Origin of the sequence: Marvinbryantia formatexigens DSM 14469, assembly GCF_025148285.1 — a bacterium.
Classification (GTDB): Bacteria; Bacillota; Clostridia; order Lachnospirales; family Lachnospiraceae; genus Marvinbryantia; species Marvinbryantia formatexigens.
The window spans coordinates 1259377-1317047 of the sequence record NZ_CP102268.1; the positions used below are offsets into that span (position 1 = coordinate 1259377).

The following is a 57671-nucleotide window of genomic DNA, read 5'->3' on the forward strand; positions in this document are numbered from 1 at the left end:
AGGTTCCGTTTGAAAATTATGACTGTATTATATTTGCCGGAGCAATCTATGCCGGTGGAATCTCCGGCTTAAATATCCTGCGGAAAATCCATAAAAATGGAAAGCATAAGAAACTTATCATATTATGTGTCGGTGCGTCTCCCTTTGACGCGAAAGCAGTCGAAGAAGTCAGCGCACACAATTTAAAAGAAGACCTGAACGATATTCCCTTATTCTATGCGAGAGGGGCATGGAATGAAAGCGGCATGACCTTTAAAGACCGTACCTTGTGTAAAATGTTACAAAAAATGATTGCCCGACAGGATACCGCTTCCTTTGAGCCGTGGATGAAAGAGTTGCTTTGTTCACAGGGTAAAATATGTGACTGGACGGATAAGAAGTATCTGTTACCGCTTCTAAAATATCTCAAAGAAGAACCGTCCACGCCAGCATAGAAAAATAAGACATCCCTTTCCCGATACCCGGTACCTAAAAGAGAAACCGCCCGTATTGCCATAAAAAGATAATACATCGACTGCCGAATACCTCACAGCTGAGTCATCCCCCCGGCACAGAAAGAGAATCCCCGGCTTCCGGAGGCATCACAAAAACAGTATGTTGTAAGGCAGCATATCACGGAATCAAAATGTAACTAAAAAACGTCCATTGGACGTTTTTGTCGTATGCATGGCAACAAAAAAAGCTGCACATCCTTTGCGATGCGCAGCCGTCTTTTATAATACCAGTGATGGCGCGGCGTATACTCTTGCACCAAGTTCACTGTCCAGCATGTACAGACTCTTTGAATCATCCCCGAACAATTCATATTTCTTAATAAGATTGTCCGTATTTTTCTCTTCCTCTCCCTGCTCTTTTACAAACCAGTCGAGAAACTGCATCGTACGGAAATCCTTCGCCGTATATGCCGCATCATAAATGTTATGTATCAAACTCGTCACATACTGTTCATGTTTCAGAGCCTGCTCCAGAACAGTTCTGGCATCTTTCAGCTCCACCGCCGGCTTATCAATAGTTTCCAGCGTCACTTTTTCCGCGTTGTTCTGCAGATACTGAATGAACAGCAGAGCATGGTCGCGCTCCTCCTGCGCCTGGATCTTAAACCAGTTCCCAAATCCGTCCAGACCGAGGTCATAATAAAAATTTGAAAAATCCAGATACAGATACGCAGAATAAAATTCCTTATTTACCTGCTTGTTTAATAATTCTACTACTTTCTTGTCCAGCATTTTCTTATCCTCCCAGTTCCGGCAGTATCATTGCTGCCACTAATTTCATTATAGTAAAATTACCGGAAATGTCAATGTTCCCGTCCAATGTCCGTAACACCATTGACATCATCTGCAATAACTTTTATAATGAGGGTGCTTTTGAAAGGAGCACTGACAATGAATTTTGCCGATTATTTCCCTATGTGGAATAAACTGACTCCCGCCCAGCAGAATACCCTGAAGGACACCGTCACCTTCCGTTCTGTAAAGAAGGGGACGGTCATTTACAATGGTTCAATGGACTGCATCGGACTCCTTCTGATTCAGACCGGGCTTCTGCGCGCTTATATTTTATCGGAGGACGGACGCGAAATCACGGTCTATCGTCTCTCCGATATGGATATCTGCCTGTTCTCTGCCTCCTGCATCATGCCGGGCATCCAGTTTGATTTAATCATCGAAGCGGAACAGGACACCTCGTTCTGGATTATTCCTGCCCGTGTATACAAGCAGCTTCTGGAAGCATCCGCGCCGCTCTCCAATTACACAAACGAGATTATGGCAAACCGTTTTTCCGATGTCATGTGGCTGATTGAACAGATCCTCTGGAAAAGTCTCGATAAGCGGCTGGCGGCTTTTCTTCTGGAAGAGGCTGCTCTTCAGGGAACGGAGCAGCTAAAGCTCACACACGAGACCATCGGGAATCACCTTGGAACCGCCCGCGAGGTGATTACCCGGATGCTGCACTATTTTCAGAATGAAGGACTTGTAAAACTGACACGCGGCACCGTCGAAATTACGGACCGCAAAAAACTTGCGGCGCTCGCAGATGCCTGAACATCCGCGGCACCGCACACATCCCCTTCGCCAGATACCAGACAGGATACATCACAAACGTACACATGCTCCCGCCAGATACCGCGCGGCGCCTACAGCATTGCCAGGATATCCGCCTTTGGCTTCGCGCCAACCGAGCGGTTTACAATTTCTCCGTTCTTTACGACCATCAGCGTCGGAATGCTCATGACCTGATATGCCGATGCCAGCTCCTGCTCTTCGTCCACATTTACCTTGCACACTTTAATATCCGGTCTTTCCTCCGAGACCTCTTCTACAATCGGTCCGACCATACGGCAGGGTCCGCACCAGGATGCCCAGAAATCCACCAGAACCGGCTTGTCGCTCTCTAATACTTCCTTCTGAAAATTATCTTTTGTTATATGTAATGCTGCCATAAAAAATTCCTCCTTTGTTTTACAGATACCGGCGTCCGAAAGTTTTCATCCCGGCGCAGCTCGCTTTCCGTTATGTCTTCCGTCCCGGTTTTCCTTTGATGTCTGTATCATACCGCAAAACAGAAACCGCTTCCGTGACAATATCACATACGCTTTATCCCCGGTATGCCCGCGGCGTCACCCCATATCTCTTTTTAAACTGGCGGTTAAAATTAGAAAGATTTTCAAATCCGGCGTTTTCCGCAATCACCAGGATTTTATCATCTGTTTCGCGCAGATTTTCCGCCGCTGCCGCCAGCCTGCGCTCATTTAAGTATGCCAGAGGACTTGTGCCCGTCATCCGTTTAAACCAGCGCATAAAATGACTGCTGCTGCAGCCGCAGACCGCCGCCATGTCCGGAACCGTCAGCGGCTTTGCATAATCCTGTTCAATCCGCTGCAAAACCCTTTTCAGACGCTCCATATCCGGAGTGTCCCGCTCCGGCGCTTCCGGACACATGCGCAGCAGGTAAAGAAGCAGCTCCAGAAGCGCCGCCTTTACGCCCAGCTCGTAGCCCCGTTCCCGTGCGCTGCAGAGTTCCTCCGCCCGTCTGAGACACGCCGAAATCTGCTTGTATCCTGCATCCACCGGACTGAACACGGCAGGCTGCAGAAGCTGCCCCGATGCCAGCGGCACCAGATATTCCTTGTCGCATACATCAGCGGCGCCGCCTCCCAGAAACTCCACCTCAAAAATAATATTCTCATATTCCATATTGTATCCCGCTGCCGCGTATATTGCATGCAATGTTCCCGGCGGCATCACAAAAATGTCCCCGCTTCTTGCTTCCTGCATATTCCGTCCGGTCTGTATTCTGCCCGTTCCCTTTTTCACAAAAATAATCTCCATACTTTTGTGCCAGTGCAGGGCAACCGACGGAAAATCCCCCGGTATTGTACAAGGATAAATATTAAAGGGAAACATTGTACTCCCATGCTTCTTCGTCTCCTGAAAAGATTCCAGTTCTTTTTTTCTATCCAAAACGCGCTCCCCTCCGGTCATTTTCCACATTTTTCTGTTTTGCATAATCCGTCCGCGGTCCGCTTCTCGCTCCGGTCCTTCTGCCGTTTTTTTCCGTTTTGCATAATCTGCCCGCGGTCCGCTTCTCGCGCCGGTCCTTCTGCCAGTTTTCTCCGTTTTGCATAATCTGCCCGCGGTCCGTTTCCATCCCGCATCGGATGATAGAATAGTACCATATTCTGCTATGATTTTGCAAGAAAACATAAGATGTTTATGATAATAATATAATACAAAGAACACAAACCGCTGTCTGAAGAAAGGAGCATTTCCATGAACAAAGAACTTAATCGTAAGCTTATGACTTTCTGCGGAAAACCGCTGGAGGCGGCATCCGACGAAGAGATTTATACAGCGCTGCTGAATCTGGTACAGGAGCTGGGACAGAAAAATGTGAAGCCGGTCACCGGGCGGAAGCTTTATTATATCTCAGCAGAATTTTTAATCGGCAAGCTGCTTTCCAACAATCTGATTAATCTCGGCATTTACGACGATGTGCGCGAAATCTTAAAGGAAGCGGGCAAAAACCTTTCCGATATTGAAGAGCTGGAGCCGGAACCAAGCCTCGGCAACGGCGGTCTCGGACGCCTCGCAGCCTGTTTTCTGGACAGTCTCGCCACACTGGACCTGCCGGGCGACGGCATCGGGCTGCGTTATCACTGCGGGCTGTTCCGCCAGAGCTTTCAGAACGATGTCCAGAGCGAAGCTCCGGATTTCTGGCTGACAGACAATTCCCCGGCGGAAAAGACCGACATCGTTTATCCGGTGCAGCTTGCCGGGAAAGAATATTCTGCAAGGCTTTATAAGCTGAAGGTCACCGGCTACAACGGGCGCACCAACAGCCTCAACCTGTTCGATCTGGACACCGTCGATGAATCGCTGATTGCCGACGGAATTTCCTTCGACAAAACGGATATCGAAAAAAATCTGACACTGTTTCTCTACCCGGATGACTCGGACGAAGCCGGACGCCTGCTGCGTATTTATCAGCAGTATCTGATGGTTTCCGCCGGTGCCCAGCTTATTTTATCTGAATGCGAAGCGCGCGGCTGTGATTTCCACAATCTTGCCGACTACGCCGCCATCCAGATTAACGATACGCATCCGAGCATGGTCATTCCGGAGCTGATTCGTCTCCTTGGCGAGAAAGGCATTGATTTTGAGGAAGCTGTGCAGATTGTCACCGATACCTGCGCCTACACAAATCACACAATTCTGGCGGAAGCGCTGGAAAAATGGCCGCGCCATTTCCTTGACCAGGTCGTACCGCAGCTTATGCCTGTGATTGAAAAACTTGACGCTCTGGCGCGCACGCGCACAGATGATGAGAGCTGCGCCATCATCGACAACTGGCAGGTAGTGCACATGGCAAATATGGATATCCATTTTACCCATTCCACAAACGGCGTTGCCGCACTGCACACACAGATTCTGAAGGACAGCGAGCTGGCGAATTTTTACCGCCTCTATCCGGAGAAATTTAACAATAAAACAAACGGCATTACCTTCCGCCGCTGGCTTCTGGAATGCAACCCGGCACTGGCAGGAGAAATCGAAACGCTGATTGGTCCCGGCTTTAAGCAGAACGCCGACGAGCTGGAAAAGCTTCTGGATTTTACAGAGGATGAGCAGGTGCTGAAGCAGCTTACAGATATTAAAAAGGCAAATAAAAAAGCTCTGGCAGACTGGCTGTATCACAAACAGGGTGTGACAATTAATCCCGACGCCATGTTCGCGATCCAGTCGAAGCGTCTGCACGAATATAAGCGCCAGCAGCTCAATCTGCTGTTCCTCATTCATCAGTACCTGGAGATAAAAGCGGGACACACCCCCGCCGTTCCGCTGGTAAGTATTTTCGGTGCAAAAGCCGCGCCCGCCTATACGATTGCCAAGGATATCATCCATGCGCTGATCGCACTGTCAAAGGTCGTTGCCGCGGACCCGCAGGCTGCGCCGTGGCTGCAGATTGTTTTTGTGGAAAATTATAACGTAACGGCGGCGGAGAAAATGATTCCGGCATGTGACCTTTCCGAGCAGATCAGTCTTGCCTCCAAGGAAGCCTCCGGCACCGGAAATATGAAGTTTATGTTAAACGGCGCACTGACCCTGGGCACAATGGACGGCGCAAATGTGGAAATCGCGGAACGCGTGGGAAATGATCATATCTATATTTTCGGACAGAGCAGCAAGCAGGTCATCGACCGCTACGCAAAGGGCGATTACTGCTCGCATGACTGGTACGAGAGCGACCCGAACATCCGCCGCGCCATTGATTTTCTGTGCGGCCCCGAAATGCTGAAGGCAGGACACGAAGAAAACCTGTCCCGTCTGCGCAACGAGCTGCTTCACAAAGACTGGTTCCAGACGCTGCCGGACTTCAACGCCTATCTGGTGCGCAAAGGACAGGCGATGGCGGACTACGCTCACAGCCCGCAGGAATGGAGCAGAAAGGCACTTGTGAATATTGCAAAAGCAGGCTTCTTCTCCTCCGACCGCACCATCGCAGAATACAACCGCGATATCTGGCATCTGGGAAAGTAAAATATCGACGCAGGCACAGCCGCCCGGCTCGTTGCCTGCGGGAATAAAATATCGGCGCGGATGTCCTGGAAGCTTCTCGGATAAATCTGATAAACTACCGCATTTTTTCACCGGTGTGTCTTTTTGTCTTTTGTCATTTATAATCGCGCACATCCGTAAAAATGGGAAATACAGCCCTTAGCAGGTAAACCTGCATGGTCTGATTTCCCATTTTCCTTAGCATGGCTGAATTGTTACCTACAGACTTTGCATATACTCGTCCATCGCTTCGGCAACACCCTTGGAATGGGCGACCGCCTCCACGACAGTGCGTGCGCCGTTTACAACATCGCCGCTGGCAAAGATGCCCGGTTTTGTGGTATGACCCCGTTCGTCTGTTACCAGCAGGCCTCTCTCGTCCGCTTCCAGCCCTTCGGTATTTTTTACAAGGCGGTTCATCGGTCCCTGGCTGATGGACACAATTACGCTGTCCGCCGGGTACAGCTTTTCGGTATCCGGTATCTGCTCAACGCTTCCGTCCTCGTGCTCAATCACATCGGCGAAAATGACGCCCTCGTCGGTAATCTCCACCGGCGCTTTACAATAGAAAAATTCCACGCCCTCCAGCACCGCATAATCAAATTCATGCTTGCTCGCCGCCACGGTCGAGTTGCGCGAAAAGCACTGCAGATAGCGCACACCGTGCCGGAGCGCCGTGCGCGCCACATCCATCGCGGCATTGCCCGCTCCGATCACGATCACGCGCTCACCCAGATGGTAATTGTCCGGGCTGTTCAGATAGTTGATGCCGAAATGCACATGTCCCAGCGTCTCGCCCTTGATGTGAAGCATATTCGGCTTCCACACGCCTGTACCGACAAAAATTGCCTTGTAGCCGTCACGGAACAAATCATCGATGGAAATATCCGCGCCGATGGTCGTGTTCGGGCGCACCTTGATGTCCTTGAGCAGCAGATGCCGGTACTCAAAGTCGTCGAGCACGCTCTTGGGCAGGCGGAATTCCGGGATGCCGTAGCGGAGCACGCCGCCGATTTTTTCTTTTCCTTCAAAAATGGTCACCTGGTAGCCCTTGCGCGCCAGAATCACCGCAATCGTCAGCCCGGCAGGTCCGGAGCCGATGATGGCGGCGCGCATTCCGTTGGACGGTGCCGGTCCCTTCACCATCTTAGAGCTGTAGGTGGTTGAAATATAATTCTCAATAACGGAGAAATGCACCGGAGCACCCTTTCTTCCCAGCACGCAATGTCCCTCGCACTGATTTTCGTGATTGCATACGAGACTGCATACGGTCGTCAGCGGATTGTTCTCGAACAACGTCCAGCCCGCCTCATCCAGCTTGCCGTCCAGCATCAGCCGGATAACCTTCGGGATTGGTGTGCTGATGGGACACCCCTTCTGACACTGCGGATTTTTGCAGTTCAGGCAGTGATTCGCCTCGTCTAAAACATGAATTGCCATATTTTTCCCCCTCTCTGAAAGCTTTTCATACTGTATTGTCGGTTTTTACCTGTATTTATTGTAACATTTCCTTAATTCAGAGAGAGATTTGTTCGCGACACAGCATACCGGTTTCACGACGCGGCGCTGCGTTTTTCCGTCATATAACGGCACTGACATTTTTATAAAAGCCGTATAACGCCTGCGATAAGAATCACAGCTTCAATCAGATTTCTTTTTCCTCCAGTTTAATAAGAATGCAGAGTTTACAATTACAAGGACGGAGCCGGCGTTATGGACCAGCGCCCCGACAACCGGATTTAACACTCCTGTGACCGCCAGCAGGATTGCGATGATATTGAGTGTCATGGAGAAGGCGAGATTGCATTTTATGGTAAGCATCATGCGCTTTGCCAGACGCAGCAGATGCGGCAGCCCGCTGATTTTGTCGTTGATGAGCGCGATATCCGCGGCGTCCACCGCAATGTCGCTCCCGGTTTTGCCCATCGCGATTCCGACGCACGCCTTTTTCAGCGCCGGAGCGTCGTTGATGCCGTCCCCCATCATGCAGACCTGCCCTCCCGCCTTCTGAAAGCTGTTGATTCGCCGCAGTTTATCCTCCGGCAGGCACTCCGCGTACACCTCGCTGATTCCAAGCTGTCCCGCAATATGATGCGCGGCGGCTGCGTGATCGCCGGTCAGCAAAACCGGTGTCACGCCTGCCGACCGGATTTCGCGGATGGTGTCTGGCGCATCCGCTCTCAGGGTATCGGAAAGGGCAAGGAACCCGGCGCATTTTCCGCCGATGGCAACATAGGTCACCGTACAGCCCTCCGTCAGATAGCGCTCCGCCATTTTCCCGGTGTCCTCCGGCAGGGCAATCCGGTTTTCCGCAAGAAATTCCACATTTCCCGCCAGAATCTCCTGCCCGTCCACCCTGGCCGCCACGCCCCGTCCGGGGACCATCGCAAACGTCTCCGGCTGCGCGATTTCCTGCGCCTGCCGCTTTTTATAGCAGCTTACAATCGCTTTGCCCAGCGGATGCTCCGAACGCAGCTCCGCCCCGGCAGTCAGATGGTAGAGCTCCTCATTCGTCCAGTCCGCGCTGCAGCTTACCGCCGCGGCAACCTCCGGCGTCCCGCAGGTCAGCGTTCCCGTTTTGTCAAACATGACCGCGGTCACGGACGCCAGACGCTCCAGCGCATCCCCCTCCCGCACAAGGAAGCCGTGCCGGGTCGCATTGCCGATTGCCGCCATAATGGCTGTCGGGGTGGCAAGAACCAGCGCACAGGGGCAGAAAACGACAAGAATCGTGACCGCCCGTATAATCTCTCCGCTAAACAGCCAGGTCAGCGCCGCCGCAGTTAGGGCGATTACTACGATCCAGGTGGCCCAGCGGTCCGCAATGCCCACTATTTTCGCCTTTCCGGCGTCCGCAGACTGTACAAGCCTTATCATCCGCTGTATGGAGCTGTCCTCGCCGACCTTCGTCGCTTTCATATCGAAGGAGCCGAACTGATTCACCGTTCCGCTGAAGACCTCGTCCCCGACGGTTTTGTCAACCGGAAGCGATTCCCCTGTCATCACCGCCTGGTTGACGGCGGTCTCTCCGGCTGTTATCACGCCGTCCACTGGCACCGTTTCACCGGGAAGCACCCGCAGTATATCTCCAATCTGTACCTGCTGCGCCAAAATCTCTGTTTCCGCGCCGCCGGACAGTCTGCGCGCCGTCTGCGGAGTTAAATGCACCAGTTTTTCAATGCCATCCCTGGCTTTCGCTACCGTCAGCTCCTCCAGCAGCGCGCCAAGCTGCATGATGAAGGCAATTTCGCCCGCCGCAAAAATTTCCCCGATAATCACCGACGCAATCAGGGCGATGGATACGAGTACGTCCGCTTTGATGTCGAAGGCTGTCACCAGACCAATAATTGCTTCCAGAATGATGGGAACCCCGCACAGAATGATGGCAATCCACGCCGGGTCCGCGCCCTCCGGCAGAACGCCCGCAAGACTTGCCGCCAGCGCCGCTCCGGAGATAACGAGGCAGACGACGTCCTTTTTCATGCCTCCCCATTCCAGAAATTTTTCCAGTGCTTTCATGATAACTTTCCCCTTTCTTTTTATTATACCCATGTGGGTATACGTATAATATACATATAGGGGTATATGTTTGTCAAGAGAAAAAAAGAAACACCAGACCAAAGATAAGTCTGATGTTTCTCTGAAATACACTGGTTACTGTGAACGGCGCCATGCCGCATAAGAAGACCTGTGCGGGCGCCCGGATGGATTATTTTTCATAAAGAAATTTTTCCGGGAGCGTCACCTTAAATTCCGCCGCCAGATTGCGGAAGTCCTGCGGCTGGATGGTCTGCAGCTTATCCGGTCTGACAGACAGCACCTTTACCAGAATCTCCGCGGATTTTTCTATGGTATGCATAAGTCCGAAGGTATTGTCAAAATCCTCCCCGGACGCAAACAGTCCGTGGTGCGCCCAGACGACCGCGTCATACTGCTCCATCAGCTTACTGGTCGCCACGGCGATTTCTCTTCCGCCGGGCACCATCCAGCCAACCACGCCGATGCCTGCCGGGAACACTACCGGACACTCCGTCGCCATTTCCCAGAGCTCTCTGGTAAATACCTCATCCTTCAGCGGCAGAAGGAAGGTGAGCGCTATCAGATTTGCCGGATGCGCGTGATAAATCACCCGGTGCGCCCCGCCTGTCGCCGTTTTCTTTACCTCATGGTTCATCAGATGTGTCGGCAGCTCGCTGGTAGGTCTTGCCTGATCCTGCAGTCCCCAGCATATCCGGTAATGCTCCCCGGAATCATCAATTTCGATGATGCCGATGGATTCCTCCGGCTTTCCCGCTACATTGCGGAAATGCTTTCCGCTTCCCGTCACCAGAAAATATTCGCCCCGCAGCCCCGGCACGCTGGTTCCGATTTCCAGCCATGCTCCTGCCGGATTGAAATCCTCCTTCATAGCGTCGATTTCTTCCTTCCGGATACGATAGCTTAAATTTCCGCCGTTGCGCTCATGCCAGCCCTGCTTCCAGCCATCGTCGCACATCCTGATAAATTCCCGGACAAACTCCGCTTCCAAAACCTTCATTGTCTATCTCCCTTCTGCTCTTTTGCTGAGCACCTTTTCTTCGTATTCCTGCACTTCCGCGAATAATCCGAAATCATCCGTAACGCCGCACTCCTGGCAGTAGTAATTCCATACGTCGCCGAAGGGCAGCATTTTCACCGCTTCTATCACCGCCATCAGCTCGGTAAAACGGCTCTCATCCTGGAGCGCCTTCAGCTTTTCGTTCGGCGTGCACAGCGCCATCAGCAGCGCCTTCTGGAAGCTCCGCATACCGACCGCCCACGCGGAAACGCGATTGATGCTGGCGTCAAAATAGTCCAGTGCAATATAGACCCGCTCCAGTGCGTTGCATCTTACAATCTCTCTGGCGATTTCCTTCGTCTCATCATCCAGAAGCAGCACATGGTCGGAGTCCCAGCGCACGCCCCTTGTCACATGGAGGGCAATCTCCGGATAGAAGCAGAGCAGCGCGGAAATCTTGTCGGAGACCAGCTCTGTCGGATGATAATGACCGTTGTCCATAAGCGGCAGGCAGCCTTCGTTCTGCGCCGCCAGTGAAAGCGCAAATTCCGCGCTTCCCGCTGTGTAGGATTCCACGCCGATACCGAAGACCTTGGATTCCATGCACGGCTTTACCTTGTTTTTATCGAACGGCTCCGCCAGAATCTCCTCAATGGATTCTTTATAGCGCATTCTCGGCCCCATGCGGTCCGCCGGTACGTCCTTGAAACCGTCTCCAGTCCAGATGTTCATCACACACGGCACGCCGGTTTCTTCAGCAAAATACTGCGAAATGCGGATGCAGGCTTTTCCGTGCTCAATCCAGAACCGGCGCACAGCCGCATCCGGACTGGATAAAGTCTGCCCGTCCTTCACCATCGGATGCGAAAAGAAGGTCGGATTAAAATCCAGTCCCATGCCTCTCTCCTTTGCAAACTCCACCCATCTGGCAAAGTGGCGCGGCTCCAGCTGGTTGCGGTCAGCAAATTCCCCGTTTTCAAATACGGCGTAGCTGGCGTGGACATTGATTTTCTTCTTCCCCGGAATCATGGATAGCGCCCTGTCCATATCCGCCATCAGCTCCTCCGGTGTGCGCGCTCTGCCCGGATAGTTTCCGGTGGTCTGGATTCCCCCGGTGAGCGGTCCCTTCTGGTCGAAGCCGGTCACATCGTCCCCCTGCCAGCAGTGCATGGAAACCGGAACCCGCTTCAGAGTTTCTATCGCAGCGTCGGTATCTACGCCTGCTTTCCGGAAAATTTCTCTTGCGTCTTCATATCGTTTTGTTACTGTCATCATTTCCTGTTCTTCTCCTTTCATTTTCTTTCATTGACATGGTTTGCGGGAGAATACCGGCGGATTTCAAAGGATTCCCGCACGCATGCTCTCGCCCTGCTTAAATTTTCTATTTTTCCGTCTTTTTGCATCTGCGCCAGAATGTTTCCGATTGCGGTCGCCTCCGACGGACCGGCGTAAACCTCTTTTCCGGTGGCGTCCGCTGTCAGCCGGTTCAAATATCCGGCATTGGACCCGCCGCCGATAATATAAATCCGGTCATAGTTCCTTCCGGTGAGCTTTTCTATCTCCAGCACGGTTTCCCGGTAGGACGCCGCCAGGCTCTGATATATCACCGCCGCCATCTGACCCGGCGTCTCCGGCACCTTCTGCCCGCTCTTTCGGCAGTATTCCCGCACCGCCTCTGTCATGCTGGCTGGCGCCAGAAAACATGCGTCGTTTACATCCACCCTGGAGGGAAACTGCGCCTCCTGCTCCGCCATGTCGCAGATTTCTGCAAAGGAGTAGCGGCAGTCCCATTCCCGGCGGACTGACTGTATCATCCAGAGCCCCATGATATTTTTTAAATAACGGAACCGGTAATCGTAACCGCCCTCGTTGGTGAAGTTCGCCTGTCTGCTCTCTTCCCGGCAGTCCGCCGCCGGCAGCTCGCATCCCATAAGGGACCAGGTGCCGGAGCTTATATATATTCCCTGTCCCTCCGGCTCCGGCATCGCCATAACCGCGGAGGCGGTGTCGTGACTTGCGCAGAGCACCACCCGGCAGTTATAACCCACCTGATTCTGTATCTCAGGACGCAGCGTCCCTACTTCCCATCCCGGCAGCTTCAGCGGCAGAAAGATGTCCTCCGGATAGCCGAGCATGCTCATCAGCTCCCGGTCCCACTGTTTTGTTTCCGGGTTTACAAGCTGGGTGGAGGTTGCGTTGGTGTATTCCGAAACCCGGTTCCCCGTGAGCAGGAACTGAAAATAGTCGGGGAGCATCAGAAACGTTCTGGCCTGCTCCAGAAGCTCCGGCGTCCGCTTTTTGACCGCCATCAGCTGATAGATGGTATTAAAGGGCTGCTTCTGGATTCCGCTTCTGGCGTACAGCTCCTTTTCCGGTATCACAGACCAGACCGCCTCATCCATGCCCTGCGTGCGGCTGTCGCGGTAGCCGTAAGTATCTCCCAGTATCCGGTCCTGCTCATCCAGAAGGACATAATCCACCGCCCAGGTGTCAATGGACATGCTCACCGGTATCTTTCCTGCTTCCCGGCATTTTTTCATTCCGTTTAAAATTTCCCGGAACAGTCTGTCCAGATCCCACAGGAGCTTCCCGTCCTTATTTGTCATTTTGTTTTCGAAGCGGTAAACCTCCTCCAGATGCAGTCTGCCCTCTTCCAGATGCCCCAGCATGTGACGTCCGCCGGAGGCTCCCAAATCGACTGCAAGGTAATATTCCGCCATTTTTTTCACATCCTTTCCCGATTTTCACTGGACTTTTTGTTTTTGTACGTTTATCATAAAGGAAACGGATGGAAAATATAAGGTCTTTACCGGATAATTTCAGGGACTTTATTTGCAGCGCCAGAGCGGATACGCAGATGCAGCTGCCAGAGTGCAGGTGAGTGCGCAGCAGTTTAAAGAAATGGATGTGAGGAGCGGTTATGAACGCGGAACTTTTGTCTCATCTGAGGAAAATTACGGAGGAAGAGCGGGAAATCCTCCAGCAGCACGGGGATATCCGCCGGGAGCTCTATACTTCGAGGCAGGAATTTGTTATCGACAATAAAAAGCTGCTGGAGCGGGGACATCTGATTGAGATACGTCCCCACACCCGCTTTGCCCATTTTCCGAAGCACCGGCACAATTATGTGGAAATGATTTATATGTGCTGCGGAAATACCACGCATATCATCAATGACCAGCACACGATTACCCTGAATGAGGGCGATCTGCTCTTTCTGAATCAGAATGCCACACAGGAAATCCTCCCCGCGGGAGAAAATGACATTGCCGTGAATTTTATTATCCTGCCGGAATTTTTCGACCGCTCCCTCACCATGATGGAGCGGGACAATGTGCTGCGCCGGTTTTTAATTTCCGCCCTGTCCCAGGATATCTCGCAGATAAATTACCTTCTTTTCCGTGCAAAGCACATTCTCCCCGTCCAGAATCTTGTGGAAAATATGCTCTGGACCCTGATTGACAAAAAACCTTATACAAATTCGATTAACCAGGTGACAATGGGGCTGATTTTTATGAATCTTTCTGTTTTCTGGGATACCCCGCTGCAGGATTCCTCCCGGACCCCGGAAGAAGATATGATTTTTTATATTCTGAAATACATAGAAATGCATTATAAATCGGGTTCTCTCGCGGATGTTTCTGCCAGGCTGAAGCTTCCGGACTATCAGATAAGCCGTCTCTTGAAAAAATATACCGGGCATAATTTCAAAGAGCTGCTCCAGCAGCAGAAGCTTCAGCAGGCGACATATTTTCTGACCAATACCGAGCTGCCTGTTGACCGGATCATGGAAAATATCGGCTACAATAACAGCAGTTACTTTTACCGCATTTTCCATAACACCTATGGGTGCTCCCCCGGAGAATACCGCAGAAAATGATATGCTACATCATAACCACCATACATTCTTTCTCCCAGAATGCCATCCCGTACTGGATGATTTTTTTCATCCCCTGGCGCTGCAGACCCTCAGTATATTTTCTTTTCTCAATCTGCCTTAACGCTTCCGTACAGGCTGCTTCCAGGTTTCCATTGTTTGCATATTTCAGTTCAATCACTATTCCTACACGCGCAGGTGTACTTACGGATATATCGCTGTAGCCTTCCCCTGTCTCTGCGTTTGACTGAACCAGCCAGTTTCCCTGACTGCGCAGCAGTCCCAGTACCATGCCGTGATAAAAGTTCTCTTTCATGCTCGTCCGCACTGCTGTGTCCCTCACGCTGATGGAATCCCACAGATAGTCATGCAGCATTTCCTGAATAGTCAATACATCTCCAGCGGGAAAAGCTGCGCAGAAACGATTGATTCTTGCAGAATCCGCAAGAGTCGTCTTTTTAAACCACTCCTGTATCTGCAAAATAAAAACTTCCCGTACCTCCCGGTTAGGAATCACCAGTTTATAAACGCCGCCTGCAGCTCTGCCCGTCTGTGTCAGATAACCGGTGGTAAAGAGAACGCTCCAAAGATTTGCAATACTCGCGTCAATTTCATTATAAGTCAAATCCAGGCGGATTGCTTTTTCAATTGCCTCTCCCGCGATTAAGTGCTCAATCTCATTCTGTGTAGTTTTATCCGCCTTATCAATAAAGCGCTTCACCAGATCATTCCCACTTGTATTAATCCAGAAAGCTTCCGGTTCCGCGTAAGGATCTGCCAGCAGCTTTTTCGTATACCTGACCACATCCCACGGGCAGTAAATGTTCGCGTCACCGAAACGGTATCCATCATACCATTCTCTCATAATCGCAGTTTTTTCTTTTAAGCCATAATCTTCCAGAAGCCCTTGTACTTCTGAATCCGTAAACCCAAAATGCTCATCATGATCTACATCAACAATAGAATTTATATCAAAATTATTCAGTCCTGTGAAAATACTCTCTTTGGAAACACGCAGACAGCCTGTCAGGACAGCGAATTGCAGAAATTCGTTGGTTTTTAGCGCCTGTCCGAATAATCCGCGAATCAACAATACCATCTCTTCGTAATACCCATGCTGGAATGCTTTATCCAGCGGAACATCGTACTCATCAATCAGCAGAATCACTTTTTGACCGTAATGCTGGTAAAGCAGGGATGAAAGCATCTTAAGGCTTCCCCACACATCTTCTTTTGTTTCTTCTTCATCCAGGAACCGTTTCAATGCATTTTTTTCTTTGTCGAAAACCCTGTCGCTGTCAACTAAAAAATTCAAACGGTACATCTCAGATCGCATAATCTGGCGCAAAGCCCCATACGCTTCCTCAAAATTCAGTCCATCTACTCCTTTTAATGATATGAATACGACAGGAAACTTTCCCATATATTTTTCGCACAGCTCCTGCTCCTGGGTAATTGCCAGGTCTTCAAACAATGTTTTATCCGTCCCAATCTCGAAAAAGCTTTTCAGCATACTCATGTTCAACGTCTTTCCAAAACGGCGCGGTCGGGTAAACAGGTTGACCTCACCCCAATTATTCAGCAAATCACGGATAAGACCGGTTTTATCTATATAATAAAAATCTTCCTTACGAAGTTTTCCAAAATCATCAATGCCAACAGGCAGTCTCTTTTTCCGCATATGCCCATCCTCCCAGTACTGCTTTTTATAGGCTTTATCGTTGAGATAATCCTATCCTGACGTAAGCCTATAACACAAAAACTGCTATGATTACTTTATCATGGATTTTTAATCTCAACAACAACATATCAAAAAATTTTTCAACAATCATTCTAAGCGAGCAAGATTTATAACAACATCGGAAATCTTTCTGACTATATATCCGAAAACAGATTCCGTGCATTTTAAAAATTATGTGTATATTAATCTGAAGATGTATCAAATACCTTTTAACATAAGCTGTAAATATATAAATACATATAAATCCAATTAAATTCGTATAATAATATTTCCGCTAATTGCTACAATAAATATATTATCGCCTATTTGTCCCATGTACCTAAAAAACATAATTATTTACTGAATATCGGCAGCAGAGAATACAAAATCACCAGATTCTTCCATCCGACTCCGGCCCCCTTATTCATTTTCACTGACGCTCGTTATCACACGCAGCCCGTCCTTCTCCTTTACCACCTCAAAGACAAGCGGGTTCTGCTGCGCCCATTCGACATCTGCCTGCGCCTTTTCACTCCACAGGCGGTAGCTCTTCACAAAACCACCGTAAATCATTTCCTCCGCCTCCAGCCGTGCCCGCACCGCCTCGTCAAAATTCTTGTATTTTCCCAGGTAAAACCGGCTTCCTTTAAAGCCGATATTCACCCGGTAGCTGCCCCGTTCAGTCTTGTTCACGCCGCGGAAACCGCTGGTATTGTCGCTGCGGTATTTCCGCTTTTCCAGCCATTCGATGCAGGTGCCGTCCACCCGTGTCAGACGGTTCCGGATGCCGTCCTGCACCTCCCGGCGCAGGCAGCCGCAGCTTTTCTGCACGCCGCTGAGAAGGGCATCCCGCGTGACCTCCACTTCTTTCCCGCAATCACAGCGGCAGTGCCAGTACACCGACGATTTTTTGCTTTTCTCTTTTGTTGGCGCCAGCGCCACCAGCCGCCCAAACCGCTGACCAGCAAGATCGTCCTTCATGTGATGCATCCAGAGGTTTTCGCAACCGCAGCTCGTCGTCTTTCCAGACTTCAAGCTGTACAACGATACGATTTTCGTATTGCCGCAGTCGCAGCGGCAGTTCCAGTACATATTCCTGCGACGGTTCTCAGCGCGCGACTCCACCGTCAGATGTCCGAACTGCTGTCCGGTGAGGTCGGCGGCGGTGTTCCTGCCCCGCGGGGCATTTTTTAAGATACAGCCGCAGTCCGTTGCCGTGCCCCGCTGCAGATACTTTGTGTTCGCCAGCGTCTCCCGTCCGCAGTCGCAGCGGCAGCGCCAGACCACATAGCCGCAGAACCTCTCCGGCGTCTTTTCCAGAACGGTCAGATGGCCGAACCGCTGTCCAACCAAGTTTTTACTCTTTCCCGCCATAATTCTTACCACCATTTCCTGCCGTCAGCTTCTTTTTTGCCAGGATTGCGGCCGCAACGATAACCGCCCTGCTGGCTGATCGTGTAACGTTAAATGCCCACCCCCGGAAAACGGATTACCGGAAAGCTCTGCGTTCCCTCCCCGGAGATTACCAGCGTGCAGACCGCGCCGTCGCTGCCTTCCGGCATCGGTGCGGATGCATCGTCCGCCTCCAGGACTTATCCTCCTGTTGAGTGGCTAAAAACACTCCTGACAATAGCAACAATTTTTAAAAGTTCAATACTTGAGTTTCTCTTTACTACTGGTCCATTTTTTAACTGAATTGCTTTCATAATGGTCTTGTCCCTCTTTTTCGCCATTCGTCAATTTTATTTTTTACTTTTGCTCCCAAGTCCATAATATCTTTCAAATAAAGCAAAAAAATCAGTCCAAACAGACCGGCTTCCACAATATAAAGCCAACTGTCTTTTTCAAGAAGCAGCAGTATAATAGATTGGACAACCAGCAAAAAATAGGTAATCACATCACGTTTAATATTGATATTCAGTTTGATATATTCCTTTAAGTGGTGCAGTTGGAATGCCCAGACAACGGCATAGCAAATAGTTGTGGAAACAGCCGCTCCAAGCGTGCCGATAAGCGGAATAGCAGCAATATTTAATACAATGTTTAAAACTGCTCCGATGGTTGTTGACCCGGCGTACATCCCGGAAGCCTTTTCTGCCGAAAAAATGCCCCCGATATATCCTGATAATGCATTAAACACGACCGCAATCGTCAGCCACGGCACATATCTCCATGCCGCGTAGAAATCCTTTGCATACAAAAACTTTGCCAGAACCCGGTCCAGCATGATAATCATGGAGCATAATATTACCATTGCGCAATTATATGCTTTATATGTATTTGAGAAAAAACCTGATTTATCGTCTGAATCAAAGTCCATTATCGCTGAAAGCTTCCATGCCTGTTCAAAAACGATTCGTATCGTGTTCAAAATAGTAGGTATTTTCGATGCAACAGAATAAATACCGTTTTCCGAAACTCCACAAAAAAGAAGAATAACATAACGGTCAAAAGAAACATTGACCCACCATGAAATAGTATTAGCAATCAATGGCACACTGTAACGAAGCATATTTTTCGATTCACTTCTATAGCTTTGCCTCAGACGCATTTCTCCAAGCATACGTGTCTTTCTCAATAAATACAGGCACTGAAAAAGCGGGCCAAAAATATTAGCCAGAAAATAACCGGTCAGTCCCCACTGAAAAACAGCCAGAAATACAATATTGCATCCTATTGTAACAATAGAAGCAATCACGCTTGATATGGATAAATCCGCAATTCTGTCTATACCGCGCGTATAAGCAAGAACAATCTCCGATAAAGCACGTACAAAAAACATGAAAAAGAAAAGTACTGCATAGTCCTCTCCAGCTTCGCTCAGATGCAGCATGCCATTGACTCCAATTCCCAAAAGAGCAATTACGCAGCCAGCAAAAAAACATTTCATTGAGACAGAAACGATTGCCTTCCGGTTCGCATCTTTTTCCAGCGCAAATCTTAAAACTGCCGCCTGTATATTTAATGTCAGAACCGTTTCCAGTACACTTACGGTTGCAGAAAAGAGGTCATAGGTGCCATATTCAGCTGTAGTTAAAATATTCGTATATAAAGGAACCAGAAAGAGGCTCATCAGTTTGGTTGCAAAGCTGCTCAGTGCCAAAAGTCCAATGTTTTTTAACAAATATGCGTATCTATTCATAGAAAAATATCTGACTAATTTTCGTTGCCTTTCATCAATCGTAAAGTTACCAGAATCGCTTTGAGCTTTTTCTTATAATAAAATTTAGGACTACATTTTTTAATTGCCTTATGAAATCCCTTATCAATATATTTAAAAAATACTCTCCTGTTTTTATGCATCTCAGTCGGTCTGATTAATTGCTGATTAGACCGAATTGCTTTTTCAATATCCACCGGTTTTGTCGTAATCTCCGTCCGGGAAACCAGTTCTCTTCCTTTTGCCGTCTGACAAAGAATAAGCGATATTCCCTTTGCCTGCTCTTCCGTTTCCAGTTCACTACCCCAGGAATCTCCCAGCGTAATGTCAGAAACACGATTCCATCTGGCATATTGACAGGAATAACAGTTTTCCGTATAGTCCAGTCCTCTCAGAAATGCGTGCGTATACATATCCCGCAATCCGGTCGGCGCCAGCTTCTTCTCTCTGATCCGCAGACCAAAAGATCTTTTTTCCCTAAAGCTTATTTTTTTAATAGTTTTCATATCAACGCGCTTCTCTTTTAGAAACATGTCCAATAGCTTCGGAGAAGGTGTGCCGTGACAGATTAAATCTATCGTATATAAATTTCCGGGATTCCCTGTGCTTTTTTTCACAGCCGCAACCTGGCAGGGCAAGCCGATAAACAATACACGTTCCCCGGCATTCAGTTTCTCCTCTACTGTCCCGTATATGTTTACAGGATTGCTTTTGACATATTTAGAACCCGCAAACATTTCCGTCTCATTCAAATCATTTGTAAGCTGAAAAACAAACTCTCCCTTATCGAAAAGACACGCAGCGACATAGCCGCCATTTTTAACGAACTGTTTAATAATCGCCGAAGCCACTCCGCCAGATGAGGAATTTTTCCTCATTTCCTGTCGTGCCCATCCCTGATGCCACGCGATTGGCGGCTTTTTCTCTGCCAGAAAAACATTGGGACATACACGCTCACATGCGCCACAGCCTATACATGCTTTTTCGTCTATCACCGCATTATAGGCATACAAATCATCCACCATCGTAATCGCATTTACCTTACATTTTTCGATACATGCCATGCATCCGGCACACATATTCTCTTTGCATACCGTCTTCATACTGTTTTCTCCATCGTAATATTTTCCCGCAGGTAAGCGGCTGCCGCTTCCTTTCCCGCCTCAATAACCCTATGAATATGCTCCATATCCTTTTTGACCAAATACTTAGCTTCCAGCTCGCTGATATCCTGCATCCAATGTTTTTCTATCCCCAATCTTGTGATCAGATCGGACAGCTTATTGTAATTACTTTCTCTTGTAAGAACGGCAAATTTATCTGCATACTTTGCAGAAAAAACGGTTCCGTGAAAAGTATCGGTTATTACGAAATCGGCTTTCTGGAATAACTTCAGACATTGAAACGGGGAGCATACAATATGCCGGTTAATCCAATATTGCGGAGCACCAACCGTTACGGGCGTCAGCTTATGCCTGCTGCAAAAATCTTTTATTGTTTCCGCCTCTTTCTGACTGTTAAAACGGTTATAGAAAGAATAAACAATGCAATACCGCTCCGGAACTTCCGGCATGTCAGCCTGTCCAGCTTCAGAATCAAAGTCATAAATCAATACGGGGTCAAGATTTTCATTTATTCTTTTATTTGTAAATTTTGCCACAAACTCATGGGTGTTCTTATCCCTGACAGAAAACGCACTAATTCTGCCAAAGGATTCTCTGATTTTTGAAGCGACTCCTTCGGGCAAATCCTGTAACCGGGTAGCTCCGCATGATGCAGCATAAGTGATCACTTTTTCCGCTTCTTTTACATTGCCGAATAACTGTGTCGTAAATCCTCTTATACCCATGCAATCGAAAACACAGTCACTTCCGATGACACAAAGATCATAGTGTGCACTGGTTTTTCCGATATTCAAATAATTTTTTCGAAAATCAGCATAATAATTTTTACTTGCCATTGTTCTGCATTTTATGTTTATCCGGTTAATAAAGTATTTATCTACTTTTCTGAGCTTCCCCCGCAGCCCCCGGCGTCCCTGCAGCTCCCCCTCTGTCGAATAGTCCAGACAGCGGTTATTGCGCAGCTTATTTTCTTCATCGTTTGGTTGTACGTCAAGGAACTCTACTTCGCAGCCCATGCTTTCTAGTATTTTCTTTAATGCATACGCCTGAAGGACAGCTCCCATATTGTCAATTTTCTGTCGTGACAAAATACATACTTTATCTGCTATACTCATGACCTTCTCCCTTCAAAATCTGATTTAATGCTTTCCGTAAATTTATCTAGATTTTCAGCCTAACCATCAGCCATGCTATCCTATACAACCGATATTTGATTGCAAAAAGCAGTGCTTTCTGCTGCTTCGTCTGATACTTTATGTTTATATCAGAGACAATTTCATAAAACTTACGGTCCTGCAGTATGGTATTGATTTCTTCTCTCTTTTCCCGTTTATCACCGTCTGCATGCGCAATGGTTTTTATTGTTCTGATTGTCATATTTACAAATCGGTCAGGCATTCGTCCTGTTACTTCTTCTCCGTAGCCAAATTCATCGCAAACTCTGAGACACGCTTCATACCAGGTCTTTATTCTTTCATACTTGTTCTCAATATATACGTGAGTGAGCGACGTCCTGTTTTCACAGTAGTAGTACAGCGCTTCTGGAAGCACTGCTACCCTTGTTACATTTTTATAAAGCAACAATTGGGAATAGGCATCCTCGGAAATATATTCCTTTTCTGAAACAAATCTCCAATGATTTCTCCGGATTGTCGTCATGGAATACATACATCTCCACGGTACCATCGCCAGCAATCTTTTCTTTCCCGTTTTCAAATCTGCTCCAATCATATTCGGTAAGATATATTTTAGGATTTCGTCTCCCTGATACAATATCTTATCCGTTTCCGGAATATCTCTGTTTTTTACCCTTCCGTCCAGATCTATGTTATAACAGCCAAAGTGAACAATATCTGCCTTATAATGTGAAATCCAATGATACGCCTTTTCAATTGCATCAAGGGCTACATAATCATCACTGTCGAAGAAACAGATATATTCTCCTGCTGCATGATCGATTCCGGTATTCCTTGCCATTCCTGCTCCTGCATTTTCCTTATGAATGACCTTAATCCTGCTGTCCCTTACTGCCCATTCATCGCATTTACACGAGCTGCTATCCGTAGAGCCATCGTCAATCAGAATTATCTCTAAATTGTGATATGTCTGATTGACAATGCTTATCATACATCTATCCAAATATTTTTCCACATTATAAACCGGTACCACAACTGAAACGATTCCTTTTTTCATTTCAAACTCTGAATGTGTCTCAGACTCCATCGTTCTCTCCCTTCAAAATCGCTCTTCGAACATAAAATCAATCCACAACAGCAAAAATTATAAAACTGTTTATGTTTCTCTGCCCAAATTACTATACTAAAGCTGTGACAGCATATATTCTGCAACCTGTTTACCTGCAGTGCCATTTTCGAAACTTCCCAAATCTTTATGATGCCTGTCCACATTTTCTCTGTATATTTTTTCATCAAATTGCTCAATATTCGAAAGCAGTACATCTAAATTCTCAGCCAGAGGAAATGGCCATTCAGATATTGGCGTATAAAAATTACGGTCAGACAAATATTTCGGCAGGTCCGTCGCATAAATAAAGCACGGTTTATACACCAGAGAAGCATCCCATATCAGCGAAGAATAGTCTGTAATGACTACATCTGAAGCATAAATCAATTCCTGCATATCATCATACTCATTTGCGTTAATAACCAGCTTGTCACCGGCTGTTTTTTCCGGGTGCGCAAATCTGTGATATCGGACTACAAAAACAAATTCTCCGTCAAATCTTTTCTCACAACTCGTCAAAACTTTTTCAACATCAATTTGATAATTTTCATCCGAAGCTTCATCTCTGAAAGTAGGCGCATAAAGTACCATTCTTTTTTCTATAGGAATACCAAGTTTTTCTTTTACCCTGCTCTCTATGTCATTTCTTTCATGAAAAAACAAGTCATTTCTCGGCATCCCGCTTTCCAGAATTTTTTGAGGAGACATTTCTTTTACTCTTTTAAGATTGCAGTCTGTAAAACGCTGACAGCTCGAAAGAAATACTGTAGTTTCTCGTTCCATTTTTTCAATGTATTTTTTATGCCTTTTCGTATGGTTAATATATGGCTTTTTATAAGAGCCTCCACCATGCCACGTATTAATAATCACCTGCTCTTTTCTCACCGGTATGTACGACTGCACGCCATAATTATCAATCATGAATTTTGCAGTAATAATATATACCAGCCCCCGGACTGACTTTTGTGCAAATACTTTTATGCCTTTTTTCTCCAAAAATCCAAACGTATCCGGATTATCAAAAATCCATGCAATTTCGAGCTTATCAGCATAATGTGCAAGTAAATACTCGCAAATATATTTCGGATTACAGTTATATTTTGTACCCTGCGTACTTCTGAATACCACACGGTTTCTTTTTATCGGAAGCAGCCAGAATATTTTCAATATTTGCTGCAAAATAAGCCGTCCCACTATATTCTCACCTCTACACCAAACTAATTCCCGGACAACCCGCCGGGCAGAATCTGCTTATTACGTCATTTCCATATGTGATATATCAATATTCCGGGAAATGTACATAACAAAATCAGTGCTTTATAGTCATTCTCCTTCAGCAGTCTGCCAATACTGTAACCCGCAAACTTCCCGTAAATAATATACTGAAGTGCCCCCTTTATCCGATATTTCAGCTTAATATCCCGTTTTAGGAATTCTTCAGCCCGATGCATACATCCAACCGGAGACTTTATATTATGCATTCTTCTGTTATTGGTAAGCCCATCTTCATGATAGCTGCTTACATAAATTGCTTCATTTATATACACCATATCGTATTTGCGCGCCATACGAATCCAGATAATATCTTCCCCCAGAAACCTTTCCCCCGGATACTCCGGAAAAGGATATTCTTTTAGACATTTTGTAAAAAAAACCTCCGCTTTGTCTGCCATTATGTCATCCGCATTGATTCTTTCCTCAATATAGTTGGAAATCTTTTCATTTGGTCTAAATGTCTTTCCGTTAATCTTTCCGTCCGGCATTTTACGCAGGAAGACGTATCCGCACAGGCTACGTTTTTCACTATAGCGGCTATGATAACACGCTATGGTTTCGATTGCATCAGATGTCAGACAGTCATCCGAATCAACAATAAAAATCAGTTCCGTTTCAACCGTTTTAATCCCTGTATTTAGTGCTGTATGTTTTCCGCCATTTTCCTTATAGAGATAATAAATCGCAAAGTCCGCCTCATTCTGCCACTGTTTTATCTGTGCCTTGGTTCCATCCGTACTTCCGTCATCGATAACGAGCCACTCAAAATCCCTGCAGGTCTGAACAGCAAGTGATTGATACAAGGCAAATAAAGTTTGTTTCCGATTAAAAGTCGGTGTCACAATCGTAATAGTCCTTTTATCATTCATACCTTATTATCCTTCTCCCAAAGAATCCTCATAAACGGCTTTTACATTAACAATCAGTCCCGACAATTTATAAAGCCGGAATCCTTTCTCTCCTGTATTGGGTCCGGCGGATATAACAAATATCCAAAAGCTAACAGCGTCATATTCATAAGCACGGAATCCGCATAGGCTTCACTAAGGCAATACACTGCATAACAACAGCATGCAATCATAAAGAGAACATTATCTCTCGTGCTGTACCGTTTCAAGAGGAAATAATATCCGGCAAGAAATAACAGAAGAAAAATACATCCATCTCCATATAAAAAGTTAATCATACCAAGATCCGTAGATATTCCCCTTGTTCCAAACAAATTCAGATTGTTATTATTAATTACATCTATGGCTGTCCGAAACCGGGATGAAAAGGTTCCAAAGCTGCGTAGAAAGTCAATTTTCCAAAACAGAACCGATGCGGTAAAGCTGACTACGGTTGTGATAATAAATGCCTTATCCGACATTGCCCGGATTCCCTTCCAAAGTATACGGCTGAGTATCCCATTTGTTGATATCAGCCAGCACAGAATAAGAAATATCGTGGTCATCAGAAATCCCGTCCGGCTGTTTGTATAGTAAAAAATAAAATAATTATAGAAAAGCAGAGCAACATAATGCCATAATTTCATGCGGTAATTGTAGACCAGAACACATAAAACAATCGCCACAAACAGACAGAAATGTGCAGCGTTTGGCTGTCCGTATCCCAGTCCATATCGAACCCGTATATTGCCGGAAGATTCGAAAAAATACTGCTTCTGTATATCAATAATTCCCATAAGTGCCATTGCTGTGCGTATAAAAAACATCGGTCCCCGAATCCAGAATCCTATTTTTAAAACTATTGTATAATTTATATTCTTCATAGAAGTAATTGCAACCGTCGTCAGCAAAGCCGTTGTACTTCCTGAAAAAAGCCATATCAATATGCCAAGGACGTTTAGAAAAATACAAATCCAGATTTCATTTCTGGTATAATCTGTATTTATCAATTTCAGAAAGGCAAAAACGATTGCTACCCAGCACATATATTGATAAGCTGCATCCGCAGCAGTATACCCAAGTCCCTTCCCCGCCATTAAAATCCCCCAGAAAATATAAAACAATTTTTCAGGGAAATTATTTATTATTATCATATGTTTTCCACTCCGGCATTTCTATCGCAGGTACTGCAGCTATCTAACGTTTCCTTCGTAACTTTTCCGTCCCGGTAGTCCCTGCAGATTTTGTTTTCATACATACTATATGGATGTCTGCCAAGCAAAGCCTTTGCCTTATGGACAGTCACCCATGCTGCAGGCTTCCAGATATATTTATGCATAGCCGGACTTACGCTTCCAATCATCCAGCAGTTCCGGTCACAGCGCCGTACCTTTGCCCGTACGCGCTCCGCCTCCGGACTGTTCCACAGCTCATCCCAGGTCTGCCGGTTCAGATTTCCCATAACTTCTTTATCCGCAGTACCGTTGCAGGGCATAACATCGCCATAGGGGTCAATAAAAAACGTATCAAAGCTCATGTCGCAGGGGAGAAGTCTCTTCTGCCCGTAGATATAGTTAATCAGCCCGTGATTAAAATAGGCTCTGAACCATTTCTTCGGGCTGCGGCTTCTGAGCAATTCATTGATAAGCTTCTCAAAGTTCTCCGCCACCATTGGACGGTCATGAATGATATTCTCTGTTTCCACAAAGTAAAAGCTGTTATGAAGACTTGCCGTTGCAAATTCCATTCCCATTTCTTCTGAAATCTTATAAAGCGGCACAAGCTCCGGCGCATTCCTGTCCTGGACCGTCATGCCGAAGCCGACATCCTTCATTCCCATTCTGCGCAATGTCCGCAAAGTGTTATATCCGCGCTGATAGCCGTTCTTCAGACCGCGTATCTCGTTGTTTGTCTGTTCCAGTCCCTCAATAGAGATGCGGATGCCAATCTGCGGAAATTCCCTGCACAGGTCTATGATCCGGTCAGAAAAAAAGCCATTGGTGGAAATAACAATGCGATCGCTCTTCTTGTACAACTCGCGCACGATATCCTTTAAATCCGTGCGGATAAAAGGTTCGCCTCCTGTGATATTAGTAAAATACATCTTTGGAAGCTTCTTTATCGTTTCGATACTGATTTCTTCCTCCGGTCTGGATGGCTCTTTATAGCGGTTGCACATAGAGCAGCGGGCATTGCAGCGATATGTGACAATGACCGTACCGTTTAATTTTTTTGCACCGCAATTTTTCTTCGTCATAAGTTGCATCTCCTTTTGCAGCAACGCCCTCTGTTTTTACATTGTATATGGATTCTCTCCTCTGTAAATCCGCATCAGTTTTTTCGTATATTCCTCAATATCATCAAAGCGGATGTTCCGGCAGTTCCTGCTATACTGCTTCTGCCTGTCCCTGTCATTCCACAGCTCCCGGATTTTTCTTTTTAGTTCAGCAGCGTTGCCGCTTTCAAACAATTCGCCGGTCCTTCCAGTCTCAATCAGCTCCGGAATACCGCCGATATCTGCCCCGATAACAGGCGTCCCATACATCTGGCTCTCCATCACGGAAAAAGGACAGTTTTCATACCATTCAGACGGATAAACAGAAAATCTGGCTTCCCGGATAAGCTTTTCCAGCGCCTCTGCACGCTGAAAGCCCATATTTTTAATATTGCCAGTCCCGTCAATTTCCTCTTCCAGCGGCCCGGCGCCTGCAAAAACAAATGGGATCTCCGGCAGCTCTCTACAGACCCTGAGCAGAGTCCCGATGCCCTTTTCTTTGCTGAATCTTCCAAAGTATAAAACGTAATCTTTTTTCTCTGCGTCATTTCGCTTCACATGGTCCACAAAGTTATGCATCATCACTGTCTTCCTGGCAAAAAGAGGATTGCTGTCCATTTTCTCCTTCAAAAACTCTGAGCAGCAAATGATCGTATCGATATACCGGTAAGCGCCATTCATTTTCCAGAAAACAGCTTCCATTGTACCAATAACCGATTTTGCCATACTGCCATGTATGCATTTCCCCCTGACACAGTTCCAGAAATGTCCGCCCAGACACTTTTCACAATTTTCACCCGTATCCGGATTTCTGCACATATGGTTCGGGCACACCAGCTGATAGTCATGCGCCGTAAAAACGATACGGCATCTGTTTCCCTCTTTACGCCACTTCTGAATTTCCAGAATAATGCTGGGAGTCAGCTGATAATTGAAATTGTTAAGATGAAGGATTTGCGGCTTAAAGTCTTCCAGAACCATTCTTAATTTTCTCCGCGCCCCGGCAGAATAGATTGTTTTCAGCGGATATAATATTCCGGACAGCTTTGCTCCGTCATGAAAATCCATATTTTCCGTATAAGCATTGACAGCATTCCCAACGCAGCGTCCCTCATGTTCCATTCCAAAATACTGGACCTCATGTCCCTGGCTGCTTATGTATTCTCCAAGCTTAAAGACATATGTTTCACTGCCGCCATTTTGGTAAAGGAATTTGTTTATCATCAATATCCGCATCTTTATCCTCCTTTAACCTGGTTCCGGCTGCCGGCTGTCCGTTTTGCCATCATTCTTCTTTACCGTTTTCTCATTTCATCTGCTTCTGATATAGCTCCAATGTCCGCCGGGTCACATCATCCCAGTTATATTTCCTGCAAATATAATCTGACGCCTGGTCTTTCAGCTTCCGCACCGTTTCCCCATGACTACAGACATACTGGAGCTTCTGACGCAGATCGGAGATATCCGCCTTCTTAAATACCAGTGCCTTATCCTCTACAACCTCCGTGCATTCTGCGATATCGGAGACAAGACAGCAATTCCCGTAGCTCATCGCTTCCAGAAGGCTCAGTGACATTCCCTCCAGTTCAGAGGGCAGGCAGTAAACATATGCATTGCTATATAGCTCTTCCAGTATTCTTCCCTGCACGAAACCCGTGAAAAGAATCCGTTTGTCTCCTTTCGCAAGTGTTTTTAAATGCTGCACGAATTCAGCTGTATCGGAGCTTCCTCCGGCAATAACCAGCTTTTTATCGGTGTGGACGTTCCGGAATGCTTCTATCAGACAGACGATACCCTTTTCGGGCACCAGCCGTCCAAGAAACAGAATATAGCTGTCTTTATCCAGCCCATATACTTCTTTTATCCGCTCCGCCGCGCGAACTGCCGGTCTGTTCACCCCGTTGGGGATAAAGACAGTCTTTCTTCCGTAGGTATTCCAGAAATAACGCCGGGCGCTTTCCGAAAGCACAATGATTTCATCCGCATATTTTACTGCCATTTTTTCTCCAAATTTTATATACCTTCTGGCAAAGCCCTTCCATTTTGCCCGCTGCCAGTCCAGACCATGAACCGTTACAATGCATCTCTTTCCCAGAAGCCGTGGAAGCCACAGCATCACGCAGGAACCCTCTGCGTGAAAATGAACTACATCATACCTGCCGGCAGCCGCATGGATTGCACCGGACAGGGAAGATGTCACTGCGGCAAAGCCCCTGCGCTGGATGGTAAAGACCTCTCTCAGCTTTATTCCCTTATATTCTTCCGGAGAATCCCCGTCAAATTCTTTGCCGCTGATAAGATGTCCCAGGCGGTTGTAGCAGGTGACAGAATGCCCGGTCTGCACCATTCTTGTGGACAGCTCTTCTACAACAATTTCAATCCCGCCCTCCCTTGACGGAATGCGTTTTTGTCCCAGCATCGCAATATTTAATTTATCTGATTTGTTTCGCATTACGCATCCCCTGCCCCGGATTTTCTGCTTTCACCTTTCTCTGAAATTTCTTTAGCTCGCGCCTTTCTTTTTCAGAACAACTCCTATCGTCTGAAAAAGAATCTTAAAATCGAGCCCTATGCTCCATCTGGCAATATATTCCTTGTCCAGTCTGACCACCTCATTAAAATCTGTAATATCGCTTCTCCCATGTACCTGCCACATCCCGGTGATTCCCGGTCTGATTGCAAGACGTCCCCGGTGTTTTGCTTCGTATTTCTCCCATTCGTCAACAGTGGGCGGTCTTGTCCCTACAAGGCTCATATCGCCTTTTAACACATTCCAGAACTGCGGAAATTCATCGATGGAATATTCCCGGATAAATTTCCCGACTCCTTTAATGATTCTCGGATCATTATGCAGCTTAAACATTCTGCCGTCTTTTATATTATTTTTCTCCATAAATTCCTGCTTTCGCTCTTCAGCATCCATATACATACTCCGGAACTTATACATATAAAATCTTCTTCCATTTTTCCCCACCCGTTCCTGCCGGAAAAAAACAGGACCGGGAGATTTCACATAGATTGCAGGTCCCATAACCAGGAAAAGAATCCCCGTAATCAGACAGCCCACAATGCCTCCGGCTATATCCAGACAGCGTTTCAAAAAAATCTGCACAGGCGTCGCTATGCTGACACTGTCCGATAAAACGGTATATCCCTCTATCTCTTCTACAAACTGACCTGCCGCAAGATCAGCTGTTTTCGCCAGACTGGTATGAAGCGTCACCCCCATCAGCCTGCATTGTCCGGCAAAATCTTCCGAAACCGAACGCTTTCCTGATAAACTGATAAAAACTTCATCGATCCAGTCTGATAATATATAGGACAACGCCGCTTTTTCTCCGATAATGACCGGAATCCCACGAAATGAGCCTTTTTTATTTTCAGATGAATGAATAAGTGCAATACAGGCAACCCGAAATTCGCTGAAAGGATCCCCCAGGAAATCGCCGGCCAGCGTCTGGTAATTACTCTCTTCGCACAACAGCATAACCGACCTCTTTCCTTTCACAGCCCGCGGATGACTTTTCCGCCACTTTTTCAGCAGCAGTCTTCCTGCATATACGAACAACACCGCCGTACAGGAAAACAGCATCAGAGCTGCTCTGAAAGCCCGGAACGAAGCCTTCAAAATAAACATATAAAGAAACAGGCTGATTTCTGCCGCAAACACGTGAAGCGCCGCAGCCTTAAATTCCTTCCAGTATCCCCGGTGCAGCACGTCTCTATAGTTTTCCGTAAAAAAGCCGGCACAAAGACTGGCCATGCATATGTATCCCACCATGATTTTATACATATCGCAATGTATCTCCCATGTCCCATTACGTGCCAGATATGCTATAGCAAATGCCGCCTCCATACACACTACGTCAACCATCATAAAATCCCAATGCTTCAGCCATTCGGACGTGCTCTTTTTGTACATTTTCTCTCCCCTCAGATGCTTCCGAAAGAATGATTGTCCTCATGTTTTTTCTGTTATTTTTTATAATAGTCTCCGTAGTACCTTCCATATCCGTAGCCTTTGCTCTTTCGCTCCACCTTGTTTAACACTGCCCCCAGGATACGGCACCCGCTTTTTTCAATCTGCTCCTTCCCGCGCTTTGCGAGATGATAGCTGGTGACACCGCTTTCCACTACATAGACAACACCATCACATTGCTTTGCAACAACAGCGGCGTCAATTACACTTCCAATCGGCGGAGAATCCACAAAAATATAATCATATACCTCCCGCGCGCCATCCAGAAGTGCGGAAAACTTTCCATTTCCGAGAAGCTCACTCGGATTCGGCGCAGCCGCACCGGAAAGAATAATATGGAAATATGGTATATTCGTCTGACAAAGTACATCCCGCAGCTCTGCCGTTCCCGCCAGGAAATGACTGAGCCCCTTCACCGTGCGGTCTACACCATATCGGTACTCCAGAGTCGACTTTCGATTATCCGCATCAATCAGAAGGACCTGCTTGTTATCTTCCGCAAATGCCTGTGCAAGAGAAAACGCCACCGTAGATTTTCCCTCGTTCGGCATGGAGCTTGTGATCGCGATTGCTTTTATATCTTCCCCGCAAAAAGTAATATTTGTCCGCAGCGCCTTATATGCCTCACGCGATACAGAATCCATTGTTCTTAATTTTTCAAATGCAATCTGCATACTGACGCCCCCTGATGCTTTTTCTTCCTCGTCTTTTTTCCTCCGGAATCCGGTATATGGTCATCTTTCTCACTCTTCGGAATAACGCCCAGCATATTCAGTCCGAGATATTTTTCTATATCTTCCTCCGTATTAATCGTGTCATTCATTATAAATGCGGAAATGACAGACACACAGGAAATAATAAATCCCGCCAGAGCTCCCAAAAACGTATTTTTCATAATACTTGGGCTGTCCGGATACTGGCTGACATATCCATTCTGGATAATATTGGGTTTCGCCGAATCCATGACTTCTGCCGCTGTATCAATCAGGATGACTGTAAGCTCGTCGACGATCCGCTTCGCACGCTCCGCGTCTGAATCGGAAACGGTTATCTTCAGAATATGTGTGTCCGTTGTATTCGTCACCTCGATCGCCTTTTCCAGATTTTCGTACGTCATATCCAGTTCCAGATTTTCAATTACCTGATCCACAACCGGACGGCTTGTCGCAATCATCTGATAGTCTGCTGTAAGTGCCGTTCCTACCTCCATATTTACAAGAAAAGAGACGTCCAGAGAATCTCCGACGATATAAATCATGCTTGATGAGCTGTACATCGGTGTAATCAGTATTTTCGTCACGGTAAAAGCTGCTGCCGCGCCTAAAATGACCGCAAAAATAATGACCTTCATTTTATGCAGCAGCGCATAAAAGAGCTCAATCAGATTTATTCTGATTTCATCATTTTTTAATCCCGGATTATTATTTATTAGTTCCATCTGCTTCTTGTCCTGCTCTCTCTTTATTATCTGAATTTTTCTCAGATATATTGATTTCTTATAAGCGCCCCCGCATTCTCCCGGAACAGACTGCTCTGGTATTCTCCAGAAATGTGTCCGGTCATCCATGTCGCAGCCTTCCGGATTGCCGGAGTCCTGTACTGCATATCATGTGCATCCGTACCGAGAAATGTAATCATCCCGTTTTCAACCAGTTTCCTGCACCATCGCGTATGTGGATGGAGTGAATTTCCGAGCACACCGCCAGCGTTTAATTGAAAGCAGGCATCCAGCTCCTTCAGTTCCAGAAAAAGCTCCGGCTTTCCTTTAAGACTCTGGTACCTCTCTACATGCGCAATGACCGGAAAAAGCCGCATCTGCCTCAGTTCTCTCACCGCCCGGTAAATTTCCCTGTAGCTGGCAGAAGTATCAAATTCCACAAGAAGATACCTTGTGCCGCACATCGTATGTATTTTCCCTTTGCGTATATCCTCCGCTACTCCCGGCGTATAATACACTTCATTCCCCAGATAAAGATGCAGCTCCCTGAATGATTCTCCTGCCTTTGCCTGCAGCTTTGCAAAAAGCTGGTCCAGGTCTTCCGGCCGGTACTGGTTTTCTCCCCGGACATAATGAGGCGTAAGAAAAAGATGCCGGATCCCCTCGTCATATGCCATAGAAAGCATCTTCATGGAAACCTCCATATTCGGCGAACCATCGTCAACTCCCGGCAGAATATGGCTGTGAATATCCACAAATCTGCACAAACCTAAATCCTCTCCTGTTTACATAGTAACTTATTAATTTACAACATTTTTAACAAAAAACGCTTTTTAGTCATCTTTGGGATAATTATATACGTTTTCGCATGTTAGTGTCAATAAAAAATACCCATCTTTGAGGTAAAAATGGAAGGAAATATGGGAAATATGAAAAAATGAACAGAAATAAAAAAACAGGCGTAAAAAGCAAAAAAATATGCGCCATACACAGGACACATATAAGAACGCACAAAAGGGGCTGCATTATGAAATTATATCCATACAAAAACGGAAAATATAATGCTTCCGGATGTAAGATCCGGGAGCTTCGTAAAAAATCGAATCTGTCTCAGGAACAGCTTGCCGCAAAACTGCAACTTGCCGGACTAAATATCAATCAGAAAGCTATCAGCAGGATTGAAACAGGCGACCGGGTTATTCCGGACTTTGAACTATTATATATTTCTAAAGTTTTAAGCTGTTCTATATCTACACTGCTTGAAGCCGATGAAAATGAAAATAAAGAAATATCCGGCGTCTGATGGGCGGCTGGACCAGATGCCAGAATGGGAGCAAAGAAACGGCACAGCCGCAATAGACGGGTCCGCAAAATACCGGGGCGATCCGAATAGCTGTTTTCGAGCGGAGATCCGGATTCCATGCCTCCATTTTTCGGCATTTTGGCATTTATTTTTTCGGTAATTTGGCAGTAAATTTTTCGGCATTTTGGCTGATTATCTTTCGGTATTCTGGCATTCCAAGTATCCCGTTACCCGCTTAACATTGGTACCGTGGAAATGCACTGCCAGATATAGCTTTTGGAGCCATCCGGACCTGTTTTCTGTTATTTCTTTTTCGCTGACACCAACAGCATCATTGGGCGGCGCATTTCGTCCCTCATCCCGGCAAGGTCCATCATTTCCTCTGGCGGCTGCGGTTCTATGACATGCTGGAGCGTAAATCCGTTTTTCAGCAGCGTTTCCAGATATGTCGTCAGTGTTCTGTGATATTTGGTCACTTTTTCGCCCAGGAATATTTGTTTTCTTTCACGTTCTGCCCTCCGCTTGCGGGCGCTTCCCGGTAATCAAATCGTAGCTCTCCGCAATCATCCTGCGGATTTCTTCATCCGGAACAGTCCCGTCCAGAATAATGGAGTTCCAGTGCTCCTTGTTCTGATGATATCCCGGCAGCACAGATGGATAAGCTTCTCTCCAGAAATCGCGCCACTGCGGGTCCACCTTTACATTCACCCATATGTGACCGTTTCTTTCATATGTCCACGCAAATGCTTTTTTGTTTCTGCGGTAGCGCAGAAGCACCCAGTTTTCATCATGAAACGGCGCGTCCACATATACCTCCGGAAACGTCAGACCAAAATCCAGCACTTCTTTCCGCTCTTTCATCAGAAATCTCCTTTCCTTTTACCAGGCTCATAATTGCTGCAATATTTCTCCGATATCCCCCGGTGTGTAATATTTATTACGCATCATTTTATTATTTAATAACAGTGTAATTGGTGTTTCTTGCTTTTCCATTCTGCTTTAGCAGGTTGCTTTTTACCATTTTCCTAAGAACTCTGGAAGCGGTAGACGTGCTTACTTCAAGCAATTTGATTACATCATTTCTTGTAATAGCGCCATGAGAGCGGGCATATTCCAAGACCCTTTCTTCATTGCCCAGGCTTTTTTCGGTCCCGGCAACAGAGCCTTTGATTGATTCTGCTTTCGGTGCAGATACCTTTCCCGTTTCATATTTCGCATTAATGTTAGGCAGTATGATTTTAAAGGCATTTTTGGTTGTTTCAATCGAAGGCTTTTCTTCCACATCTTTATATGCCCTCATAATCTTTCCCATTCCAGTACCGTAAGCCTCAATCAGATGTAACCGGTAGAATACGTTCGCAAGGTCCTGATTTCTGCATACCGAAATGCCTACCATAATATCCTCCAGGTCAATTCCCGGCATCAGTCCGCCAATAGATACAAATTCAATCCGGTCAGCATAAATACTGATAAGCGAACTTGCGCTAAAGGAATAATCCCGGTGAACCAGCAGATTCAGCAATGCTTCCCTGACGGCGATTTCCGGGTAATCCCTAACATCAATTCTATACAGCTTTTCTATGGTTGCACGGGTTTGATTACGAAAGTCAATATAATCATAAACCTCATTCATTTGCTGCATCAGCGACCCGGCAAATTCCCGGCGATCCTTAAAAATTGTCTGATCTGTTCCCTGAAAAACAGCGACTTTAATCGTATGGACGCATTGTTCGGACAGAAGCAGACCTAAGTTGGTATAAAGATTATCGTGGTCAATCAGCTTCAAAGTACGCATTTGCTGTAAGCCAAACTCCACTTTCCGAAGAGCAAATTCCTTTTTTGCAGCTTCAAAGGTGAGTTCCTGATTTAAGCAGCGCATAGCCTCAAAACGGTCTCCATCCGTTTCCTTAATCATACGGCGGATCGCCGTGTCGGTGGCAGGAACAGAAGAATATCCCTGTCTGACATATACGCCCTCCGGACGCATCCCCTTTTTAGCAATATAATAGGGGCGGTCCGTTCCACGCTGAACTTCCACCGCGACAATTTCTTTGCCATCTTCCTCTATTGTTTTATAATGCAGAAACATCGTCACATCGGGCTTAATTGCATCCCTTACCATATTGCTGATCTGCAAAGAAACACCGTCAGGATCATCAAGTCCGGCTACTGTGCCATCATCCCGGATGCCAATATACAGTTTGCCGCCATCACAGTTCGCAAAAGCAATGATTTCCTTTTTTATATCATCTACGACAGCTTCCTTCAGCTCTACGGTTTCACTCTCCCGAAAAAACATAGCGCCAGCTCCTTTATGCATTCGTTGGATATATTATATCAAATCGGGTCAATCGAGTCAATATAGCTGACTCGATTATGACCCGATTTGATATGATATTTCCATTATTCCTGTAATTGAGTGAAATCATAAACATCCAAAGAAATGCTGTTTTCAGATGTAGAATAATATTTTCTGTCTTATAATTGCTGCAATATTTCTCCGATATCCCCGTTGATGCAGATGGAGCGGTCTGCGATTTCTTTTGGCGCGTAAGCCTGCCCTTTATTGATGCAGACATAAACCGCCTCCTTATTCTCCGCCGTCATCTGCCAGAACGGATACTTAATTATCCCCGGTGTATTCATGCCAACGCCAAGCTCCAGAAGCAGCATTTTAAGACCGCTGTGCCTGCGCAGAAAGTCGGAATAGCGTTCACCTGCACGATACCAGCCGTCATCCTGGACAAAGGTACTGTCCGCCCTCAGATTCATCGTCATTGGCTTTCCACAGACGGGACAGCGGGGAATCAGCTCCGTTGGCACCTTCTCATCCGCCTGCTGCTCTACCATGCCGCGGATAACCTTTTCATTATCATAAGTTGCATTATGACAGGGCACACTGCACTGAAACAGGCCGTAATCACCCTGCGTGTAAAACAGCCGCTGCTTGTCAAAGCCTGCCTTCTGGAACTGGTGGTCAACGTTCGTCGTAAGCACAAAATAATCCTTATCCTTCACAAGCCCGTACAATCTTTCATATGTCCCGTTATCCCTGTCGAGATAGCGGTTGATAAAGACATATCTTGACCAGTACGCCCAGTATTCTTCGGGGCTTTCAAAGGGATAGAAGCCTCCGGAGTACATATCACGGATGCCATATTTTTTTATGAAATCCGGAAAATTTTCCTCAAAGCGTCTGCCTGTGTAAGTAAACCCTGCCGATGTGGACAATCCGGCGCCGGCTCCGATAATTACCGCATCCGCATTTTGCAAAAGCTCCTTTATGCGGCGGATATCATCCGAGCAATTTTTTGTAGATGTCATAATCTTCCTGCTTGAAAACATTGAATATCACCTTTTCTATCTGTGTGTCTGTCTGCAGAAAATCTGTAACTGTCCGCACGGCAATTTCCGCCGCTTTTTTCTGCGGAAAATGAAACTCTCCCGTGGAAATACAGCAGAATGCAATACTTTTCAGTCCTTTATCAGCGGCAAGCTGCAGGCACGACCGGTAGCAGCCTGCAAGCTGCTTTTTGTGTGTTTCCGTGAGCATTCCCGTCACCACCGGTCCCACGGTATGAAGCACGTAGCGGCACGGGAGATTATAGGCGGGCGTAATTTTGGCCCTGCCTGCCGGTTCTTCGTACCCCTGCCTGTTCGTAATCTCATCGCACGCCAGACGAAGCTGTATGCCGCTGACACTGTGAATAATATTATCCACGCAGGAGTGACAGGGTATGAAGCAGCCCCGCAAAGCACTGTTGGCGGCATTTACAATGGCGTCAGACTTTAATGTGGTGATATCGCCGCGCCACAATACCAGGCGGGCATCCAGAGGAGATACCGGCAGCGTAGCGCTGTCAGTCACTCCTTTTTCCATCACTTCTTCGCTTAAATATTCGTCCTGGACCGCAAGAAAACGGTCGCCTGCCGGACGGGGAGGGCGGATATTCATCAGACTTCTGAGAAGCCTTTTTTGCCCGCTCTCATCCGCCGGTATCCGCACCTCTCCCTGCTGCGGCAGCTCCGCAAGCAGTTCTTTTATCAGATATTCCCGCTTTTCTTCGTGTGTCACCTCTGTCACTCCTTTCCCCGGAAGCTTTAAGCTGCCGCCGGATAAACCGGCATTTTCTTAAAATTCATAAGGCGGATTGCCGGAGAAATCCGCGATTACGCCATGAGGCTCCTCCAGATAGAACACCTCAAAGACCGGATTGTCTGCGGTCTGGTACTGCCCTCTGACAATCGGATTTTCCATGCACATTTCCTTTGCCGCCATGTTGTTTTCAAACACCGCTCTGCCGTGCAGACGAATCCATGCATAGGACGGGCTGGAAACAGAAATTTCAATCCAGGGATTTTCCTGCATATCCCAGAAAACCTCCTTTGTGTTGTTGGTACAGAACCACAGCTTTCCGTCCATTTCCCCGGAAAACATGAACGGACGACACTTTGCCTTTCCATCACGTCCTACGGTTGCCAGATACTGGACAGGATTCTCCTTTAAAAATTCAATCACTTTTTTCATTGCTTTTCCCTCCTTACGCTCCTATAATAAGACGGTATTGCCATTTCGTAAAGTAAGCACAAAATTGTGCCATAGTTACCTGCAGGATACCATGAAAGGAGCGCAGGATATGGAGACAACAAAAGATTCTGACGGCGATTATCACATGGTTGCTCATTCCATAAAGTCTGTACAAAAGACCCCGATGCAGACACATCGGGGTCTTTCGTTCTCTCTTCAATTCTTTATCAGGTCTTTTTCAATATAAATACTTCCCGGCAATTTCTTTCAGCGCCTCCGGCTTTTTCGCAAACCACGCATCAAACGTCGTTCCTTCCGCCTGGATAGTCTGTCCAAGCTCCACGAAGAATGCCGGCATGTCCTTCTGGAGCATCATGCCCCACTGCTCACCAAAGCGCTCCTCACCTTCCGTGTCGCTTCCATTTACATGGAAAGTGAACGCCGGTTCCAGTACGCCGTCCACGCGCTTTGCGCCGCCGTGGAAGCCAAGCGTTCCAATCTGATGCGTACCACAGGAGGAGGTACAGCCCGAAATGTGGATCCTGGGCAGTACGCCGTCCGCAAAGTCGTGCTTTCTCACTTCGTCAATAATCTGCCTCAGCGCTCCCTGGGAATCACGCAGCCCGATCTGGCAGATGGTTGCGCCGATACAGGATACGGATGTCTCAAAAAGATTCTGTGCGCCGTCGTCCGTCACTGCCAGAACCGCCTTCGCCTCGTCACCGTTCAGATTGATGATGTAAATCGTCTCATCCGGCGCAATACGCACCTCGACTGCTTCCATATCCTTAATTGTCTCATAAAGCTGTGCGAATTTTGTCACTGCCGGAATGCCGCCGATGGGATGGTAAGCAACCGCATAAAGCCCGTCCTGCTTCTGGGCTGTCACACGCTTATCCGAAACTGTCGTGCCGTTTCCGCTCTTTGCGACCGCTTCCGCCGTCACGTCAATATCAAGCTTTTCACTCTTCTTCACTTCCGCCAGCTTTTCCAGGTAAGCCGCCTTGTAACCGTCCACGCCCAGGCTCTCCTGCATGTAGCGGGTCCTGGCTTTGCCGCGGTTCTCGTAATTGCCGTGCGCCACGAAGGTGTTCACCATCGCTTTGATATAATACAGAATTTCGGTCGGCGGCACCTGCTCCGCCACCTTCACGCCCATGCGCGGATTGTTACCAAGACCGCCCGCACTGTATACATCAAAAGTACCGTCCGCTTTCGCCACAAATCCAAGGTCGCGGAAGGTGGCGTGCGTTTCGTTCGCCGGAGAGTTGGAAAAGCCCACCTTCAGCTTTCTCGGCATCTTCACGGTCTTGATGAAGCCCATCAGATAATCGGACGCCGCCTCCGCATAGGGCAGCACGTCAAAATACTCGCCCTGCTCTACCCCGGAAAGCGGGGATACCATCACGTTTCGCGGGAAATCTCCGCCGCCTCCTCTGGTGACGATTCCGACATCCAGCGCCTTTTCCATGATTCCACAGACCGCCTCTGCGCCCAGATTATGAAACTGGATTGTCTGGCAGGTCGTAAAGTGGGCTTTCTCTACACCATACTCTGCAATCGCATCTGCCACGAATTTCAGCTTCTCTTTTGTCAGTCTTCCGCCCGGCATCCGCAATCTGAGCATGCTCGCTTCTCCGCCCTTCTGCGCATAGCTGCCGAAACCGCCGGAAAAGCCTTTATATTCCTTCATGCTCACTTCTTTTGCATAGAATTTTTCTGTTATATCCCGGAATTCTGCCATATCTTCTCTGAACTCCTGCATCAATTTTTCCATACCAATCTCTCCTGTCAATTTATTTGCGGCAGCTCCGCCGCAGTTGTCTATCATTATTATAGTGAAATCGCTGCGAAATATCAATGTTTATTTCCGTTTCAAATATTTCAAATATTTCTTGACTTTACAATTATTGTAGAGTATAAAATTGGAGCGAAGGAGGAGCAGGAAATGGAAAAAACACAGAATCAACTGACAGAAGGAAACATTTTGAAAACACTGCTGGTATTTGCAATTCCTTTTCTGATTGCAAATATTCTGCAGTCACTGTACGGCGCAGTGGATTTATTTGTAATCGGAAAATACTGTGATGCCGCCAGCGTGGCGGCGGTCTCCACCGGAACGCAGGTGACGCAGATCGTCACCAGTCTTGTCACCGGGCTTACGCTCGGAAGCACGGTAATTATCGGGCAGTATATGGGACAGAAAAATTACCGGCGTGCCGCGCAGACCATCGGCACCACACTGACTGTGTTTGCCCTGGTCGCCATACTTCTGACCATACTGATGCTGGCGTTTGAGCGCCCGCTGCTTGAGCTGCTCTCCACACCGGCGGAATCCTTTGAGCTGACCATGCAATATGTTGCAATCTGTGCCGCCGGCAATCTTTTCGTCTGCGGCTACAACGCCATCAGCGCCATCCTGCGCGGCTATGGAGATTCCACACGCCCGATGATTTTTGTGGCAGTCGCCTGCGCGCTCAATATTTTTCTGGATTTTGTTTTTGTAAAGTATATGGGACTTGGCGTCAGCGGAACCGCGCTTGCCACAGTGATTTCCCAGGCGGTCAGCATGGTCTGCGCCATTATTTATCTGAAAAAATCCAGCTTTATTTTTGATTTTAAGCTAAAGAGCTTCCGTCCGGTTCCCGCGCTTGTCCGGGAGCTGGCGGTTGTCGGCATCCCGATTTCTTTCCAGGAGCTGATGATACGCATTTCCTTTTTATATCTGATGACGGTTATGAACGGCTGCGGCGTCTACGCGGCGGCGGTGGTTGGCATTTCCAGCAAATATGATGTGTTCGCCATGCTGTCCGGCACCTCTGTCGCCAATGCGCTTGCCGCCATCACCGCTCACAATATCGGCGCAGGAAAGCCGGAGCGCGCGCGCAGGTCGCTCTGGTACGGATTGTCCTTCGCATTGTGCGCCGCCTTTTTGTTCTGGCTCTGGGCGCAGCTTTCCCCGCAGTCGATGATTCGCGTATTTTCTGACGATGAGCAGGTCATCGCCGCCGGTGTGCCGTTCTTTCGCTCCAACAGCTATGACTACCTGCTTGTCACCATTGTATTCTGCCTGAACGGCTACCTGAACGGCCGCCAGAAAACCGTCTGGACCATGATAAGCAGCAGCGCCGGCGCACTGCTTCTGCGCATCCCGCTGGTTTATCTGTTTGCGAAATACTTTGGTGATAATCTTGGAATGCTCGGCCGCATCGCGCCCACGGTATCCGGTATCATGGCGTGCTATACGCTCGCCTATGTGCTGTATGAGGGAAGGAAATCCCGCCAGAGGACATAATTTCTGAAAAACCGGCGCAGCCTTTGCCGCGCCGGTTTCATCTGTAATTTTCTCTGTTTCTTCTGAGCCCCTTTCTGAGAAGGGCAGTCCCATCTTTACAGCTCCATATGAATGGCGCCGTATTTGCGGATAGTCATTTTATAAACGCATTTGTCGTTCAGCTTTTCTTCGATATATTTTGTGAAGTCCGCGGTGTATTCCTTCGGAAGGATTACCATGATTACCCCGGCAAAGCCGCCGCCATGAATACGGCAGGCGCTTTTTTTGATGCCCTTGCGGTACAGCTCTGTCAGCGCAAGCGCCACACAGATGGCCTGCTCCTGCGGAGTCTCGATGCAGTAGCAGTTCTGCAGCCATTTCCAGGAGGAATCGCCGGATTCGCAAACCAGACGCAGGAAATCGTCGTAGCGTTTTTCCTTCAGCGCCGCCACTTCCTCGTCTACGCGGGTATTTTCGTTATAAAAATGCAGCGCGCGCATCACGCAGCGGTCGCCGAGCGCCCCGCGGAGCTGCGGAATATTTTCCAGTAATTTTTCATACGGAACTTCCGCAAGAACCTCTTTTCCAAAATACGCAGCCACCTTTTTCATTTCCACCGGAACAGCGGAATACTCGTCGCTCATATTGGCATGTCCCTTTCCGGTGTTCACAATCAGAAGGTCGCAGCCAATCTCGTCCAGACTGAAATCTATCTTTTCTACCTTCGGATTTTCGTTATCCGCAAAGTCAATCGTCACCACACCGCCGCATGCACATGCCATCTGATCCAGCAACCCCGATGCTTTTTTCCAGTAAACATTCTCCGCATAACGTCCCGCGTGCGCATAATTTATGACATTCATCTGATTATCATTAAAGAAATAATTCAGAATCGAGCAAATCAGCATTTCGAAGGAAGCAGATGAGCTGACACCCGCCGCGCTGATAACATTGCTGGTAGTAAAAGCGTCAAAACCGCCGACAGCGAAGCCTCTCTCCTTAAAGCCTGCCAGAATGCCCTTTATCAGCGGCACTGTGCCGGTCGTTTTTCCATCCGACTCCAGCTTGTCCAAATCAATCGTGAAATCCTGATGGAAGGTCTCGCTGATAATACGTATCTGATTGGAATCGTTTTTACGCGCCGCGCAGATGCAGTCCTGGTTTACGCTGCCCGCAAGCACCTTTCCATGATTGTGGTCGGTATGATTGCCCCCGATTTCCGTGCGTCCCGGTGAGGAAAACAGTTCAAAATCCACGTCCCCGAAATTTTTTACAAATCCCGCCGCAAGGTAACGGTAACGCTCCATGTTCTCCTGCACATTGTCTTTTCCGTATAAATCGGCAAACAATTCCGCAGCGCTGCTTTTCTCCAGCGCCTCTGCTATCTGATTCTGCTTCATTAGGCTTATCCCCCTTGATTATTTTATCAGCGGACATTCTGCTATGCCTGCGCCGCAACAGCCCCCGTTACCGTGCACTGCGTTCACAACAACTTCCCGGTAACATTGGCGCAAGTTAAGAAAACCTTTCGTTTACAGCCGCCTCTCCTTCGATTATAATGATTTCAGACAGAAAATACAACTCCAATATGAAAAAAGTAACAAAGGAAAACTTATGACCATACAGAAGAAAACGGCTGCAAAGACGAAAAAAGCAGCCGGAAAAAGTAAAGAACATCCAAAGGAAAAAACAAAAGAAAAAACGAATGGCAAAACTGCCTCCAGTGCCGCCCGCCGAACGGGAAAGCGTTCTGCCAGGAGCAAAGCCTCCTCTTCTGCGGCATCTGAGCTTCGCAGGAAGCAGGTGGCAAAACAGCGCATCCTTCTCGGATGCGCGGCGCTGTTTGTCATCCTTTTTCTCACGCTGATCCTGCCCCGCATCACACACCACCGGGAAAGCAGCGGCAGACTGGTGGGCGTCAATTCCGACGTCCTGCAATATTCTGACGCGGTCGCCGCACAGTGCAGGGAATTCGGCATTTCCGAATATTCCAACCTGCTGCTGGCGATGATGCAGCAGGAAAGCTCCGGACAGGGAACAGACGTTCTGCAGTGCTCAGAGAGTCCCTTTAACACGGAATACCCCAACACGCCGGGCAGCATCGCCGATGCCGCTTACTCCATCCGCGTGGGCGTCGAGACCTTTGCCTACTGCCTGGACATGGCGGAGTGCAAAAGCATTTCCGATACAAACGCGCTGAAGCTCGCCCTGCAGGAGTACAACTTCGGCAACGATTACGCCGGGTGGGCACTGGAAAATTACGGCGGCTATTCCGAGGAAAACGCCCTGGAATTTTCCGAAAGGATGAAGGCGCAGCTTGGCTGGGAAACCTACGGCGACCCGCAGTACGTATCACACGTCCTGCAGTACATCAGGCTGTAGCGCATCCGCCCTGCTGCGCGTCCGGCAGAGTTTCGATGCTTCCGGAACGCCCGCTTTGCAGAAGCTGCTGCCACTACTGCTCGTTTTCCCAGTAATGACGGCGCCGGGTGTCATCCATATCCTCAACAAAACGCTTTTTAAATACGAGGAACTCCTCCAGATCCATCAGAATATGGTACAGCAGAGCGCGGCTCTCAAATTCTTCCCGGCTGACCGGCAGCGGTTCCTCCTTCATCGACAGAAAAATATCGTCCAGCTTTGCGAGCTGCACTGTGGGAATATTTTTTTCCGTTACATAATCCGCTGTGTCCAGCACAAACTGCGCAATTACCTGCGCCTGCACGGGCATGTGACGGATTTTTTTCATTTCATAATGCAGGTTATGCAGTACCCCGCACTGCTGCAGGCGCATTTCAAAATAATCAATATAATATCCCGGATGGGAATGGAAGGTATTATCCTGGTACTCGTGCGCATCCCGGATAAATCCGCGCAGCTTTCCCTCCAGCACCACAATATCCTCCCAGACATCCCTCTGCATATCCCGGCAGGAAAGATAGGCGGCAATCTCACCCATGATCATCTGAAGGCGTTCCTCCGTATAGCGCATATTCTGAATAAGGTCTTTTTTATGCACCCGGTTGTTGTGGAACAGGTTCAGAAACAGCGCAATGGAAATGCCAATCAGAAGAAGACAGAATTCATTCCAGATTGCCTCCGGCCGGAAGTCGCGCGTCTCCAGGAAATGGGTGCCGATCACCGCATTTACCGAAAGCGCCGCCCTCCAGCCAAAGGCTTCGCAAATCAATGTCATGGCGAACAGAAAAATACCGTATGCCATCCAGGCGCTTTTCAGCCGCGAAATGGTAAGCCAGGCAATAAATACCGCAATGGCGAAGGTAATCACACGGAAACCGGACAGCCGCACTGTCTCCCACTTCGTCGTGACGATCGTGAGCATGGCGATGCTGCCCGCGGACGCTGCAAAGGAAAGACCGAGCGTCTGCGCAAGCCAGATGGCAAAGCTGCTTCCGATTGCTATTTTCAGTGCCTGCAGCACCGGTTTCCATAATTGTCTGTTCGCCATACCCGCCTCCCGCAGCCCTGTATTTTCCGGGCAGCCGTTTTTTCTGCCGCTCCGGGGTTTCCCGCTGCCCCGTATTTTTCAAATCTTCCGCACACAAAAACTCTGTTTACTTTCCGGATGCCGTAAGCGCCCGGTAAGCCTCCTCCAGATACGGATTCTGCGCTTTGGCAAACCCTCCGTCCGCCAGCGCCGCAAACTGCGGGTCGATCGGCATCTTGCCGAGCACCTTCAGCCCCATACCCGCTGCTACTTCGTCGATATGGCTCTCTCCAAACACGGAAATCTTCTTTCCGCAGTCCGGACATACCAGCCAGCTATAATTCTCCACGATGCCGAGCACCGGAATATTCATGGTTTTCGCCATATTGTAGGCTTTCTTTACAATCATCTGCACCAGCTCCTGCGGCGAGGAAACAATCACGATGCCGTCCACCGGCAGGGACTGGAACACCGTCAGCGGCACATCACCGGTTCCGGGCGGCATGTCCACCAGAAGATAATCCAGCTCGCCCCAGATTACATCGCTCCAGAACTGCTTTACCACGCCCGCGATGACCGGTCCTCTCCAGATTACCGGTGATTCCTCATCCGGCATCATAAGGTTGATGGAAATGACCTTGATGTCGTTTTCCGTGATCATCGGATAAATCCCCTCGTCGTCCGCCACCGCCGGTCCGCGGAGCCCGTACATTTTCGGGATGGACGGTCCGGTAATATCCGCGTCCAGGATACCCACGCGGTAGCCCTTTGCCGCCAGCATGTTTGCCAGGGAAGCCGTCACCATCGATTTTCCGACGCCGCCCTTGCCGCTCACCACGCCAATTACATTTTTTATCTCGGAGTACGCGTTTGCGTCTACCTGAAAGCTCTGCTGATTCTGCTTGCTCGGACATCCCTCACAGCTTTCTCTGTCGCAGCTCGATGCGCTGCTGCATGATTTCTCTGCCATTTTAAAAACCTCTTTTCTTTAAAATCTCATCCGGCATGTACCTGTCACGCCGTCGATGCGCCGGACAAAACGCCCCGCACACATGTAAATTGATTGTATGACAAAACACCGGAAATTGCAAGGTAAAGGAGCGACTTTCCTACTTCACCCTGATGGATTTTACTGTGCTGTAGCTCCCGTAAATCTTATTTCCGAGCGCATCCGTTGTGTACGCTCTCACACGCACATAATATTTTGTGTTTCTTCTGAGATTTTTAAACGTTCCGGAAATCTTGCTGCCGCTTGTGACATTGCCTTTCTTTGTCGTGCCGGACGTAAATTTTTTACTCGTCGACACGAAAACTTCATAGCCCTTTGCCCCGGAAACCTTCGCCCACTTCACCGTCAGGCTGCCGGATTTTGGCGTAAGCTTTGTGATCGACGCTTTCTTTACGGTAATCTTCGACCAGCGCGCGTAAAGCGTCTGCGTCTTGCCCTTCGCAATCTGCACGGTTGTCGATGACGTCACCTTGCTGCCGCCGGATTTGCCCGTGTACCAGCCTTTAAATGTGTAGCCTTTGCGCACAGGAGTGGGCAGCTCCCCATACTTCTTTTTGTAAGTGACGGTGCGCTTCTGTGTTTTGATGTTTTGCGTCTTTGACAGCGAGCCCCCGTTGGCATTTAAAATCAGGCTCCGGCTGTCTGCATCGCTCACTTTGAACGTCATCGGACAGCTCCAGCCCGGATACTGCGGGTGCGAAATCGTTACCACCGCTGTTCCCGCTTTTACTCCTTTCACATTTCCGGCGCCATCCACGGTAAGCACCGCCGGATTGCTGCTTTTCAGACGGAAGTCCTTCCACAGCAGCTCGACCGGCTTAATGCTGCCGCCGTCGTAAAACAGCAGCGTAAGATTTTTCTTATCGCCCTTTTTCAGCGCCAGCGCATTGATGGAGGTTCCGTCAACTCCGGTGATGAAAAGATTTCTGGCATCATATAAATAATACTGGTGAAGATTTATCCGCATCACCGTGCTTTTATCCGCCGGCTTTGTCCCTGCGGACGCGCTTCCTCTGCCAAAGCACTGCACCCAGTACAGCGTGCCGTCATAGTTGAAGCAGCCGATGCCGACGCTGCGAAAATCCCCTTCAATCATATTTGCATAATGGCCCGGAGAATTTTTCCACGACGTCACGACCGCAGACGCGCTCCTCTGCCCGGCGGCAATATTTTCCCCGCTCATCTTCGGCGACGCCGAGTAGCAGTCTGTACCGTCCGGTCTGTCATGGGCGAACAGTATGGAAATCTCCGCTGCCCGCTGCATTGCCGCCGCCATCAGATCCTTATCCATTGCAAGCGGCTCCACGCCCCGCTCTGCACGGACCTGGTTCGTGTATGTCAGCACCTGGTACGCTTTCTGATACTCCAGCCTTCCCTTCACAAACACGTCTACAGTCTCATCCTGCGCCATCGCCGGAGCTGCCGCCAGCAATATCAGCAGCAAAAACAGTATCCCGCCCGTCAGATATCTGACAGGTCCTCTTTTTCTCTGTTCCATCCTCATTCCTCCCCTTTTTGCGGACGTCTCCGGACCGCCTGCGGCTCTGAGCGTCCTGTATCTGCGTTTCATCTTCTGTCATTATCATAGCACAAAAGCTGCCGCGAAGCCATATGAATTTGCTTCGCGGCAGCCTTTTATACATTTTTCCTGTTCGCACCGGTTACTGGAACCGCTGCATATGATTGCCTGTCTGAACCGTTGCGGTTATCTGACCTTATTCTGCAATGTCAGCATACATGAAGTGCCAGTAGCCGTATGCGGAATGCCAGGAACCTTCGATCTTGCTGCTCTGCAGCCAGAAGTCATTGTAGTATGCCAGCGGGCAGCATGCGGATTCTTCCATAAGGATATCCTCTGCCTCGTGAAGCGCTGCGGAGCGCTCTGCTGCATCTGTCGTGCTTCTTGATTTGTCCATAGCCGCATCGTAATCTGCGCTGTTGAACTTACCATCGTTGTTTCCGTTGGTGGAGTACAGAAGGTCAAGCATGTTGGACGGGTCTGCATAGTCTCCTACCCAGCCGTTACGTGCGATTTCGAAATCGCCGCTGCGGCGCATCGGTGTGAAGCTGGACCACTCTACGATATCTACTTCCAGGGTAACGCCGATCTCTTTCCATGCCTGCTGCAGATACTCTGCAACTGCCTTGTGGTAACCGGAATCGTTGGTGCTGTAGTGCAGAACCGGCAGTCCCTCGCCGTTCGGATAACCAGCTTCCTCAAGAGCTGCCAGAGCGCCCTCGATATCAGCGGTTGCGCTCATGTACGGTTCGCCGCCGTTTGCATTCTCTTCAAAGGAGCTTCCGTCTGTGTCTACCCAGCCCGGTCCGATGAAGTTGGTAGCCGGAGAGTAGGTTCCCTGCATCAGAGTATTTGCAACATATTCTCTGTCGATCGCCAGATTCAGCGCTTTACGTACCAGCGGGTTGTCAAGCGGCTCAACCTGTGTATTGTAGGAAATGTAGTAGGTACCGATAATCGGCTCTACATGGAATTCCTCGTTGCCCTCAAGGCTCGGAATTTCCTCGGTCGGAACATCCTTGATCATCAGAACTTCGCCGCTCTGATATGCATTGTAGGATGCGTTGGAATCCTCGATCAGGTTCCATTTGATGCTGCCAAGCTTGATTGCGTCTGCGTTCCAGTAGTTCGGGTTCTTGCTCATGATGATGTAGGAACCCGGTACCCACTCGGTTACCATGAACGGACCGTTGGAAACGTAGGTGGAAGCATCGATTGCCCATGCATCGCCGTTTGCCTCAACGGTTGCCTGCTGAACCGGGCTGAGGGTTGCGAATGCTGCAAGGCTCTCAAAGAACGGACACGGAGCGGAAAGCTTAACCTCCAGCGTCTGGTCATCTACTGCGGTAACTGCCAGCGCATCAAGGTTGCCCTCGATCGCCTCATCAAAACCTTCTACCATACCAAGTACGGTCTCAGCATACGGAGCTGCTACGTTCGGATCGCATACACGCTTCCAGCTGTAAACGAAATCGTTTGCTGTAAGGTCGCTTCCGTCGGACCATTTCAGTCCCTCACGAAGCTTGAAGGTCCAGGTAAGACCATCATCTGATACGCTCCACTCTTCTGCCTGTCCCGGTGCGATCTGACCATCCTGGTCAATCGTGAGAAGGCACTCGAATGCGTGCAGAATCATGTTTCCACCGTCTACCGCGCTGTTCAGAGCCGGGTCAATGGTTTCCGGATCCGGACCAACCTGAACGGAAAGCTGCTTGCCTTCTGCCGCCTCTTCTGCCGCTGCAGTCATCATGGTACCGCCAACCAGAGAAGCGGTCATCACTGCTGCGAGAAGCATACTAATTACTCTCTTTTTCATGTTATCCTCCTTTAAATCTTTTCTCTATGCGCGCTTTTCGCGCCTGCATATGCTTTACTATAGCACAGCAGTGCATTTTTGTCCATAATGAATCGTTTAATTATTAACTTTTGTTAAAATTTATTCTACATGCACGCATGCACAGCCTCCGGGACCGGGTTTTATCTTTTCTCTTTCAAGCCATGCCGCCTTCTTTCGCTTCGATTAATGCTTTCACGCAAAAAAGGAGAGGCGTTTCTCATCCTCTCCTGTTTCTCTCTTAATTTACTTTATCAAGGTGATGACATGCTGCGAAATGCCCTTTGCTTACCTCCTGGAATTTCGGCACCTCGGCGGCGCACTTTTCCGTGGCGTACGGGCATCTGGTGCGGAACCGGCAGCCCGAAGGCGGATTTAAGGGGCTTGGCACATCGCCCTCCAGCACGATTCGCTTATTTTCCCGCGCTATTTTCGGGTCGGCAATCGGAATTGCCGAAATAAGGCTCTTTGTATAAGGATGCAGGCTGTGGAAAATCAGCTCGTAGCTGTCCGCCAGCTCCACCAGCTTTCCGAGATACATTACGCCGATACGGTTGGAAATATGCTTGACAACCGACAAATCGTGCGCAATAAACAGATACGTCAGTCCGAGCTGCTCCTGCAGATCCTCAAACATATTGACCACCTGCGCCTGGATAGAAACGTCCAGCGCGGAAATCGGCTCGTCACAGACGATAAATTTCGGGTCTACCGCAAGCGCGCGGGCAATGCCGACACGCTGGCGCTGTCCGCCGGAAAACTCATGCGGATAACGGTTGGCATGCTCTGAGTTCAGTCCCACCCGCTCCAGCAGGCTCTGTATCTTATTGTAGCGCTCCTCCTTTGAGGACGCCAGCTTATGAATGTCGATTGCTTCCCCGACGATGTCTCCCACCGTCATACGCGGGTCGAGGCTGGCATACGGGTCCTGGAATACGATCTGCATTTCGCGGCGGTACGGCTTCATATCCACCGCCGTCTTTCTGCCATACTGTGTTTTTCCATCTACCGCAATGTCTTTTCCATTATCGTCCATCAGCGGCACATCCCCGCTGTCAAAAAGCACTTTATCGTCATAGATGATACGCCCCTTCGTCGGCTCATACAGCCGCAGCAGAGAACGTCCGGTCGTCGTTTTTCCGCAGCCGGATTCCCCGACAAGCCCCAGCGTCTCTCCCCTGCTGATGGAAAATGACACATCATCTACCGCCTGCACGTACTTTTTCTTTTTTCCGAAGCCTCCGGCCGGAAAGTACTGGTAAAGGTGTTCGACCTTAAGTAATTTGTCGCTCATTTCGCGCTTCCTCCTTCCAGCTCTGCCTTCTGGTTCATCCAGCAGGATGTATAATGTACGTCACCAAAATGCGTAACCGGCGCCTTTTCACGCAGACAGATCTGCATACACGCATCACACCGGGACGCAAACGGGCAGCCCTTCGGCGGGTTCAGCATATCCACCGGCGTTCCCTCAATCGGAACAAGACGCTCATGCTCTTTGCTGTCCATACGCGGAATGCTGCGAATCAGCCCCTTTGTATACTCATGCTTCGGGTTATAGAAAATATCATCCGTCGTTCCATACTCTACAATATTTCCGGCATACATGACTGCAATGTGGTCGCACATGCTCGCTACCACGCCAAGGTCATGCGTGATCATCATAATCGCCATGCCCAGCTTTTCCTTCAAGCTCATCATCAGCTCCAGAATCTGCGCCTGGATGGTCACGTCGAGCGCCGTCGTCGGCTCGTCCGCAATCAGAAGCTTCGGCTCGCACGCCAGAGCGATCGCAATCATCACACGCTGGCGCATACCGCCGGAAAGCTCGTGCGGATATTGCTTCAGACGCTTTTTCGGCTCGTTGATGCCCACCAGCTCCAGCAGCTCCACCGCACGCTCCTGCACTTCTTTTCTGCTCTTATCCGTGTGAAGCTTAATCACCTCGCGGATCTGGTTTCCAATCGTGTAGACCGGATTCAGGCTGGTCATCGGGTCCTGGAAGATAATGGAAACCTCGTTTCCGCGCATCTTGCGGAATTCCTTTTCCGTCATATCGTTGATGCGGTGCCCGTTAAAATCCAGCGTACCGCCAAGCAGCTTTCCCGGATACGCCGTCAGTCCCATGAGACTGTACGCCGTTACCGATTTTCCGGAACCGCTCTCGCCGACGATGCCGAGCACCTCGCCCTGTTTAATGTGAAAGGATACGTCGTTCAGCGCTTTCACTTCCCCCGCCGGTGTGAAGAAGGAGAGGCGTTCGTGTTCAATATTTACCAGATATTCACTCATCATTATTTCCTCCCTAGTTCTTCATCTTCGGGTCAAACGCGTCGCGCAGACCGTCGCCGAGCAGGTTAAAGCTCAGAATAATCAGACTGATAAGTATCGCCGGGATAAACAGCAGATACGGGTACGTGTTCAGACCGTTGATCGCATCGCTGGCAAGGCTTCCCAGAGACGGCATCGGCACCGCCACACCAAGTCCCAGGAAGCTTAAAAAGCTCTCCGTAAAGATAGAGGACGGAATCTGCAGCGTCGTTGTAACGATCAGCGTACCGATACAGTTCGTCAGCAGATGCTTTTTAATAATTCTGGCATTCGACGCGCCAAGCGCCCGCGCCGCAGTCACATACTCGCTCTCCTTCAGGGTGAGGATCTGGCTTCGCACCATACGCGCCATACCGCCCCAGTACAGAAGCGCGAATACGATAAAAATACTGATAAGGTTGCTTCCAAGTGTCTGCACCCAGCCAAAGCCCGGCAGCGTGCCAAGCTTCTCCAGCGGCGCCTTTAATGCGAACGACAAAAGTACGATCAGCAGAACGTCCGGTATCGTGTATATGACGTCGACGATCCGCATCATGATAATATCTACCCAGCCGCCAAAGAAAGCAGCGATAGAGCCGAACAGGGAACCGATAATCAGGATGATAACGGCTGCCACCAGTCCGACGATCAGGGAAACACGGCTTCCCATCATTACACGGATAGCATAGTCGCGACCATGCTTATCTGTACCGAAGACATGCGGGAATACCTTTTCCCCGGCGTCTATGCGCGCCTGCTCCTCCTCGGAATACTCCATCGGGGCCAGATGCTCGCTTCCCCGGATCTGCTCCTCATAGCTGTACGGATAAAAAGACGGTACAACAAAGGAGAAGAACATGATAATAATAACCGCCGCCAGGCTGACCATCGCCACCTTGTTTTTCAGGAGACGGCGCAGACCATCCTTCCAGAAGCTGACGCTGTCGCGCATCACCACGAGGCTCTCTTTTTCCTCGTCAGAAGCGGGAAGGAAGTCCTCCGGACGGATTCTTGCCTGAAAACTCAACGGATTCGGATTTTCTTTCATTTGCTTTCCCTCCTTACTTCAAATTAATACGCGGGTCTACGATCTTGTAGACAATATCCACTACTACATTCATCAGAATCATCAGCGTCGCCAGGAAAATCGTGGTTCCCATGATAACCGTATAATCACGGTTGGTAATAGAGCCGATAAATTCTCCGCCCAGACCCGGAATCGTGAAAATCTTCTCCACGATAAAGCTGCCTGTCACGGTATAGGCAAGCAGGGGTCCCAGGTATGTGATGACCGGAAGGATTGCGTTTCTCAGCGCATGCTTAAACAGGCTGACAAACTGGCTCAGCCCCTTCGCCCGCGCCGTGCGCATGTAATCCTGTCCAAGCACATCCAGCATAGAAGAGCGCATCAGACGGGTAATGTACGCCGTCGGATAGAACGCCAGCGCTGTCACCGGCATGATATAATGCTTCCAGGTACTTAATCCCAGCGTGGGCAGCCACCCCAGCTTTGCCCCGAATGTGTACATCAGCAGCGTACATACCACAAAGTTCGGCACGGCAATTCCGCAGGTGGCAATAACAATGATGATATTGTCCCCCACCTTTCCTCTCTTCATCGCTGACAGACATCCGAGCGGCACGCCGACACAGAATGCCACCAGAACCGCCAGTCCGCCGATTCGGGCGGATACCGGGAATTTTGTCGCAATAATAGATGAAACCGTACGTCCGCGCTGCTTCAGGCTGTCCCCGAAGTCTCCGTGGAGCGCATCCCACATGTATGTACAGTACTGCTCAAACAGCGGCTTGTCCAGCCCGTACTTTGCCTCCAGTGCCTCCATCGCCTTCGGACTGACTGCTTTTTCTGATAAAAACGGACCGCCGGGTACCATATTCATCAGAAAAAACGTCAGGGTCGCAACTAACCAGATTGTCACGACTGCCATGCCCAGACGTTTACAGATGTATTTAACCATCTTCCTTCCTCCTGTCTGTAAATAATCATTTTATAAATATACTTAATTTTGCCTGAAATGTCAAGGAAATATCGCTCCGAAATGATGCCAGATACGCACATTTGTCCGCAGGAGCAGAACGGCAGCCGCGCTCACGCAGAAAATAAACGCTTTGACGCCAAAAAAATATGCCGCTTGCGCGGCATATTTATTTTTATTCAGCAGATTTCTTTTTCTTTCTTGCGTTTTCACTCCATGCATGCATTACCAGAGCAACCGCGATTACGCCGTAGCAGAGGAACACACGGAAGTATTCACCGATCGCCGCATCGCCGAAGAGGTTCTTTCCGGCTGCCGGAGCGAGGATAAACATTAAGTGGAACAGCACGCATCCGAGCAGCGCCTGCGCGTTTGTCGCGCGCACCACCGACGCACCGCCGACCAGGATCGCCGCACCTGCGTACAGACCAACCTGGTTTGCTGCGCCGTAGGTCTGGAACGCTCCCATGTTCTGGACGAAAATGAGCTGTCCCCATCCTGCAAGCACCGTGGAAAAGATGGTTGCCAGGATACGCACACGGTCAACATTGATACCGGAGGCGTTCGCCACGGTGCCGTTCTGTCCGACCGCACGGAACTGCTGTCCGAGCTTTGTGCGCATAATGCCCACATTGAAGAGGCACAAAAGCGCCACCGTACCAAACGTCACCATAGGAATATTTACCATCGAAAAGAGTTCTTTTACCGGACCGAGCTGCGTGATAATTGCCACCACCGCCAGCGCACCAAGCTGAATGCCAAGCTTTCTGGCATTCTTTTTGTGGCTCTTCACGTATCCGTACACCAAAATGACTGCAATCACCGCTGCAAACACCAGCGTGGCCTGATGGAACGGCAGTCTCCAGAGCTTATCCAGCGAAGAAGCAATACCGCCCTCTTTGGAAAGGTCCATCGTATTTGCAATACCAGTAGAGCCTTTGATCGTCAGATCCGGATTCTTAATCGGAATAATGTTGTCAAAAATAAACAGGAACAGAAGCTGGTAAAGACCGTTTGCAAAATATCCGATGACCAGACCGCCGATCATCTCCTGCCCCTTCATCTTGTTGTACAGCTTACCGATCAGCCAGCCAAACAATGTGGCAAGCGGAACCGTCATCAGCGCCGCTGCCAGGAAACCGCTGATTCCGGGGATTCCCCACTCCAGCACAAGCAGGCAGGCAATCTGCGCCGCCATCGCTCCCGTAGTGATGGCAAAGTTAATACCCATACCTGCCACGATCGGGATAATCAGCGAAAGTACGATAAACATGTTCCGCGAAAGTCGTCCGAACAGCTCATACATCACATATGAGGGAGAGTATCCCGAAAATACCATACATCCCGCACAGAGGAGTACGAACATAATTGTTACTATATTGTTCCGCGCAAATTCGCGCACCTTACTCTTATCCACGACTGTCACCTCCCGACTTGGTCAGAGCATAGAGAATGATTCCCTGAGAGATAATGATTCGGCATACTTCGGAAATCGTACTCTGCGGAATGATTGCATTTGCCACCGGCATACCGAGCGTCAGCACGCCCTGAAACAAAAATGTACCAATGATAACGTGGCTGATCTTTGCGCGGGACGTCGTCGCACCGCCAAGCAGGATGGCAGATGCCGCCAGAAAGCCCATCTGGCGCGGCGCCTGATAGAGCTGGATAAACCCAAAGCTCTGCGCATAGACGATGATACCGACCGCACCAAGCATGGTGGAAAGCATCGTTCCAATGATACGCATCTTATCTACATTAATGCCGGTCGCCTCCGCAAAACGCGGGTTTGCACCTGCTGCCGACATGGCAATACCGGTTTTAGAACGCATAAACAGCCATACCAGGAAGCAGCAGAGTGCGAAAAACAGCAGCAATCCCGTCGGAACCGTAACGCCAAAAATCTTAAAGGACAGGAAATCGTTCAGCAGATGCCGATAGGATGTCTGCAGACCAATCGTGGTACGAAGACCATTTCCCAGCGGCCACTTCATAATCTTGCTCTTAAACGGCAGAACCAGCCATGCGATACACATCAGCGAAACGATCGAGAAACCAACGTAGGTAGTGACGCTCATCTCGCTTCCCTTCAGACGGTTCAGCAGCATACCATATAAGCATCCGGTAACTGCCGAGATCGCCAGACCGACCACAACCGCAAACAGAAATCCAAACCAGCCGCTGAATCCAAACTCAATGCAGAGCAACCCGCCGATAATACCGCCGATAATACCAATCGGCAGACCAAGATTCAGGCTGATACCGCACTGGATACCCGGCAGCATCGCCAGCACCAGAACACCGTTCATACCAAGTCTCACCAGCGTATTGCTGATCTGCCCCGGAAGGGACAGGTTATAAACATATGCCATCAGGCAGAGCAGTATGTAAAACATACCGATAATCAGACGCGGGAATCCAAGCTTCTTCACCAGCGGTGTGTAAAACAACACTGCCACCGCAAGAATAAGCAGACCTACTGCAGTCGTCGCCAGCGTTTTTCCCTGACGCATGATGGAACCTGTCATGCCCGGATTCATTCCGCTTAAAGAAAGCGCCCGGTCATACTGTGTCTCGAAGGTATCACCCTGCTGCGCGACCGTGCTTGTGATGGTCGGCTTCAGCGTCGTCAGAATGTCGTCCGTGAGCGCCGGGAATACCTTTTTGATTTCCACGCAGAGCCCGTCATACGCTGCATCTACCTCTTCCTGCAGGGCAAGCATCTCTGCTGTTGCCTCAAAGCCGGACAAATCGACCGTTTCCTCCGCCATTTCCATGTCGCCCATATCGTCTCCGGCAGCATCTGCGGACATATCGTCAGCCGCCGCTTCGGTAGCGACCTCCGTCTCCTGCGAAACCACCTCGTCCGCGTGTTCTTCAATATAGCGCGCCTGCGCGTCAGCTTCCTCTGCAAAGTAAGCCTTCTGCGCGTCCGCCAGCACATTTAAGGATTCTGCCAGCGGAGCCGTATCGATTTCCGACAGGTCTACGGAACCGATTCCCTCCTGCTCGGCAAGCGCCCGCGCTTCCTCTTCTGCCTTCGTGCTCGCGTCACGGATCTCCGACATACCGCCGCCCTCTTCACGGACTTTCGCAGTCGCTTCCGTCTTCGCGGCAGCCACATATGCGTCAACCGCGCCTGTGCCGGCAGTATCCAGAATTGCCTGCAGGCGCATGTTGCTCAGAATCTCATTCCCTTTTTCCGAAGAGCGGGAAGACATACCGTACATGCCGACGGCTCCGCAGATAATCGCTGCAATTACCAGTAAAACGCAGGCAATCATCTGTGGTTTCTTTATTTTAAGCTTGCTCATGCGCTTCACCTCCCCTTTCCGGCTTAATACCCGACATGGCAAGACCGAAGTCCGCATCGGAGCTGTTTACCGGAAGTACATCTACAACCTTTCCTTCCGATACGATTGCAATATTATCGCAGATGGAACGCAGCTCCATCAGCTCCGAAGAAACCATGACTACTGTCATGCCAAGCTCTCTGTTTAACTTCACCAGTGTCTCCAGCACCAGCTTCTTTGCACCGATGTCAATACCACGCGTCGGCTCCGACACGAACAGAAGCTTCGGATGCATCGTCAGCGCGCGGGCAATGCAGACCTTCTGCTGGTTGCCGCCGGAAAGCGTTCCGGTATGCTGAAGCGATGAAACGCAGCGGATATCAAGCTCCCTGATCATCTCTTCCGCATGTGCGCGTATCGCTTTGGTGTCCTTCTGGGTGGCACCCAGAAATTTCTTTGTATAATCGCCGTTAATCTGCATGGCATTAAACACGATATTGTCCTCGATGGATTCATCCAGCAGCAGTCCGACACCGCGGCGGTCCTCCGAAACCATCGCCATGCCGTCTGACAGAGCGGCTCTG

Annotated in this window: 50 protein-coding genes and 1 pseudogene (2 of these 51 only partly in view); 7 read left to right on the forward strand and 44 right to left on the reverse strand. The window is 48.7% G+C overall.

The genetic code is table 11. The features are described 5' to 3' along the window. On the forward strand, positions 1–434 hold the 3' portion of the coding sequence (locus NQ534_RS06260; protein ID WP_006861363.1) for a flavodoxin domain-containing protein. 112 nt of this gene lie to the left of the window's left edge; 434 of the gene's 546 nt are visible here — the last part of the coding sequence; the start codon falls outside the window, past its left edge; its stop codon occupies positions 432–434. A gap of 279 nt (positions 435–713) precedes the next feature. Here the strand turns inward: NQ534_RS06260 and NQ534_RS06265 are convergent, their stop codons facing one another. Further along, on the reverse strand, positions 714–1226 hold the full coding sequence (locus tag NQ534_RS06265; RefSeq protein WP_006861364.1) for a ferritin: 513 nt from the start codon (positions 1224–1226) through the stop codon (positions 714–716). Between the two features lie 159 nt (positions 1227–1385). Between NQ534_RS06265 and NQ534_RS06270 the strand changes: the two genes are divergently transcribed. Then, positions 1386–2045 carry a Crp/Fnr family transcriptional regulator gene (locus NQ534_RS06270; protein WP_040782683.1) on the forward strand — a complete coding sequence of 220 codons (660 nt, stop codon included), beginning with the start codon at positions 1386–1388 and terminating at the stop codon, positions 2043–2045. Positions 2046–2137: 92 nt separating this feature from the next. On the opposite strand, the gene trxA is transcribed toward NQ534_RS06270, so the two are convergent. The 3 genes from trxA to NQ534_RS06285 form a co-directional block, all read right to left on the reverse strand. Continuing rightward, on the reverse strand, positions 2138–2443 hold the full coding sequence (trxA, locus tag NQ534_RS06275; protein WP_006861366.1) for a thioredoxin: 306 nt from the start codon (positions 2441–2443) through the stop codon (positions 2138–2140). Between the two features lie 154 nt (positions 2444–2597). Further along, positions 2598–3464 carry an AraC family transcriptional regulator gene (locus NQ534_RS06280; protein ID WP_040782685.1) on the reverse strand — a complete coding sequence of 289 codons (867 nt, stop codon included), beginning with the start codon at positions 3462–3464 and terminating at the stop codon, positions 2598–2600. Continuing rightward, a complete protein-coding gene (locus NQ534_RS06285; RefSeq protein ID WP_176944184.1) occupies positions 3457–3627 on the reverse strand; it encodes a hypothetical protein in 171 nt (56 codons plus the stop codon). Before NQ534_RS06285 ends, NQ534_RS06280 begins: the two co-directional genes overlap by 8 nt. Positions 3628–3773: 146 nt before the next feature. Between NQ534_RS06285 and glgP the strand changes: the two genes are divergently transcribed. Continuing rightward, positions 3774–6041, forward strand: a complete 2268-nt coding sequence (gene glgP, locus NQ534_RS06290; protein ID WP_006861368.1) for a glycogen/starch/alpha-glucan phosphorylase — start codon at positions 3774–3776, stop codon at positions 6039–6041. A gap of 237 nt (positions 6042–6278) precedes the next feature. Here the strand turns inward: glgP and NQ534_RS06295 are convergent, their stop codons facing one another. The 5 genes from NQ534_RS06295 to rhaB form a co-directional block, all read right to left on the reverse strand. Beyond that, a complete protein-coding gene (locus tag NQ534_RS06295; protein ID WP_006861369.1) occupies positions 6279–7499 on the reverse strand; it encodes an NAD(P)-dependent oxidoreductase in 1221 nt (406 codons plus the stop codon). 201 nt (positions 7500–7700) lie between these two features. After that, the gene (locus NQ534_RS06300) at positions 7701–9578 is read right to left on the reverse strand and encodes a heavy metal translocating P-type ATPase (protein WP_040782690.1); all 1878 of its coding nucleotides are present in this window, start codon (positions 9576–9578) and stop codon (positions 7701–7703) included. 190 nt (positions 9579–9768) lie between these two features. Beyond that, positions 9769–10596: a rhamnulose-1-phosphate aldolase gene (rhaD, locus tag NQ534_RS06305; protein ID WP_006861371.1), complete on the reverse strand. Its 828-nt coding sequence runs from the start codon at positions 10594–10596 to the stop codon at positions 9769–9771. Between the two features lie 3 nt (positions 10597–10599). After that, entirely contained in the window at positions 10600–11868 is a 1269-nt protein-coding gene (locus NQ534_RS06310; RefSeq protein WP_040782766.1) for an L-rhamnose isomerase, read from the reverse strand. A 20-nt stretch (positions 11869–11888) separates the two neighbouring features. Beyond that, complete coding sequence (gene rhaB, locus NQ534_RS06315) at positions 11889–13316, reverse strand: rhamnulokinase (protein ID WP_006861374.1); 1428 nt, start codon at positions 13314–13316, stop codon at positions 11889–11891. Positions 13317–13516: 200 nt separating this feature from the next. Here rhaB and NQ534_RS06320 point away from each other — a divergent pair, with 200 nt between their 5' ends. Then, the gene (locus NQ534_RS06320; RefSeq protein ID WP_006861375.1) at positions 13517–14476 is read left to right on the forward strand and encodes an AraC family transcriptional regulator; all 960 of its coding nucleotides are present in this window, start codon (positions 13517–13519) and stop codon (positions 14474–14476) included. Between the two features lie 4 nt (positions 14477–14480). Here the strand turns inward: NQ534_RS06320 and NQ534_RS06325 are convergent, their stop codons facing one another. The 16 genes from NQ534_RS06325 to NQ534_RS06400 form a co-directional block, all read right to left on the reverse strand. Then, positions 14481–16154 carry an AAA family ATPase gene (locus NQ534_RS06325; protein WP_006861376.1) on the reverse strand — a complete coding sequence of 558 codons (1674 nt, stop codon included), beginning with the start codon at positions 16152–16154 and terminating at the stop codon, positions 14481–14483. A 459-nt stretch (positions 16155–16613) separates the two neighbouring features. Further along, on the reverse strand, positions 16614–17567 hold the full coding sequence (locus NQ534_RS06330) for a transcriptional regulator (protein ID WP_074679973.1): 954 nt from the start codon (positions 17565–17567) through the stop codon (positions 16614–16616). A 328-nt stretch (positions 17568–17895) separates the two neighbouring features. Further along, positions 17896–19335, reverse strand: a complete 1440-nt coding sequence (locus NQ534_RS06335) for a lipopolysaccharide biosynthesis protein (RefSeq protein ID WP_006861380.1) — start codon at positions 19333–19335, stop codon at positions 17896–17898. A 14-nt stretch (positions 19336–19349) separates the two neighbouring features. Further along, positions 19350–20456, reverse strand: a complete 1107-nt coding sequence (locus NQ534_RS06340) for a Coenzyme F420 hydrogenase/dehydrogenase, beta subunit C-terminal domain (protein WP_006861381.1) — start codon at positions 20454–20456, stop codon at positions 19350–19352. After that, entirely contained in the window at positions 20453–21592 is a 1140-nt protein-coding gene (locus NQ534_RS06345; RefSeq protein ID WP_006861382.1) for a polysaccharide pyruvyl transferase family protein, read from the reverse strand. The genes NQ534_RS06340 and NQ534_RS06345 overlap by 4 nt, the downstream gene beginning before the upstream one ends. Before the next feature lie 46 nt (positions 21593–21638). After that, positions 21639–22700: a glycosyltransferase family 2 protein gene (locus tag NQ534_RS06350; RefSeq protein ID WP_006861383.1), complete on the reverse strand. Its 1062-nt coding sequence runs from the start codon at positions 22698–22700 to the stop codon at positions 21639–21641. Between the two features lie 96 nt (positions 22701–22796). Beyond that, positions 22797–23915, reverse strand: coding sequence for a CDP-glycerol glycerophosphotransferase family protein (locus tag NQ534_RS06355; RefSeq protein ID WP_006861384.1), 1119 nt, complete (start codon positions 23913–23915; stop codon positions 22797–22799). Positions 23916–23980: 65 nt separating this feature from the next. Beyond that, positions 23981–24865 (reverse strand): glycosyltransferase family 2 protein, encoded by an 885-nt coding sequence (locus tag NQ534_RS06360; RefSeq protein WP_006861385.1) that lies wholly within the window; start codon positions 24863–24865, stop codon positions 23981–23983. Between the two features lie 53 nt (positions 24866–24918). After that, complete coding sequence (locus NQ534_RS06365) at positions 24919–25680, reverse strand: hypothetical protein (protein WP_207645524.1); 762 nt, start codon at positions 25678–25680, stop codon at positions 24919–24921. 353 nt (positions 25681–26033) lie between these two features. Further along, on the reverse strand, positions 26034–27140 hold the full coding sequence (locus NQ534_RS06370; RefSeq protein ID WP_040782694.1) for a radical SAM protein: 1107 nt from the start codon (positions 27138–27140) through the stop codon (positions 26034–26036). 36 nt (positions 27141–27176) lie between these two features. Next, a complete protein-coding gene (locus NQ534_RS06375; protein ID WP_006861388.1) occupies positions 27177–28394 on the reverse strand; it encodes a glycosyltransferase in 1218 nt (405 codons plus the stop codon). 70 nt (positions 28395–28464) lie between these two features. After that, positions 28465–29610: a glycosyltransferase family 4 protein gene (locus NQ534_RS06380; protein ID WP_006861389.1), complete on the reverse strand. Its 1146-nt coding sequence runs from the start codon at positions 29608–29610 to the stop codon at positions 28465–28467. Between the two features lie 51 nt (positions 29611–29661). Continuing rightward, positions 29662–31080 carry a sugar transferase gene (locus NQ534_RS06385; RefSeq protein WP_006861390.1) on the reverse strand — a complete coding sequence of 473 codons (1419 nt, stop codon included), beginning with the start codon at positions 31078–31080 and terminating at the stop codon, positions 29662–29664. Between the two features lie 53 nt (positions 31081–31133). After that, positions 31134–31811 (reverse strand): CpsD/CapB family tyrosine-protein kinase, encoded by a 678-nt coding sequence (locus tag NQ534_RS06390; RefSeq protein WP_006861391.1) that lies wholly within the window; start codon positions 31809–31811, stop codon positions 31134–31136. Continuing rightward, on the reverse strand, positions 31787–32575 hold the full coding sequence (locus tag NQ534_RS06395; protein ID WP_006861392.1) for a YveK family protein: 789 nt from the start codon (positions 32573–32575) through the stop codon (positions 31787–31789). The genes NQ534_RS06390 and NQ534_RS06395 overlap by 25 nt, the downstream gene beginning before the upstream one ends. Before the next feature lie 41 nt (positions 32576–32616). Then, positions 32617–33342 carry a CpsB/CapC family capsule biosynthesis tyrosine phosphatase gene (locus tag NQ534_RS06400; protein ID WP_040782697.1) on the reverse strand — a complete coding sequence of 242 codons (726 nt, stop codon included), beginning with the start codon at positions 33340–33342 and terminating at the stop codon, positions 32617–32619. A 260-nt stretch (positions 33343–33602) separates the two neighbouring features. Between NQ534_RS06400 and NQ534_RS06405 the strand changes: the two genes are divergently transcribed. Continuing rightward, the gene (locus NQ534_RS06405; protein ID WP_040782773.1) at positions 33603–33878 is read left to right on the forward strand and encodes a helix-turn-helix domain-containing protein; all 276 of its coding nucleotides are present in this window, start codon (positions 33603–33605) and stop codon (positions 33876–33878) included. 302 nt (positions 33879–34180) lie between these two features. Here NQ534_RS06405 and NQ534_RS06410 read toward each other — a convergent pair. The 7 genes and pseudogenes from NQ534_RS06410 to NQ534_RS06440 all read right to left on the reverse strand — a co-directional run. Further along, a pseudogene (locus NQ534_RS06410) lies at positions 34181–34390 on the reverse strand (class I SAM-dependent methyltransferase); the annotation flags it as partial. Continuing rightward, positions 34383–34739, reverse strand: a complete 357-nt coding sequence (locus tag NQ534_RS06415) for an MmcQ/YjbR family DNA-binding protein (protein WP_006861397.1) — start codon at positions 34737–34739, stop codon at positions 34383–34385. The pseudogene NQ534_RS06410 and the gene NQ534_RS06415, both read right to left, overlap by 8 nt. Before the next feature lie 91 nt (positions 34740–34830). Next, entirely contained in the window at positions 34831–36177 is a 1347-nt protein-coding gene (locus NQ534_RS06420; RefSeq protein ID WP_040782700.1) for an RNA/DNA-binding domain-containing protein, read from the reverse strand. A 179-nt stretch (positions 36178–36356) separates the two neighbouring features. After that, the gene (locus tag NQ534_RS06425; protein WP_006861399.1) at positions 36357–37202 is read right to left on the reverse strand and encodes an SIR2 family NAD-dependent protein deacylase; all 846 of its coding nucleotides are present in this window, start codon (positions 37200–37202) and stop codon (positions 36357–36359) included. Beyond that, entirely contained in the window at positions 37174–37953 is a 780-nt protein-coding gene (locus NQ534_RS06430) for a protein-ADP-ribose hydrolase (RefSeq protein ID WP_040782704.1), read from the reverse strand. Before NQ534_RS06430 ends, NQ534_RS06425 begins: the two co-directional genes overlap by 29 nt. 57 nt (positions 37954–38010) lie before the next feature. Then, positions 38011–38406 (reverse strand): pyridoxamine 5'-phosphate oxidase family protein, encoded by a 396-nt coding sequence (locus tag NQ534_RS06435; RefSeq protein ID WP_006861401.1) that lies wholly within the window; start codon positions 38404–38406, stop codon positions 38011–38013. 238 nt (positions 38407–38644) lie between these two features. Beyond that, on the reverse strand, positions 38645–40183 hold the full coding sequence (locus NQ534_RS06440) for a nitrite/sulfite reductase (RefSeq protein WP_040782706.1): 1539 nt from the start codon (positions 40181–40183) through the stop codon (positions 38645–38647). A 171-nt stretch (positions 40184–40354) separates the two neighbouring features. On the opposite strand from NQ534_RS06440, the gene NQ534_RS06445 reads away from it, so the two are divergent. Next, positions 40355–41701: an MATE family efflux transporter gene (locus NQ534_RS06445; protein ID WP_006861404.1), complete on the forward strand. Its 1347-nt coding sequence runs from the start codon at positions 40355–40357 to the stop codon at positions 41699–41701. Positions 41702–41796: 95 nt separating this feature from the next. Here NQ534_RS06445 and NQ534_RS06450 read toward each other — a convergent pair whose 3' ends face one another. Continuing rightward, entirely contained in the window at positions 41797–43080 is a 1284-nt protein-coding gene (locus NQ534_RS06450; protein ID WP_006861405.1) for a galactokinase, read from the reverse strand. 214 nt (positions 43081–43294) lie between these two features. On the opposite strand from NQ534_RS06450, the gene NQ534_RS06455 reads away from it, so the two are divergent. Continuing rightward, a complete protein-coding gene (locus NQ534_RS06455) occupies positions 43295–44062 on the forward strand; it encodes a lysozyme family protein (RefSeq protein ID WP_006861406.1) in 768 nt (255 codons plus the stop codon). 73 nt (positions 44063–44135) lie between these two features. On the opposite strand, the gene NQ534_RS06460 is transcribed toward NQ534_RS06455, so the two are convergent. The 11 genes from NQ534_RS06460 to NQ534_RS06510 all read right to left on the reverse strand — a co-directional run. After that, a complete protein-coding gene (locus NQ534_RS06460; RefSeq protein ID WP_006861407.1) occupies positions 44136–45149 on the reverse strand; it encodes an aromatic acid exporter family protein in 1014 nt (337 codons plus the stop codon). A 106-nt stretch (positions 45150–45255) separates the two neighbouring features. Further along, entirely contained in the window at positions 45256–46098 is an 843-nt protein-coding gene (locus tag NQ534_RS06465; RefSeq protein WP_006861409.1) for an Mrp/NBP35 family ATP-binding protein, read from the reverse strand. Between the two features lie 139 nt (positions 46099–46237). Continuing rightward, positions 46238–47635, reverse strand: coding sequence for a CAP domain-containing protein (locus NQ534_RS06470; RefSeq protein ID WP_050778290.1), 1398 nt, complete (start codon positions 47633–47635; stop codon positions 46238–46240). 217 nt (positions 47636–47852) lie between these two features. Next, positions 47853–49472, reverse strand: a complete 1620-nt coding sequence (locus NQ534_RS06475) for a peptide ABC transporter substrate-binding protein (protein WP_006861411.1) — start codon at positions 49470–49472, stop codon at positions 47853–47855. Between the two features lie 259 nt (positions 49473–49731). Further along, positions 49732–50784: an ABC transporter ATP-binding protein gene (locus tag NQ534_RS06480; RefSeq protein ID WP_006861413.1), complete on the reverse strand. Its 1053-nt coding sequence runs from the start codon at positions 50782–50784 to the stop codon at positions 49732–49734. Next, entirely contained in the window at positions 50781–51779 is a 999-nt protein-coding gene (locus NQ534_RS06485; protein ID WP_040782708.1) for an ABC transporter ATP-binding protein, read from the reverse strand. The genes NQ534_RS06480 and NQ534_RS06485 overlap by 4 nt, the downstream gene beginning before the upstream one ends. 13 nt (positions 51780–51792) lie before the next feature. Beyond that, positions 51793–52845 (reverse strand): ABC transporter permease, encoded by a 1053-nt coding sequence (locus NQ534_RS06490; protein ID WP_006861415.1) that lies wholly within the window; start codon positions 52843–52845, stop codon positions 51793–51795. Positions 52846–52858: 13 nt separating this feature from the next. Then, positions 52859–53776 carry an ABC transporter permease gene (locus NQ534_RS06495; RefSeq protein ID WP_006861416.1) on the reverse strand — a complete coding sequence of 306 codons (918 nt, stop codon included), beginning with the start codon at positions 53774–53776 and terminating at the stop codon, positions 52859–52861. Between the two features lie 193 nt (positions 53777–53969). Next, on the reverse strand, positions 53970–55211 hold the full coding sequence (locus NQ534_RS06500; RefSeq protein ID WP_006861418.1) for an ABC transporter permease subunit: 1242 nt from the start codon (positions 55209–55211) through the stop codon (positions 53970–53972). Next, a complete protein-coding gene (locus tag NQ534_RS06505) occupies positions 55204–57108 on the reverse strand; it encodes an ABC transporter permease subunit (protein WP_006861419.1) in 1905 nt (634 codons plus the stop codon). Before NQ534_RS06505 ends, NQ534_RS06500 begins: the two co-directional genes overlap by 8 nt. After that, positions 57095–57671, reverse strand: the 3' end of a protein-coding gene (locus tag NQ534_RS06510; protein WP_040782790.1) for a sugar ABC transporter ATP-binding protein. The gene runs 1022 nt beyond the window's last position; only the last 577 of its 1599 coding nucleotides appear in the window; its start codon lies beyond the right edge, outside the window — the gene reads right to left on this strand; its stop codon occupies positions 57095–57097. The genes NQ534_RS06505 and NQ534_RS06510 overlap by 14 nt, the downstream gene beginning before the upstream one ends.

Bases quoted from the DNA above. Each gene is read 5' to 3' on its own strand.
- NQ534_RS06265 (WP_006861364.1), bottom strand. From the start codon at position 1,226: ATGCTGGACAAGAAAGTAGTAGAATTATTAAACAAGCAGGTAAATAAG.
- NQ534_RS06270 (WP_040782683.1), top strand. From the start codon at position 1,386: ATGAATTTTGCCGATTATTTCCCTATGTGGAATAAACTGACTCCCGCC.
- trxA (WP_006861366.1), bottom strand. From the start codon at position 2,443: ATGGCAGCATTACATATAACAAAAGATAATTTTCAGAAGGAAGTATTA.
- NQ534_RS06285 (WP_176944184.1), bottom strand. From the start codon at position 3,627: ATGCAAAACGGAGAAAACTGGCAGAAGGACCGGCGCGAGAAGCGGACC.
- glgP (WP_006861368.1), top strand. From the start codon at position 3,774: ATGAACAAAGAACTTAATCGTAAGCTTATGACTTTCTGCGGAAAACCG.
- NQ534_RS06295 (WP_006861369.1), bottom strand. From the start codon at position 7,499: ATGGCAATTCATGTTTTAGACGAGGCGAATCACTGCCTGAACTGCAAA.
- NQ534_RS06300 (WP_040782690.1), bottom strand. From the start codon at position 9,578: ATGAAAGCACTGGAAAAATTTCTGGAATGGGGAGGCATGAAAAAGGAC.
- rhaD (WP_006861371.1), bottom strand. From the start codon at position 10,596: ATGAAGGTTTTGGAAGCGGAGTTTGTCCGGGAATTTATCAGGATGTGC.
- NQ534_RS06310 (WP_040782766.1), bottom strand. From the start codon at position 11,868: ATGACAGTAACAAAACGATATGAAGACGCAAGAGAAATTTTCCGGAAA.
- rhaB (WP_006861374.1), bottom strand. From the start codon at position 13,316: ATGGCGGAATATTACCTTGCAGTCGATTTGGGAGCCTCCGGCGGACGT.
- NQ534_RS06320 (WP_006861375.1), top strand. From the start codon at position 13,517: ATGAACGCGGAACTTTTGTCTCATCTGAGGAAAATTACGGAGGAAGAG.
- NQ534_RS06325 (WP_006861376.1), bottom strand. From the start codon at position 16,154: ATGCGGAAAAAGAGACTGCCTGTTGGCATTGATGATTTTGGAAAACTT.
- NQ534_RS06330 (WP_074679973.1), bottom strand. From the start codon at position 17,567: ATGGCGGGAAAGAGTAAAAACTTGGTTGGACAGCGGTTCGGCCATCTG.
- NQ534_RS06335 (WP_006861380.1), bottom strand. From the start codon at position 19,335: ATGAATAGATACGCATATTTGTTAAAAAACATTGGACTTTTGGCACTG.
- NQ534_RS06340 (WP_006861381.1), bottom strand. From the start codon at position 20,456: ATGAAGACGGTATGCAAAGAGAATATGTGTGCCGGATGCATGGCATGT.
- NQ534_RS06345 (WP_006861382.1), bottom strand. From the start codon at position 21,592: ATGAGTATAGCAGATAAAGTATGTATTTTGTCACGACAGAAAATTGAC.
- NQ534_RS06350 (WP_006861383.1), bottom strand. From the start codon at position 22,700: ATGGAGTCTGAGACACATTCAGAGTTTGAAATGAAAAAAGGAATCGTT.
- NQ534_RS06360 (WP_006861385.1), bottom strand. From the start codon at position 24,865: ATGAATGATAAAAGGACTATTACGATTGTGACACCGACTTTTAATCGG.
- NQ534_RS06365 (WP_207645524.1), bottom strand. From the start codon at position 25,680: ATGGGAATTATTGATATACAGAAGCAGTATTTTTTCGAATCTTCCGGC.
- NQ534_RS06370 (WP_040782694.1), bottom strand. From the start codon at position 27,140: ATGACGAAGAAAAATTGCGGTGCAAAAAAATTAAACGGTACGGTCATT.
- NQ534_RS06375 (WP_006861388.1), bottom strand. From the start codon at position 28,394: ATGCGGATATTGATGATAAACAAATTCCTTTACCAAAATGGCGGCAGT.
- NQ534_RS06380 (WP_006861389.1), bottom strand. From the start codon at position 29,610: ATGCGAAACAAATCAGATAAATTAAATATTGCGATGCTGGGACAAAAA.
- NQ534_RS06385 (WP_006861390.1), bottom strand. From the start codon at position 31,080: ATGTACAAAAAGAGCACGTCCGAATGGCTGAAGCATTGGGATTTTATG.
- NQ534_RS06390 (WP_006861391.1), bottom strand. From the start codon at position 31,811: ATGCAGATTGCATTTGAAAAATTAAGAACAATGGATTCTGTATCGCGT.
- NQ534_RS06395 (WP_006861392.1), bottom strand. From the start codon at position 32,575: ATGGAACTAATAAATAATAATCCGGGATTAAAAAATGATGAAATCAGA.
- NQ534_RS06405 (WP_040782773.1), top strand. From the start codon at position 33,603: ATGAAATTATATCCATACAAAAACGGAAAATATAATGCTTCCGGATGT.
- NQ534_RS06415 (WP_006861397.1), bottom strand. From the start codon at position 34,739: ATGAAAGAGCGGAAAGAAGTGCTGGATTTTGGTCTGACGTTTCCGGAG.
- NQ534_RS06420 (WP_040782700.1), bottom strand. From the start codon at position 36,177: ATGTTTTTTCGGGAGAGTGAAACCGTAGAGCTGAAGGAAGCTGTCGTA.
- NQ534_RS06425 (WP_006861399.1), bottom strand. From the start codon at position 37,202: ATGACATCTACAAAAAATTGCTCGGATGATATCCGCCGCATAAAGGAG.
- NQ534_RS06435 (WP_006861401.1), bottom strand. From the start codon at position 38,406: ATGAAAAAAGTGATTGAATTTTTAAAGGAGAATCCTGTCCAGTATCTG.
- NQ534_RS06440 (WP_040782706.1), bottom strand. From the start codon at position 40,183: ATGGAAAAATTGATGCAGGAGTTCAGAGAAGATATGGCAGAATTCCGG.
- NQ534_RS06445 (WP_006861404.1), top strand. From the start codon at position 40,355: ATGGAAAAAACACAGAATCAACTGACAGAAGGAAACATTTTGAAAACA.
- NQ534_RS06450 (WP_006861405.1), bottom strand. From the start codon at position 43,080: ATGAAGCAGAATCAGATAGCAGAGGCGCTGGAGAAAAGCAGCGCTGCG.
- NQ534_RS06455 (WP_006861406.1), top strand. From the start codon at position 43,295: ATGACCATACAGAAGAAAACGGCTGCAAAGACGAAAAAAGCAGCCGGA.
- NQ534_RS06460 (WP_006861407.1), bottom strand. From the start codon at position 45,149: ATGGCGAACAGACAATTATGGAAACCGGTGCTGCAGGCACTGAAAATA.
- NQ534_RS06465 (WP_006861409.1), bottom strand. From the start codon at position 46,098: ATGGCAGAGAAATCATGCAGCAGCGCATCGAGCTGCGACAGAGAAAGC.
- NQ534_RS06470 (WP_050778290.1), bottom strand. From the start codon at position 47,635: ATGGAACAGAGAAAAAGAGGACCTGTCAGATATCTGACGGGCGGGATA.
- NQ534_RS06475 (WP_006861411.1), bottom strand. From the start codon at position 49,472: ATGAAAAAGAGAGTAATTAGTATGCTTCTCGCAGCAGTGATGACCGCT.
- NQ534_RS06480 (WP_006861413.1), bottom strand. From the start codon at position 50,784: ATGAGCGACAAATTACTTAAGGTCGAACACCTTTACCAGTACTTTCCG.
- NQ534_RS06485 (WP_040782708.1), bottom strand. From the start codon at position 51,779: ATGAGTGAATATCTGGTAAATATTGAACACGAACGCCTCTCCTTCTTC.
- NQ534_RS06490 (WP_006861415.1), bottom strand. From the start codon at position 52,845: ATGAAAGAAAATCCGAATCCGTTGAGTTTTCAGGCAAGAATCCGTCCG.
- NQ534_RS06495 (WP_006861416.1), bottom strand. From the start codon at position 53,776: ATGGTTAAATACATCTGTAAACGTCTGGGCATGGCAGTCGTGACAATC.
- NQ534_RS06505 (WP_006861419.1), bottom strand. From the start codon at position 57,108: ATGAGCAAGCTTAAAATAAAGAAACCACAGATGATTGCCTGCGTTTTA.